This window comes from Rahnella sp. CJA17(1/100) (assembly GCF_963881615.1).
Taxonomy (GTDB): domain Bacteria; phylum Pseudomonadota; class Gammaproteobacteria; order Enterobacterales; family Enterobacteriaceae; genus Rahnella; species Rahnella aceris.
Genome location: NZ_CAWOJA010000015.1, coordinates 1 through 56,539, shown reverse-complemented (window position 1 = coordinate 56,539; position 56,539 = coordinate 1). Strand labels below are relative to the sequence as shown.

Annotated in this window: 48 protein-coding genes; 18 read left to right on the top strand and 30 right to left on the bottom strand. The window is 51.0% G+C overall.

Annotated features, from left to right (window positions below):
- Window positions 1-152: 152 nt before the first annotated feature.
- Window positions 153-1,004: an excinuclease Cho gene (cho, locus tag AACU55_RS10020; RefSeq protein WP_134706967.1), complete on the bottom strand. Its 852-nt coding sequence runs from the start codon at window positions 1,002-1,004 to the stop codon at window positions 153-155.
- 120 nt (window positions 1,005-1,124) lie between these two features.
- Entirely contained in the window at window positions 1,125-1,433 is a 309-nt protein-coding gene (locus tag AACU55_RS10015) for an antibiotic biosynthesis monooxygenase (RefSeq protein ID WP_037033745.1), read from the bottom strand.
- Window positions 1,434-1,572: 139 nt separating this feature from the next.
- Here AACU55_RS10015 and AACU55_RS10010 point away from each other — a divergent pair, with 139 nt between their 5' ends.
- On the top strand, window positions 1,573-2,481 hold the full coding sequence (locus AACU55_RS10010) for a LysR family transcriptional regulator (protein WP_134706966.1): 909 nt from the start codon (window positions 1,573-1,575) through the stop codon (window positions 2,479-2,481).
- Window positions 2,482-2,518: 37 nt separating this feature from the next.
- Here AACU55_RS10010 and AACU55_RS10005 read toward each other — a convergent pair whose 3' ends face one another.
- From AACU55_RS10005 to AACU55_RS09995, 3 genes are all read right to left on the bottom strand, one after another.
- Entirely contained in the window at window positions 2,519-4,105 is a 1,587-nt protein-coding gene (locus AACU55_RS10005; RefSeq protein ID WP_134706965.1) for an MFS transporter, read from the bottom strand.
- The gene (locus AACU55_RS10000) at window positions 4,102-4,521 is read right to left on the bottom strand and encodes a DoxX family protein (RefSeq protein ID WP_134706964.1); all 420 of its coding nucleotides are present in this window, start codon (window positions 4,519-4,521) and stop codon (window positions 4,102-4,104) included. The genes AACU55_RS10005 and AACU55_RS10000 overlap by 4 nt, the downstream gene beginning before the upstream one ends.
- A 62-nt stretch (window positions 4,522-4,583) precedes the next feature.
- Complete coding sequence (locus tag AACU55_RS09995) at window positions 4,584-5,225, bottom strand: hydrolase (protein WP_013573513.1); 642 nt, start codon at window positions 5,223-5,225, stop codon at window positions 4,584-4,586.
- 326 nt (window positions 5,226-5,551) lie between these two features.
- Here AACU55_RS09995 and AACU55_RS09990 point away from each other — a divergent pair, with 326 nt between their 5' ends.
- Window positions 5,552-6,373 carry an alpha/beta fold hydrolase gene (locus AACU55_RS09990; RefSeq protein WP_112151954.1) on the top strand — a complete coding sequence of 274 codons (822 nt, stop codon included), beginning with the start codon at window positions 5,552-5,554 and terminating at the stop codon, window positions 6,371-6,373.
- Window positions 6,374-6,440: 67 nt separating this feature from the next.
- Here AACU55_RS09990 and AACU55_RS09985 read toward each other — a convergent pair whose 3' ends face one another.
- The 3 genes from AACU55_RS09985 to AACU55_RS09975 form a co-directional block, all read right to left on the bottom strand.
- On the bottom strand, window positions 6,441-9,356 hold the full coding sequence (locus AACU55_RS09985) for an FKBP-type peptidyl-prolyl cis-trans isomerase N-terminal domain-containing protein (protein WP_134706963.1): 2,916 nt from the start codon (window positions 9,354-9,356) through the stop codon (window positions 6,441-6,443).
- Window positions 9,353-9,721, bottom strand: a complete 369-nt coding sequence (locus tag AACU55_RS09980; RefSeq protein ID WP_134706962.1) for a hypothetical protein — start codon at window positions 9,719-9,721, stop codon at window positions 9,353-9,355. The genes AACU55_RS09985 and AACU55_RS09980 overlap by 4 nt, the downstream gene beginning before the upstream one ends.
- 551 nt (window positions 9,722-10,272) lie before the next feature.
- On the bottom strand, window positions 10,273-11,205 hold the full coding sequence (locus AACU55_RS09975; protein WP_013573509.1) for a sugar-binding transcriptional regulator: 933 nt from the start codon (window positions 11,203-11,205) through the stop codon (window positions 10,273-10,275).
- 233 nt (window positions 11,206-11,438) lie between these two features.
- Between AACU55_RS09975 and AACU55_RS09970 the strand changes: the two genes are divergently transcribed.
- From AACU55_RS09970 to AACU55_RS09940, 7 genes are all read left to right on the top strand, one after another.
- Window positions 11,439-12,374: a tagatose-bisphosphate aldolase gene (locus AACU55_RS09970; protein WP_013573508.1), complete on the top strand. Its 936-nt coding sequence runs from the start codon at window positions 11,439-11,441 to the stop codon at window positions 12,372-12,374.
- Window positions 12,367-12,963 carry an AAA family ATPase gene (locus tag AACU55_RS09965; RefSeq protein ID WP_013573507.1) on the top strand — a complete coding sequence of 199 codons (597 nt, stop codon included), beginning with the start codon at window positions 12,367-12,369 and terminating at the stop codon, window positions 12,961-12,963. Before AACU55_RS09970 ends, AACU55_RS09965 begins: the two co-directional genes overlap by 8 nt.
- 206 nt (window positions 12,964-13,169) lie before the next feature.
- Window positions 13,170-13,613, top strand: a complete 444-nt coding sequence (locus AACU55_RS09960; protein WP_013573506.1) for a PTS sugar transporter subunit IIA — start codon at window positions 13,170-13,172, stop codon at window positions 13,611-13,613.
- Window positions 13,614-13,671: 58 nt separating this feature from the next.
- On the top strand, window positions 13,672-13,974 hold the full coding sequence (locus tag AACU55_RS09955) for a PTS sugar transporter subunit IIB (RefSeq protein ID WP_013573505.1): 303 nt from the start codon (window positions 13,672-13,674) through the stop codon (window positions 13,972-13,974).
- Window positions 13,975-14,046: 72 nt separating this feature from the next.
- On the top strand, window positions 14,047-15,312 hold the full coding sequence (locus AACU55_RS09950) for a PTS sugar transporter subunit IIC (RefSeq protein WP_013573504.1): 1,266 nt from the start codon (window positions 14,047-14,049) through the stop codon (window positions 15,310-15,312).
- 20 nt (window positions 15,313-15,332) lie between these two features.
- Window positions 15,333-15,638: a hypothetical protein gene (locus AACU55_RS09945; RefSeq protein ID WP_013573503.1), complete on the top strand. Its 306-nt coding sequence runs from the start codon at window positions 15,333-15,335 to the stop codon at window positions 15,636-15,638.
- Between the two features lie 119 nt (window positions 15,639-15,757).
- Window positions 15,758-15,940 (top strand): 4-oxalocrotonate tautomerase, encoded by a 183-nt coding sequence (locus AACU55_RS09940; RefSeq protein ID WP_013573502.1) that lies wholly within the window; start codon window positions 15,758-15,760, stop codon window positions 15,938-15,940.
- 69 nt (window positions 15,941-16,009) lie between these two features.
- Here AACU55_RS09940 and msrA read toward each other — a convergent pair whose 3' ends face one another.
- Window positions 16,010-16,552, bottom strand: coding sequence for a peptide-methionine (S)-S-oxide reductase MsrA (gene msrA, locus AACU55_RS09935; RefSeq protein ID WP_013573501.1), 543 nt, complete (start codon window positions 16,550-16,552; stop codon window positions 16,010-16,012).
- A 221-nt stretch (window positions 16,553-16,773) separates the two neighbouring features.
- Here msrA and AACU55_RS09930 point away from each other — a divergent pair, with 221 nt between their 5' ends.
- Together AACU55_RS09930 and AACU55_RS09925 are read left to right on the top strand one after the other, a co-directional pair.
- On the top strand, window positions 16,774-17,409 hold the full coding sequence (locus tag AACU55_RS09930) for a carbonic anhydrase (protein WP_037033757.1): 636 nt from the start codon (window positions 16,774-16,776) through the stop codon (window positions 17,407-17,409).
- Window positions 17,410-17,572: 163 nt separating this feature from the next.
- Entirely contained in the window at window positions 17,573-18,700 is a 1,128-nt protein-coding gene (locus AACU55_RS09925) for a GNAT family N-acetyltransferase (RefSeq protein ID WP_134706961.1), read from the top strand.
- Window positions 18,701-18,709: 9 nt separating this feature from the next.
- On the opposite strand, the gene AACU55_RS09920 is transcribed toward AACU55_RS09925, so the two are convergent.
- On the bottom strand, window positions 18,710-20,557 hold the full coding sequence (locus tag AACU55_RS09920; protein WP_134706960.1) for an ABC transporter ATP-binding protein: 1,848 nt from the start codon (window positions 20,555-20,557) through the stop codon (window positions 18,710-18,712).
- 102 nt (window positions 20,558-20,659) lie between these two features.
- Window positions 20,660-22,159, bottom strand: coding sequence for an MDR family MFS transporter (locus AACU55_RS09915; protein ID WP_037033763.1), 1,500 nt, complete (start codon window positions 22,157-22,159; stop codon window positions 20,660-20,662).
- Between the two features lie 84 nt (window positions 22,160-22,243).
- Between AACU55_RS09915 and AACU55_RS09910 the strand changes: the two genes are divergently transcribed.
- Both AACU55_RS09910 and AACU55_RS09905 read left to right on the top strand, forming a co-directional pair.
- Window positions 22,244-22,945: a TetR/AcrR family transcriptional regulator gene (locus AACU55_RS09910; RefSeq protein ID WP_134706959.1), complete on the top strand. Its 702-nt coding sequence runs from the start codon at window positions 22,244-22,246 to the stop codon at window positions 22,943-22,945.
- 132 nt (window positions 22,946-23,077) lie between these two features.
- A complete protein-coding gene (locus AACU55_RS09905; RefSeq protein WP_134706958.1) occupies window positions 23,078-24,292 on the top strand; it encodes an MFS transporter in 1,215 nt (404 codons plus the stop codon).
- Here the strand turns inward: AACU55_RS09905 and AACU55_RS09900 are convergent.
- The 3 genes from AACU55_RS09900 to dcp form a co-directional block, all read right to left on the bottom strand.
- Window positions 24,264-25,016 (bottom strand): isocitrate lyase/PEP mutase family protein, encoded by a 753-nt coding sequence (locus AACU55_RS09900; RefSeq protein WP_037033767.1) that lies wholly within the window; start codon window positions 25,014-25,016, stop codon window positions 24,264-24,266. The two genes, AACU55_RS09905 and AACU55_RS09900, sit on opposite strands and share 29 nt — an antisense overlap.
- A 14-nt stretch (window positions 25,017-25,030) precedes the next feature.
- Entirely contained in the window at window positions 25,031-26,089 is a 1,059-nt protein-coding gene (locus AACU55_RS09895; RefSeq protein ID WP_134706957.1) for a bifunctional transcriptional activator/DNA repair enzyme AdaA, read from the bottom strand.
- Window positions 26,090-26,226: 137 nt separating this feature from the next.
- Entirely contained in the window at window positions 26,227-28,380 is a 2,154-nt protein-coding gene (dcp, locus tag AACU55_RS09890) for a peptidyl-dipeptidase Dcp (RefSeq protein ID WP_134706956.1), read from the bottom strand.
- 187 nt (window positions 28,381-28,567) lie between these two features.
- Between dcp and AACU55_RS09885 the strand changes: the two genes are divergently transcribed.
- Window positions 28,568-29,224, top strand: a complete 657-nt coding sequence (locus AACU55_RS09885; RefSeq protein WP_013573489.1) for a Qnr family pentapeptide repeat protein — start codon at window positions 28,568-28,570, stop codon at window positions 29,222-29,224.
- Window positions 29,225-29,256: 32 nt separating this feature from the next.
- On the opposite strand, the gene AACU55_RS09880 is transcribed toward AACU55_RS09885, so the two are convergent.
- From AACU55_RS09880 to ygjJ, 8 genes are all read right to left on the bottom strand, one after another.
- Window positions 29,257-30,639, bottom strand: a complete 1,383-nt coding sequence (locus AACU55_RS09880) for a DUF6880 family protein (protein ID WP_134706955.1) — start codon at window positions 30,637-30,639, stop codon at window positions 29,257-29,259.
- A gap of 26 nt (window positions 30,640-30,665) precedes the next feature.
- Window positions 30,666-31,445, bottom strand: a complete 780-nt coding sequence (locus AACU55_RS09875; RefSeq protein WP_134706954.1) for a M48 family metallopeptidase — start codon at window positions 31,443-31,445, stop codon at window positions 30,666-30,668.
- A gap of 7 nt (window positions 31,446-31,452) precedes the next feature.
- On the bottom strand, window positions 31,453-34,770 hold the full coding sequence (locus AACU55_RS09870) for a type I restriction endonuclease subunit R (RefSeq protein ID WP_205960153.1): 3,318 nt from the start codon (window positions 34,768-34,770) through the stop codon (window positions 31,453-31,455).
- 3 nt (window positions 34,771-34,773) lie between these two features.
- Window positions 34,774-35,772, bottom strand: coding sequence for a RhuM family protein (gene rhuM / locus AACU55_RS09865; protein WP_134706953.1), 999 nt, complete (start codon window positions 35,770-35,772; stop codon window positions 34,774-34,776).
- Window positions 35,765-37,024 (bottom strand): restriction endonuclease subunit S, encoded by a 1,260-nt coding sequence (locus AACU55_RS09860; protein ID WP_134706952.1) that lies wholly within the window; start codon window positions 37,022-37,024, stop codon window positions 35,765-35,767. Before AACU55_RS09860 ends, rhuM begins: the two co-directional genes overlap by 8 nt.
- Window positions 37,017-38,552, bottom strand: coding sequence for a type I restriction-modification system subunit M (locus tag AACU55_RS09855; RefSeq protein ID WP_134706951.1), 1,536 nt, complete (start codon window positions 38,550-38,552; stop codon window positions 37,017-37,019). The genes AACU55_RS09860 and AACU55_RS09855 overlap by 8 nt, the downstream gene beginning before the upstream one ends.
- Before the next feature lie 633 nt (window positions 38,553-39,185).
- Window positions 39,186-41,567, bottom strand: coding sequence for an alpha-glucosidase (gene ygjK / locus AACU55_RS09850; protein ID WP_134706950.1), 2,382 nt, complete (start codon window positions 41,565-41,567; stop codon window positions 39,186-39,188).
- Entirely contained in the window at window positions 41,567-42,649 is a 1,083-nt protein-coding gene (gene ygjJ, locus AACU55_RS09845) for a protein YgjJ (protein ID WP_134706949.1), read from the bottom strand. Before ygjJ ends, ygjK begins: the two co-directional genes overlap by 1 nt.
- A gap of 210 nt (window positions 42,650-42,859) precedes the next feature.
- Between ygjJ and ebgR the strand changes: the two genes are divergently transcribed.
- From ebgR to AACU55_RS09825, 4 genes are all read left to right on the top strand, one after another.
- Entirely contained in the window at window positions 42,860-43,840 is a 981-nt protein-coding gene (ebgR, locus tag AACU55_RS09840) for a transcriptional regulator EbgR (protein WP_205960154.1), read from the top strand.
- Between the two features lie 134 nt (window positions 43,841-43,974).
- A complete protein-coding gene (gene ebgA / locus AACU55_RS09835) occupies window positions 43,975-47,031 on the top strand; it encodes a beta-galactosidase subunit alpha (RefSeq protein WP_134706947.1) in 3,057 nt (1,018 codons plus the stop codon).
- The gene (locus AACU55_RS09830; protein ID WP_134706946.1) at window positions 47,031-47,483 is read left to right on the top strand and encodes a beta-galactosidase subunit beta; all 453 of its coding nucleotides are present in this window, start codon (window positions 47,031-47,033) and stop codon (window positions 47,481-47,483) included. The genes ebgA and AACU55_RS09830 overlap by 1 nt, the downstream gene beginning before the upstream one ends.
- A 51-nt stretch (window positions 47,484-47,534) precedes the next feature.
- On the top strand, window positions 47,535-49,034 hold the full coding sequence (locus AACU55_RS09825) for an amino acid permease (protein ID WP_134706945.1): 1,500 nt from the start codon (window positions 47,535-47,537) through the stop codon (window positions 49,032-49,034).
- 92 nt (window positions 49,035-49,126) lie between these two features.
- On the opposite strand, the gene mqo is transcribed toward AACU55_RS09825, so the two are convergent.
- The 8 genes from mqo to AACU55_RS09785 all read right to left on the bottom strand — a co-directional run.
- Window positions 49,127-50,779, bottom strand: coding sequence for a malate dehydrogenase (quinone) (gene mqo / locus AACU55_RS09820; protein ID WP_037033785.1), 1,653 nt, complete (start codon window positions 50,777-50,779; stop codon window positions 49,127-49,129).
- A gap of 380 nt (window positions 50,780-51,159) precedes the next feature.
- Complete coding sequence (locus tag AACU55_RS09815; protein WP_134706944.1) at window positions 51,160-52,950, bottom strand: phospholipase effector Tle1 domain-containing protein; 1,791 nt, start codon at window positions 52,948-52,950, stop codon at window positions 51,160-51,162.
- Complete coding sequence (locus AACU55_RS09810) at window positions 52,950-53,471, bottom strand: DUF3304 domain-containing protein (protein WP_134706943.1); 522 nt, start codon at window positions 53,469-53,471, stop codon at window positions 52,950-52,952. Before AACU55_RS09810 ends, AACU55_RS09815 begins: the two co-directional genes overlap by 1 nt.
- Before the next feature lie 37 nt (window positions 53,472-53,508).
- On the bottom strand, window positions 53,509-54,027 hold the full coding sequence (locus AACU55_RS09805) for a DUF3304 domain-containing protein (RefSeq protein WP_134706942.1): 519 nt from the start codon (window positions 54,025-54,027) through the stop codon (window positions 53,509-53,511).
- 43 nt (window positions 54,028-54,070) lie between these two features.
- Window positions 54,071-54,565, bottom strand: coding sequence for a DUF2569 family protein (locus tag AACU55_RS09800; RefSeq protein WP_095923920.1), 495 nt, complete (start codon window positions 54,563-54,565; stop codon window positions 54,071-54,073).
- A gap of 12 nt (window positions 54,566-54,577) precedes the next feature.
- Window positions 54,578-55,087 carry a DUF2569 family protein gene (locus AACU55_RS09795; RefSeq protein WP_167686176.1) on the bottom strand — a complete coding sequence of 170 codons (510 nt, stop codon included), beginning with the start codon at window positions 55,085-55,087 and terminating at the stop codon, window positions 54,578-54,580.
- Between the two features lie 28 nt (window positions 55,088-55,115).
- Complete coding sequence (locus tag AACU55_RS09790) at window positions 55,116-55,955, bottom strand: DUF4123 domain-containing protein (RefSeq protein ID WP_134706940.1); 840 nt, start codon at window positions 55,953-55,955, stop codon at window positions 55,116-55,118.
- Window positions 55,956-56,539: DUF2345 domain-containing protein (locus AACU55_RS09785; protein ID WP_134706939.1), on the bottom strand; the 584-nt coding region annotated here is incomplete at its 5' end.

Genomic DNA, 56,539 nt, shown 5'->3' with positions numbered 1-56,539 from the left:
GGGGCAGTAAGATTGATAATACCGAGAGCTTGTGAAAGTTCCATTTAAAAAGGGTCCATGATGAGCATGAACCCTTTTTACACGAGCCACAGGATCGGTCAACTGATCCTTAAACGATCGGCATTAGCCGATCGGCAGCTTTTTTGTTGCCGTCAGTCCAGCAAAATCACTTTCGAACTCTCCGTCTCGAATAGCGGCTTACAGAGTATTTTATAACTGTCGCGGTCAAAGTGCGGCACAGCGATATCGAAGGCTTTGGCGTCTTCCAGCGTTTTGACCGTTCCCAGATAGAACCAGTGATTAATGACGTGATAATCGGTCAGCCCGTTGGCTTCTTCGGCGATGGCAATGCGCCCCGGATACGGCCAGCTGCGGATTTTCAGGGTGCTGAGTGCATTTCTGAGGCGCGCCTGATGGACGTCGGGCGTCTCTTTACCGCAACAGACACCGGCACATTTGCCGAGTGAAAAGCGGAAACACGCACGATTTTTTGCGAGTTTTTCCAGCCCCAGCGCGCCGTAACACAGCTTTTCCTGATCGGCGATATCCCGGATTTTTTCGACTGCCGACATTTTAGTTTTAAACAGGCCAAATAAATCTTCGCTGTGGGAAAAATCCACGTCATCGCTGAACACAATACTGGCCGTCAGCCCCTGAAGCCGGATCGAACACAGCTTGCGGGCGGTGCGCAGCCGCTTATTAAACAGCGGTCGTCGGGTTTTAATCAGATCCGATTCCAGCAGTAACGCCCCCACTTCACCGATCGTCTCAATGAATTCAATATCGCGGGTCATATGCAGAAGTTTGGCTTCGGCAGGATTGCGGAAATGCGACATCACCCGGCTGCGGATATTCACGCTTTTACCGATATACAGCGGAAAGGCATTATCGTCGCCGTAAAAAATATAGACGCCGCTGCCGTTGGGTAAGTTTTCTAAGGTATGGCGAAGATGTTCAGGGTACTGATAAAGCTCGGTAAAAAACTCTTTTTCGGGATTCCACAAAATAACTGACCTGCTTTAACCGGATAAACGTCGTATAGAAAACAGACGAATAATACTGGCGATTTATACAGTCTTCAACCTTTATGGAAAAAATCGGGTGTAAATGTTGGACGTCAGGATTTACGCCTGCGTACGCAGCTCAATATATTCCTGTCCGCTCAGTAAGTTGGCTAATGCCGCCTCACGGATTTCGCGCTGATCGGATTGTATCCAGAGATACAAATTATCGACGTTATCAAACCGCACCAGCACGGTATAGATAGTTTCGCCATGCACCGGGCGCAGAATATTCACATTCTGATAACCTGGAAACCGGGCCGCATCGGTCTTCAGCTGTTCCAGCCAGCGTTCATATTCCGTCAGCTTATCCCGCTGTACGCCGTGGGTGATCACCAGAGTAATGTGGTCAGGTTGATGAGGATAAGTCACAGGATGTTCCTTCTGATTAACCGTTGTTCTGGTTAACTGAATGTTGCGTTATATTCATGAACGATACGAAATCAACACGGTCATTCATAACGGAAATATTTTGGGTTGTTGTTAAACAATTTTTGGGGTGGGGAAAATAATGCGATTAAGCCTTGAAGCGCTGCTGATCCTGGATGCGCTGGACAGACACGGCACTTTTGCCGCAGCGGCCGCCAGACTGTTTAAAACCGCTTCTGCACTGAGTTATACCGTGCAGAAAATGGAAAGTGACCTGAACATTAAACTTCTGGACCGCTCAGGCCATCGCGCGACATTCACACCAACAGGCCGTCTGATGCTGGAAAAAGGCCGTGTGCTGCTGCGTGCCGTCAGTGAGCTGGAACAACAAGCGCAGTACGTCGAAAGCGGCTGGGAAAGCAAACTGACCATCAGCGTGGATGCTTCCGTCCCCTTCGCGCTGCTTGCGCCGCTGATTGACCGTTTTTACGCAGAACATCAGCACACGCAGTTATTGTTCCGCCACGATGTACTGGCCGGTTGCTGGGAAGCGCTGAGTTATGGCGAAGCCGACATCGTATTTGGTGCCGTGCAGGAACCGGTGACGCGCAGCGGCATTGAATACCGTCCGATCGGCTGGCTGGAATATGTGTTTGCTGTCGCGCCGCATCACCCGCTCGCCTCGCTGCCGGAACCGCTGGTGCGTGAGCAAATCCGTCAGTATCGCGCCGTGGTGGTTCACGACACGTCCCGCCATGGCACAGGTGCGGATTTGCGCGTGCTCGATGAGCAGAAAATGCTCAGCGTTCATGATTTTAACGCCAAAGTTCACGCACAAATTGCCGGGCTGGGTTGTGGCTATCTGCCGCGTTATCTGGCCGCCCCCCATCTCGAAAGCGGTGCGCTGGTTGAACGTCGTCTGGATACCGAAACCCGCCGCGATCAGGCTTTTATGGCCTGGAACGAAAACGCGAGCGGCAACGCTGCCATGTGGTGGCGCGAAAATTTACAGGATTTCGAGGGCATTGCGGCGGTGTACAGCCAGGCCTGAAAAACAAAAAGCCGCACAATGCGGCTTTTTACGGCGACTAGCGCACCGAAAGATAATGATGCACCTGAGGTTTATTTTCGCCACGGTGATAACGCGTCACTTCGCTTTGTAAATCGGCATCGACATGTGACACACGCTGATGCTGACGCAAATGCTCATGCCAGGACTCCACCAGGAACCATTCCACCAGACGCGACGGGTCATCGCTGTGTTCGGTGATCCCCCACGCATAAGCACCGTCACGGCGACGCGCCAGCGAGAGTTTCCGAATTTCCGCCAGAAACGCCGGGCGATCTTCTTGTGCAATCATGTATTCAATCTGGATCATCACCGGACCGCGGTCGCCCTGCACATCGCCTTCAACCACCGGATTTTCCCAGTGACCAGCAGGCTGTAAATCCGCCTCGCCTGCGGGCAGTTTCAGCCGCCAGCACACCAGCGCGGCAATGACCAGGCCGCTACCGGCGAGTAATAACGCCCCGACCAGACCGGTTTCCTGTGCGATTAACCCCCAGAACAGGCTGCCCGCCGCCATCGCGCCGTTAAATACCATCAGGTACACCGCCAGCCCGCGGCCACGTACCCAGTCAGGCAGCACCGCCTGCGCCACGCCGTTCATGGATGTCAGCGCGATAATCCAGCCAATCCCTAATACCACCATCAGTACGACCGCCAGCCATTTTGCCGGAGACGTCGCCAGCAGCAACATGACAGCCGCCGACAGCAGCGCGGAGAGCAGCACCAGGCCATCTACGCTCAGTTTCTGGCGTAAACGCGGCAACAGCAGCGCACCGAATATGGCACCGACGCCTACCGCGCCGAGCAGAATGCCGTAAAATCCGGCGGTACCGTGCAGCATATTGCGGGCAATCAGCGGCAACATCGCCCAGATCGCACTGGCGAAAGCGAAGTAAATCGCGGCACGCAGCAGCACACGATGAAGTTCCCGGCTGGCTTTGACATATCGCAGCCCGGCACGGAACGCGCCAAGAAAGTGTTCTGATAACTCATTTTTCGCTTTGACCGGACGCTTCCACCACAGTAATGCGCCAATCACAAAAACATAGCTCATGACATCTGCGCCATAAGCCGCACCGGCACCGAGACTGGCTAACAGCAAGCCACCGCCCGCAGGCCCTACTGCGCGGGCAATATTAATCCCAAGCGAGTTCAGGGCAACGGCATTTCGCAAATCAGAACGGGGCACCAGTTCCGGCACAATCGCCTGCCAGGCTGGCCCCATCAGCGCCGCACCGATACCGCCGATAAAGGTCAGCGCGACCAGATATTCCACGGTCAGCAAATTATTGTGCGACAACAGAAGCAAGGTTCCGCTGACGCCCGCCAGTAACAACTGAACAAAAATCAGCAGGCGGCGACGGTCAAGAATATCGGACAGCACACCCGCAGGGATCGCCAGCAAAAAAATCGGCAACGTTGCTGCGGTTTGCATCAGCGCCACCGCCGCAGGGTTTGATGACAGCCCGGTGACTAACCATGAGCTGGCCACATCACGCATAAAACTGCCGGTATTGCCGAGAATGGTTGCCACCCAAATCGTGGCAAACAGCCCCTGTTTGAGCGGCGAAAAAGCGCCGCCTGCCGCAGCATTATTCTGGCTCATGCCCGCTCCTTAAGGTCATTCCAGGCGACATAGATAAAAGCGCCGACCAGCCCGATGTGCTCGAAGAAACCGTTCATCATCATGGCGCGTTCATGGCCGGAAACCTGCCAGTACGCATTCGCCATAAAGTTGGCGCTGAAAGTGAACAGCGCCAGTGCCAGCGCGCCAGCCCAGCGAAAGCGTCCGGAAAGAATCAGCGCTGAAGCGCCCAGTTCCAGCACAATCACGGCCACGGCCATGGGCGCCGCGGGCGATAAGCCGAAATGCTGCATCTCGGCAATCGCGCCGGGAAAATCGAACAGTTTGACGATACCGCCCTGCAAATACGCGGCACACAAGGCCAGCAGGGCCAACCAGCGGATAACCGCGAAAGGGATAACAGGTGCCGACAGGCGGGAAACAGGGGCATGACGCATGATGTCTCTCCTGCCGGAACCCGCCTGAGCACGGTTCCGGCTTAAGGGATAAATGAAGAAGGTTACGCTTTGCGCTGAGGGGCTTTGTGCACCATGGTGTAGGCATAATCGACGCCCATACCGTACGCACCGCTGTGCTCGCGAACCAGATTCATCACATCGTCGTAAGTCTCTTTGCGTGACCAGTCGCGCTGGTATTCGAGCAGAACCTGCTGCCAGGTCACCGGCACCGCACCGGCCTGCACCATACGGTCAATGGAACGTTCGTGTGCATCCACGCTGGTGCCGCCGGAAGTGTCGGTCACCACATACACTTCATACCCTTCTTTCAGCGCCATCAGTGCCGGGAATGTCAGACACACTTCAGTCCACAGGGCAGAGATAATCAGTTTCTTACGGCCTGTGGCTTCAACGGCTTTCACGAATGCCGCGTCTTCCCAGGAGTTCATTGAGGTACGCTCAATCGGTTTCACATCCGGATGTACCGCCAGTAATTCCGGCCAGATATAGCCGCTGAAGCTTTCCGTTTCAACCGAGGTGTAAATCACCGGCACGTTAAAAACTTTGCCCGCTTTAGCGAGAGCGACCGTATTATTTTTAAGCTGCTGGCGATCGATATTCGCAACGCCGAATGACATTTGTGGCTGATGGTCGATGAAAATCAGGGTGGAGTTCTGTGGGTCCAGCAGATCGAATTTAGACATTTTCATTTCCTCTCAGAGTGCATTGTTGGGTTGTGTGTTTGTATTTCACGTTGTGTTGTTGTGCTGCTGGAATTAACAATAGGTCAGGACATCAAAAGCGGATAGCGGAAAGAATTTGGCAACTTGTTCAGATTTTTTTGACAGGTATCCCCTCTCTATACCGTCGTAAATCCCTATTATTTTCAGCCTGATAGAAGCAACAAAATCTTTTAACGACTTGTCAAAAATAACCCATTATCAATATTTCCCTGCCATGCCTAATGTTGTTTGCAACACAACACACAACCTGTTTAAAACCTGCAAATAACCGCTGAGGAAATATAAAAATGAGCACATTCAATACCCAAGACGGCACTCAAATTTATTTTAAAGACTGGGGCAAAGGTAAGCCGGTGTTATTCAGCCACGGCTGGCCGCTGGATGCCGATATGTGGGACAGCCAGATGAATTTCCTGGCCGATCGTGGCTACCGCGTTATCGCTTTTGACCGTCGTGGTTTTGGCCGTTCAGAGCAGCCCTGGGAAGGTTACAACTACGACACTTTCGCCTCTGACATCAACGATCTGATTGAACATCTCGACCTGCACGACGTTACGCTGGTCGGCTTCTCGATGGGCGGCGGCGACGTCACCCGCTACATCAGCCGTTACGGTTCAGAACGCGTCACCAGCCTGGTATTGCTCGGCGCGGTCACCCCGCTGTTTATTAAAACGGATGATCATCCGCAGGGCGTGGATAAATCAGTATTTGATGGCATCCGGGCCGGTTTACTGAAAGACCGCGCACAGTTCATCAGCGACTTTGCGACGCCGTTCTACGGCACTAACCAGGGGATGACCGTTTCCGACGGCGTGATGACCCAGACGCTGAACATCGCGCTGATGGCGTCGCTGAAAGGCACCGTCGATTGTGTCACGGCCTTCTCTGAAACAGATTTCCGCCCGGATATGGCGAAAATTACCGTGCCGACGCTGGTGATCCACGGCAGCGCGGATCAGATAGTGCCGTTCGAAGCCACCGGCAAGCTGGCGGCGGAAATGATTAAAAATGCAGAACTGAAAATCTATGAAGGCGCACCGCACGGTTTTGCCGTCACACATCAGGATCAACTGAACGACGATTTGCTGGCATTCCTGAGCGGAAAATAAATCAGGCCGCAGAAATAAAAAAGGCAGGTGATCTGACGATCGCCTGCCTTTTTTTATGCGGCCACTCTTACTTGTCTTTCATACCTAATATTTTGATATTCATGATGGAAAGTGAATTCGGCGGAATTTTACCCGGAATGCCGTCTTTGCCATACGCCAGTTCAGGTGGAATATACAGTGTCGCTTCGCCTTGCAAACCCAGCTTCAGCACGACTTCCTGAAGCACTGCCGGGATTTCCGTTACGGACGCGCTGATCACATTATTGTCTTTTTCGCTGGCAATGACTTTACCGTCGCCCAACGTCTCAATAATCTGCAAACGAATGCCCTTATCCATCGTCACTTTAGTTGCAGAACCTGGCTTAGTAATCTGGTAAATAAAGCCAGACTTGGCTTTCACCGCGCCTTTAGCCTTGCCCGCTTTATCGAGGATTTTCTGGTTATTCTCTACATTTGACGTTTTTTGCTTTTCCTGACGAGAGCGGATATCACTGTCCAGACTGTTCAGCGACTCCCGCATGTCTTCAGTCGACATGCTGGACAGCTCATTCATCCGGTCAACAAAGCCTTTAACAATCACATTGCGATCAATTTTCTCACCGGCGGATACCACCTGCTCGATTTTTGAATTCGCTGCCTGCCCCAGCAAATACCCGACAGAATAAGAACGCCCGGTTTTCTTGCTTTCTTTCGCCTGCAACGTTTTAAGTTCTGCATCACTGATCAACTCTCCGCCAGATTGCGTCACGGCAGCAATACTGTGTGAGGCCAGGTCTTTCTTCGTTTTATCCAGTTCGGCTGTCAGCTTATTTTTTTCTTCAGTGACTTTGGTCGCCGCCAGCTGACTCTCGCTGAGCTGGGCTGTCAGACGTTTCACATCCTCAGAAGATTTTGATAATGCCGTTTGTGACGCCTGATAATCACTTTGCGACTTTTTGTTCGCGGCCTCAGACGCCACCAGTTTTTCCGCCTGCGCTGCGCTCTGTTTCTGCAAATCTGCCAGTTGAGTACTCAGTTGCGCTTTATCATCCGTGGCTTGTTTCAGGGTTTTCTGCAAGGCCAGATAATCTGCCTGAGATTTCTTATTGGCGGCTTGTGAAACGGACAACTTTTCATTTTGTGCCGCGCCTTGTTTCTGCAACTCCGCCAGTTGGGTTTTCATTTGCGCATTTTCATCAGCGGCTTGTTTCACGCTTTTCTGCAAGACCAGATAGTCAGCCTGTGACTTTTTGATGGTCGCCTCATACACGGACAGTTTGCCATTCTGTGCGGTGCCCTGTTTTTGCAAGTCTGCCAATTGAGTTTTCATTTGCACATTCTCATCAGCGGCCTGTTTCAGGATTTTCTGCAGAGCGACATAGTCGGCCTGAGATTTTTTAACCGCCGTCTCTGACACTGACAATTTTCCGGTCTGCGCAGCAGTTTCTTTTTGCGATGCCGCCAGTTGGTTTTTCAACCCGGCATTTTCATCGGTCGCCTGTTTGAGGGTTTTCTGCAAAGCCACGTAGTCAGCCTGAGATTTCTTATTCACAGCATCTGAAACTGACAGTTTGTCATTACGTACAGCATCCTGTTTCTGCAAGTCTGCAAGCTGCGATTTCAATTGCGCATTCTCATCAGTGGCCTGTTTAAGGGACTTTTGCAGTAGCTGATTTTCATTGAGGGATTTGTTATTGGCCTCGACAGCGAACGCTATTTTTTCATTCTGGCTGGCGCCTTGCTTTTGCAGGCTGGCCAGCTGCGTTTTCAGTTGAACATTTTCAGCAGCAGCTTGTTTTGCCGTCGTCTGCAACTCAACCACATTAGCCTGAGATTTATTGCCCGTGCTTTGTAAAGCCTGCAATTTATCGGCCTGTGCAGTCGACTGCTTTTGTAGTGTCTCAAACTGCGTTTTAAGCTTATGATTTTCTTCTGTCGCCTGCTGTAATGTCGCATTCAGCACTGCGAATTCTGCCAGAGATTTACCGTTAGCGTGTTCGGATGAGACCAGTTGTTCGATGCGTGCCGAGGATTGCTTTTTCACGGTATCGAGTTGCGTTTTGAGCTGTGTATTCTCACTGCTTAATTTTTTAAAGCTCGCCTCCAGAGCAGCGAATTCTTTCTGGGCTTTTTTAGTCGCCAATTGAGAGGCAGCTACCTGTTCGGAGGATTTTTTGACTGAGCCGTCCTGACTGGTTTTGAATGCGGTTAACTGTGCTTTCAACCGGGCATTTTCACCCATAGTCTTTTTCAAAGATTGCTGAATATCTGCCACTTCGTCCTGGTATTTTTTTGTCGCCGTCTGCGCCACGGAAAGTTTTTCCGTCAGACTTTCAGCGTGTTTCTGGCTGCTCTTTAGCTTCTGCAACTGAGTGGTAATCTGCTGGTTTTCTTGTTGTGTATTTTTCAGCGAATTTTGCAGTTTTTTCAGTTCATCCTGCGTTTTTTTCTGCGCAAGTTTTTGATCTGCCGACGGCGGGATGACCACAGGTTTGGCTTTTAACGCCGCGATCTGCGTTTGGAGTTGTTGATTTTCTTTTTGTGTATCCGCATAAGATTTTTGCAAAGCCGCGTATTGATCACGGGATTTTTCTGCCGTGGATTTTGCTGTCTCAAGGGATTTTTTGAGCTGCTCATTGGCCTTTTTCTGGGTGTCGCTGACATTCGCAGTGGCAGGCACCGCAGGTGCAGACTGAGTGCTCGCAGGCTGAAGCGCTTTAGGGGCTTTCCTGACTGGCGCTGGCGTCGGTTTAGGTCGCGGTTTTTGCGCTACCGGTTTTTCAACAAGGGCTTTCGGCACGACGATATTTTTTGGAGGCTGGATCAGCGGAGAGGAAGTCTTATCTTTTTCCGCAAAAACAGACGGTTCTGGAGCAGAAATTAAATTTTCACTCTGCAACTGATCCAAAAGACCCAGGTTAGCATCCACCGGTTCTTCAGCATGGGCTCCCTGTATATTGATCAGGAGCAGAATTAAGAAGAAAGACTTCACTCGCGCCATCATATTTTATTCACTTCCTGAGAGCGCTCGTCCATGCTCTTAAAGGCCGCCCCTTTAACTCTTGCGCAGATAAGTTTTAATTTAGAATCCAGCTCTATGTTCAGGATCTCCTGAGCATCTTTATTTATCAAACCTTTATTGGTTTTATAGACATCATAAGATTTTGTCAGTTGATTAAACTGCTTCTGATATAGATCAAAATCGTGAGGAGAGAGACGTTGCAATGCTTTGAATTCATTGACGCACGTATTATTCGAGCTTTTATTTACTGATACCTCTTTTATCGTAGCCACATTATTTTTAGTGCTACAAGCAGTCAATGTGATTAACGCAATGAGAGTCAAAGACATTAAGCAAGGCTTATTCATGGGGATTATCCTGTAGGGTTTTACTGCTAGAACACATTATTTTCCCAGCAAAGTACCCCGTGGAACACCCACTTTTACTGAAATGATCATTTAGCAAACACCACATAAAATAAAAACAAAATAAAATCAATAAGTTAAATTAATAAAAATGAAGAAAACTTTTCTTTTTTATGTGTAAAAGAAAATAATTCGTCGTTGTAACGATGTCTTAATGGATAAATAATTTGTGAAAATTGACATATATCATTATTTATTTTTCAGAAATCCCGCGAAATCCTCAAATATCAATTAACATTTCTGGATAAAACGGAATGCTCCTCAATCACGATTAGGATTATTGGTAGCTTTAATTTTCAAACCACCTTCCCTGCATCCAAACGTTCAACAAGAAAATCAATCATACTACGGGGAAACTGCAGTGCTCATCAGGGCACGGTATTTCCGACGGTGCGGTGTGATAGCATAGATGCAGAAACGAAAAGGCATTCCCGCAAAGGAATGCCTTTTCGTTTCTGCATATTTTTTAAGCACTGCTTTTAAGCAAGCAGGCGTCAGACCACCGGCAGTTTATCCAGAATCGCCTGTGCGGTATTCACGTCTGTCACTAATGAATTAATCATGCCTGAACGCACGGCACCGATAATTCCTGCCGCTTTTTCCGGCGTTGCCGCCACGCCGATGGTCAGCGGCGTATTGCGTAGCTGTTCAACCGAGGCCGCAATCATTCGCTCCTCGCCTTCCCAGTGCAATAACTCGCCGGTTCCCGTGAAGTAATGGCGCAGCACATCGCCTGCGGCATCGCTCAATGCCTGTTCACCGGGCGTCGCGGTAGTGGATTCACTCGGTTTCGGGGTATGCGTCAGACCCACACCGACAATCGCCGCATCGAGTTTGTCCCACAGTGAAATGATTTCCTGCACGCTCGGGTCCGAGAGAAACGCATCACGCAGTTCCGCCGAAGAAAGATAAGGGGCATGAAGAAAATAGGGTGTGCCTTCCATCTGTTCTGCCGCACGGCGCACGAACTCGGTTATCTGAAAATGCGGCGCAGATTGTTGCATCCCGCCGTTGAGCGCCACGGTCATGATCCCCGGCAAACGGGGCATACCGGCCAGCGTGACTTCGCGCACTGCTCTTCCCCAGCCAATACCGAGCACCGATCCCGCGCCTAAACCGGCTTCCTGTAAAAGAGAAGCCAGCGGCGTCGCCAGCGCGCCGAGCACATTACCCGGCGGTGCATCCACAACATACGCATGTTTCAGCCCGAGACGTTTTATCAGGTCTGCCGTCATGTCTTCCGGTGACGATAATCCCACCACTTCGATGCGCACAATCCCCGCCGCGCGGGCTTTATTCAACAACCGGGAAATGGTTGCCGTCGACACATCCAGCTTGCGTGCAATCTCCACCTGAGACATATCAGACTCGTAATGCAGCTTCGCCACCAGATGCATCATGGCACGCGTTGCTGCAATATCTTGCAAAATTGGCTCTTTCAGCTTGAAATTCCTTTCAGTAATGAATTACACTCAAATCGTCGATTGAGGGATTATTGCGCAACACCTGTAAAAATGCAATGTGCCGGATCGGGCTTCAACCCTTGTAATACGGCATGTTACGCGATTTTCCGCCCCGTTTTTTCAGGGGGGAAAGACAGAACGTCCAGTGTAATCGAGATTTTTTAATCTGTAATAAATTTCACGCAAAGGAGAGTTCCATGTCAAAGATGTCTACCTCAGAACTACGCAGCTACCAGCAGATTTGCGGCAAAAATGGCGCGATGCTGGTGATCGCCTGTGACCAGCGCGGTGCCATGCGCAGCCTGCTCGCCAGCGACCCGCAACAGCAATCTGCCATTTCAGAACACGAACTCGGGCTGATTAAAGCCGACATCACGCAATATCTTGCCAGCAAAGCCTCCTGCGTACTGGTCGATCCGGTCTGTGCCGTTCCGCAACTGGTGGACAACGGCATTATTGCCCGCGACACCGCGCTGCTGATTGGCCTGGATGCGTCGGGCTGGGACAGTTCGCCGGAAGGCTACCGACTGTCACGGCTGGTGGAGAATGTCGATGCACGTCGTGTGCGTGAACTCGGTGCGACCGGCGGCAAAATCATGGTGTATCTGCGTTCAGACCAGGAAGCGGCAAACCGTCATAACATTGATATTCTGCGCCAGAGCATTGAGGATTTCGCCCGCGAAGACCTGCTGCTGGTGGTGGAGTTTCTGACCTATAAACTCGACAACGAAACCGAGGAAGAATATAAAGAAAAAGTCCCGTCTCTGATTTATGGCGGCACCAAGATTTGTCTGGAATGCGGCGCGAAGGTGCTGAAACTGCCTTATCCTGGCTCAAAACAAGCCTGTGCTGACATCACAAAACTCGCTGGCGACGTGCCGTGGGCCGTACTTTCTGCCGGGGTTGACCATTCCACCTTCCTCAAACAAGTGGCAGATGCCATGAGCGAAGGCGCATCAGGCGTTATCGCAGGCCGTTCATTATGGAAAGACTGCATCTCACTGGACCGCAACGCGACGAAATCCCGTCTTGAATCGCTGGCGGTACCGCGTCTGAACGAACTTCAGGCCGTCATTGAACAGTATTTCCATGCACCGTCACACAACCAGACACAACAGGTGGAACATGTCTGAAAACAGAAATGCCTCACGAAATGGCTCAACCGGCAAACGCGTCATCCTGGTGAACGGGATCCCGGCGTCAGGTAAAAGCCGGCTCGCCGTTGAGCTTTCTGCATACAGCGGCTGGCTGCAACTGTCGCTTGATGGCATTAAAAATCCGTTTCTTCAGCGATTAGAGAATGTTGACCGCCCTTTTAACCGCGTACTCGGGCTGGCAAGTTATCAGGTTATCTGGGACATCATCGGCGGCGCGCCCGAAGGCAGCACCTTTATTGTCGATGCCTGGTTTGGTTTTCAGCCCAAAGAGGTATTGCAGGATTATCTGCAACGGGCGGGCATATCGCAGGTGGTGGAAATCTGGTGCCAGATTGATGCTGAACTGGCGGCCGAACGATTTTCCTCACGGCTGGGCGAACGTTTACCGGGACATGTCGGGGCAGAATATATTCCCGAATTAAAAATTCTCGCAGGAAAAGCACGACCAATAACCCCGGGACCAGTTTATTCTGTTGACCAGAATGTTATCGGCCAAAATAAGCCTGTAAATATTGTTGATATTCATGCGTGGATAATCAATTCATTCAATACGCAAATTCAATAAATACTGAGCGGAGGAAATATTCATTTACTGAAAAAGTAAGTTAATTCTGATATCAGGACCTTGTTAAACCTCTACTATCATTCATTCTTTCAGGTCTTTTGAAATTATTATCTTTCATTGATGGCTAATAGGATTGGATAGATCACAGTTTTTATTTTAATTAAATATCATACTGAGAAAAGACCCTATTCATATGAAGAGGTATTATGTTAAGCGACTGGATTAATGAAAACAACACGCAAATCATTAGCAAAATAGATGACTGGAAAAGTGCCGTGGCATTTGCCGTGCAACCATTAATTGATTCGGGCGCAGCGGAAAGTCGTTATCTTCAGGCTATATATGATATGCACCGGGAAATCGGGCCTTATTATGTTTTGGGCGAAGGTATTGCGATGCCGCACGCCCGGCCGGAAGAAGGGGTTAACCGAACGGCACTGTCTTTGGTCATTGTTTCAGAAGGCGTTGAGTTTGGCAGTGAAGATAATGATCCGGTTTACGTTATCTTCGCGCTGGCCGCGGTGGACAGCCATTCACACATCGAAATGATTGCCAGCCTTTCCCATCTGTTCTGCGATGACGAGGCAGCGGAACGATTAAAACGCAGTAAAAACAAGCAGGAAGCATTAGAGATTATCCGACAGTTTTAGACGTGAAGTGAAAAAGATAACCCTTTATGAACACCTACAAAGAACGTAAGGAAAAATGATGAAAAAGCTATCAATCCTGGCGGTATGCGGTGCGGGTCTGGGCAGCAGTTTTGCCTGTGAAATGAGTATCGAAGCGGCACTGAAGGATCTGGGTGTGGAAGCCGATTTATCACATTGTGATATTTCAAGCGCCACGTCTTCAAGAGCCGATATTATTATGACCGGCGAAAATTTCAGATCGCAATTCCAGCATTACACCATCAACGCCAATATTATTTACCTGAAAAGACTGGTCGATAAAAATGAAATAAAGAGCAAGCTGACGCCTATTCTTCAGGAGATGGGTCACCTAGCCACTTAATAACAGACCCACTCAATTCACAATACTTATAAATCGATAAAACAATTACCGTGAACTCTACAGGGGACGCTTATGTCTTTCCTTCACTTTATTGTCAATGATGTATTAGGCCAGGCATCAATTTTAATCTCACTGATCGCCATGATTGGTCTGATCGCATTAAAGAAAAGCACCGGCCAGATCATTACCGGTACATTAAAAACGCTGCTGGGTTTTCTGGTTCTGCTTTCCGGGGCCAGCATTATTGTTAATGCCCTGACCTTTCTGGGTGAAATATTCCAGAAAGGGTTTCATATGCGCGGGATTGTTACCGACGTCGGTTCTATTGCCGGTATCGCACAACAAACTCTCGGCCGTGAAACCGCATTAATTATGGTCCTGGCGTTTATCGTTAATATCCTGATTGCCCGCCTGACCCGTTTCAAATATATCTTTCTCACCGGACAAGCATCGCTGTGGATGGCCACGGTGTGTTCTGTTATCGGTTATATGGGCGGCTTGCGCGGCACGGAACTGATCCTGACTGGCGGCATTATTGCGGGCGTCATGGCCGTCGGGATGCCGGTGCTGGCTCAGCCGATTGTGCGTAAAATCACCGGGTCCGATGATATTGCACTCGGCCATTTTTGCACCATCGGCTATATCGTGCAGGCAGGCGTGGCGAAAATCACCGGCGATGTCAGTAAAAGCACCGAAGATTTCGAGCTGCCGCAATCTTTCTCGTTCCTGCAGGACACCTACCTGTCGATGATGGTGGTGATGATCCCGATTTACCTGATCCCGGCGATTGCCGCAGGCCCGGAAGTCGTCGCGCCTTACGCCAACAGCGTTAATTATCTGGTCTATTCGTTCCTGCAATCCATTCAGTTTGTGGTCGGTGTTTACGTTCTGCTGTCGGGTGTGCGCCTGTTGCTGGCGGAAATCGTACCGGCATTTCGCGGCATCGCCCTGCGCATCGTCCCGAATGCCATTCCGGCACTCGATTGTCCGGTGCTTTTCCCGTACGCACCGAACGCCGTCATTATCGGTTTCATCTCTACCACCATTGGCTCCATCATCGGTATGTTCCTGTTCCCGAGTCTCGGGCTGGCGATGATTTTACCGGGCATGCTGACCAACTTCTTCGCGGGCGGCACGGCGGGAATCTTCGGCAATGCAGTCGGCGGACGACGCGGCGCGATTATCGGCGGTATCTTCCACGGCCTGTTTATCACCCTGCTGCCTGCGCTGTTGCTGCCGCTGCTGGGCAAGTTCGGCTTCTCGAACGTGACATTCAGTGACTCAGACGTGATCAGCGTCGGGCTGGTATTCGGCCATATTCTCAACTTCTTCCACTAAGCAAGCCGGAGGTCATGGTTATGGACACACGCATTGAGCAAATTCTGGCGCAGCAATTGCCGCCGCAGGAGTCGGCGAAAGCGCTGAATGAGCTGGGAAAACAGTATCAGGAACAGCAGGATCTGGACGCGGCCATTGCCTGCTGGGAGCAAAGCATGGCCTGTTACGGCAAGCCGGGTTTTGCGCAGGCACAGCTGATGAAAGCCTACAATGCGCGACGGCGGCAGTGCTCTGAAGCCGGTGACGGCAAAGGGCTGGAGCGATTTTCCGAAAAAATCGATGCACTGATGCAGCAAAGTAAGGATGCAATCCGCTACGGATTCTGAAGCAATTAAAAGCCAGAACAGAGGTTCTGGCTTTTGTTTTGCACGTCTTTATTCTTCCCAATCCTTACGTAGAATAGAGGCTGCCCCCGCCGTGAGGGCCTAATCACTAAGGATTTACTATGCCGATGATCCGTCTGGAAATGTTTCCTGGCCGTACCCCCGAACAAAAACGTGACTTTGTCCGCGAAGTGACCCGCCTGGCAGCAGAAACCCTGAAATGTAAACCTGAAAGTGTGGATGTAGTGATCACTGAAATACCGAAATCACATTGGGCAAAAGGGGGAGTGTTGCCGGAAGAATAACAGGCGGAGATGAATCGTCGTCAGCCAGCACGCATTAATGTGCTGGCTGAGCAACGGATAAGGGTGTTTTTACTGCTGTAACGATTTCGTCCGCTGCGCAAAACTCTTGCGCAACTTTTGCAGTTTCGGCGGGATCACCGCCATGCAATAACGGTTCTGCTGCCCCGCACCATCCCAGTAATTCTGGTGATAGCCTTCGGCCACATACACTTCGCCGAGTGGTTCGATGCTGGTCACAATCGGATCACTGTGATCGTGCTGCGCGCGCAGTATCGCCGCTTCCGCCTCTGCTTTTTGCTGTTCATTGGCCGGGAAAATCGCCGAACGGTATTGCGTGCCGACGTCATTCCCCTGGCGGTTAAGCTGGGTCGGATCGTGCGTCACAAAGTGAATATCCAGCAAATCGCCGTAAGTCAGTTTTTCCGGGTCAAACCCCACGCGGATGGCTTCCGCATGACCGGTCGTGCCGGTACAGACCTGCTCATAATTTGGGTTCGGGCGACGCCCGCCGGTGTAGACGCTTTCCACCGACTCCACGCCAATGACGTCTTTGAACACCGCTTCTGTACACCAGAAACAGCCGCCACCGAAAATAGCGTATTCGATTGTCATACAGACTCCTTCACTGAGGGGGTAGAGGAAATATGGGGACGAATAATGCTGAGATAAAGGTATGGCATTAAAAAAACAGAATGTGAAATTCTTATCGCCGGTAAATGATATTATTTTGTGCCTGCTTATTTCCCTGTAAATAGTGTTGATATTGTGTCTGATTGATCTGACTTTTTTTTCGTGGCAGACTCACTGGCATTGAAATACATGGAATTCCCCCTATGAAAGATGTCATTGAAGGTTTCCTCAGATTCCAGAAAGAGGCGTTTCCACAGCGTTCTAAGTTATTCAAAGAACTGGCGTTAAACCAAAATCCTAAGACCCTGTTTATATCCTGTTCTGACAGCCGGTTAGTGCCGGAATTAGTCACACAGCGTGAACCGGGCGAACTGTTTGTTATCCGTAATGCCGGTAATATTGTGCCGCCATTCGGGCCGGAACCGGGCGGCGTTTCCGCCACGGTGGAGTACGCCGTCATGGCGCTGGGCGTAAAAGATATCGTCATCTGCGGGCACTCCAACTGCGGCGCAATGAGCGCGATTGCCAACTGCACCTGTCTGGATCACATGCCAGCGGTCGCACACTGGCTGCGTTATTCCGATGCCGCAAAAGCCATCAATGAATCCGTCGAACACGAAAACCCTGAGGCACGCGTCAACGGTATGGTGCACCAGAACGTCGTGGCCCAGCTGAGTAACCTGCGCACGCATCCTTGCGTAGCGGTCGCCCTGGCGAAAGGGGAAATTACCTTGCACGGCTGGGTGTATGATATTGAATCGGGTTGCATCGAAGCCTTTGATGCGAAAAGCGGAACCTTTATTTCGCTGTCCGATAACCCGGAAGTACGCGCCAGTTAATTGCCAGCTAAATAAAACATCCGGAACATTTTTAAATAATGTTCCGGATGATAAATCAGCGACTTAAGTCTTATTATATTGTTATCCTAACCTCTGCCGTAATATCCCCCTGCCTGCACGACAGTTAACTGATTTCTCTTTTACGCCACAGCGAGAATAATTGATGCCTGTTATCACGTTAAACCGTCTGGCTGATTTGCCAGCCGCACAGTGGGATGCGCTGGTGCCTGCGCAGCAGCCTTTCCTCAGCTATGCATTTTTATCCGCGCTGGAAGACAGCGGCAGCCTCGGCCCGCATTCCGGCTGGCATCCGCAGCATCTTCTCTGGCAGGAAAACGGGGAAATCCGCGCCGCCATTCCCGGCTATCGCAAACGCCATTCTTACGGTGAATACGTGTTTGATCAGGGCTGGGCGGATGCCTGCCAGCGTTCAGGTATTGCCTATTACCCGAAATGGCTGGGCGCGGTGCCGTTCAGCCCGGTGACCGGCGCACGGCTGCTGGGCGATGAACCGGCGGCGATCAGTCTGTTGCAGGCACTGCCGGATTTTCTGCAAGAAAATGGCCTGACCGGCGCACACATCAATTTTACCGATGAACGCGCCAACCGGATTATCGGGGCGGAACCCGTCTGGCAGCACCGGCAGGGCCTGCAATATCACTGGCAGAACCGCGGTTATCGCGATTTTCAGGATTACCTCGACGCGCTCACGTCGCGCAAGCGTAAACAGTTTCGCAAAGAGCGCGAACAGGTGGCCGCGCAGGGCATTGATTTTGTCTGGCTGAAAGGCGCGCAGGTGACTGAAGCGCAATGGGATTTCGTTTATGCCTGCTACAGCAATACCTATGCGGTACGCGGCCAGTCACCGTATCTGACCCGCACATTTTTCAGCCTGCTGGCGGAAAGAATGCCGGAGGCGATCCGCGTGGTATTCGCGCAGCAAAATGGCCGTGATGTCGCCATGGCGTTCAGTTTAATCAGCGGTGATACGTTTTATGGCCGCTACTGGGGATGCGTGGCGGAATTCGACCGGCTGCATTTTGAAACCTGTTTTTATCAGGGAATGGAATATGCGATTGCCAGCGGCCTCAAACGGTTTGATGCGGGCGCACAGGGCGAACACAAACTCCTGCGTGGCTTTGAGCCGGTGATCACCGACTCATGGCACTATTTACGGCATCCGGGTTTGCGTGACGCCGTGGAAGATTTTTTAGTGGAAGAGCGTGCCGCCGTGCAGCGCTGGGCGGACGAAGCCCGCGAAGTGCTGCCCTACCGGCACGACGTCTGTTAAGTTCGGGCCCTAATCCATGCCGACAAATCCACCGGTCTGGTGTTGCCACAAGCGCGCATAAAGCCCGCCGTGCGCCAGCAGCTCGGCGTGATTGCCCGTCTCAACAATCTGCCCTTTTTCCAGCACCACCAGGCGGTCCATTTTGGCAATCGTCGATAAGCGGTGCGCAATGGCAATCACCGTTTTACCGCCCATCAGCGTCTCCAGACTCTCCTGAATCGCCGCTTCCACTTCGGAATCCAGCGCCGACGTGGCTTCATCCATGATCAGGATCGGTGCGTTTTTCAGTAATACGCGGGCAATCGCAATACGCTGACGCTGGCCGCCGGAAAGTTTGACGCCGCGCTCACCGACATGCGCATCCAGCCCGGTACGGCCCAGCGAATCATAAAGTTGCGGAATGAATTCATCGGCACGCGCCTGACGAATTGCCAGTTGCAACGCCTCTTCCGTCGCGCCCGGCCTGCCGTACAGCAGGTTATCGCGGATGGAACGATGTAGCAGCGAGGTGTCCTGGGTGATCATACCGATTTGCGCGCGCAGGCTTTCCTGCGTGACGTCGGCAATATTTTGCTGATCAATCAGAATGCGACCGCTGTCGATGTCATACAGACGCAGCAGCAGATTCACCAGCGTGGATTTCCCCGCGCCGGAAGGCCCGATCAGGCCGATCTTCTCGCCGGGACGGATTGCCAGATCCAGATTGGGGATCACCCTGCCGCCTTCTCCGGAATTCTCTTTGCCGTAATTAAACTGAATGTGATCAAAGTGGATCGCCCCCCGATCGACTTTCAGCGCTTTCGCCTGCGGGATATCCGTTACCGTCAATGGCCGCGCAATGGTGTGCAGGCCGTCCTGCACCATGCCGATATTTTCGAAAATACCGTTCACCACCCACATGATCCAGCCGGACATATTCACAATACGAATAACCAGACCCGTCGCCAGCGCGATAGCCCCGACGCTTATCAGCGACTGGGTCCACAGCCACAAGGCCAGACCGGTGGTGCTGACAATCAGCAACCCGTTCAGCGTGGTGACCGACACGTCCATGCCGGTGACCAGACGCCCTGCCAGTTGGGTTTTCTCGGTCTGTTCGCTAATCGCTTCGCGCGCGTATTTTTGCTCGAGATCGGTATGCGCAAACAGTTTCAGCGTCGTGATGTTGGTGTAACCGTCGACGATGCAGCCCATCAGTTTTGAGCGCGCTTCCGATGACTGCACCGAGCGTTGTTTCACACGCGGCACGAAATAACGCAGGCAAACGCCGTAACCGAAGATCCAGATAATCAGCGGGATCATCAGCCGCCAGTCCGCCTCGGCAAACAGGAACAGCGCACTGGCGGCGTAAATCACCACATGCCAGATGGCATCCACCGCCTGCACCGCCGAATCGCGCAACGAGTTACCGGTCTGCATAATGCGCTGGGCAATGCGCCCGGCGAAATCGCTCTGGAAAAAGTTCAGGCTCTGTTTGAGGACATACTTATGATTCTGCCAGCGGATCATGCTGGTCATGCCGGGGCTGATAGCCTGGTGAACCAGCAAATCATGCAACCCGATAAACACCGGCCGCAGGATCATCGCCACCGCCGCCATCCATAAAAGCTCGCCCATATGGTCGGTGAAAAAACTGCCCGGCGGTGTGTCTTTGGTCAGGTCGATAATCTGGCTGAGATAGCTGAACAGCGAAACCTCAATCAGCGCACCGATCAGTCCCACCACCAGTAAAACGGCGAAACTCGGCCAGACCTGACGCAGATAATAAAGATAGAAAGGCAGAACCTGATCCGGCGGCTCAGCAGCCGGTGCCTCACGGAAGATGTCGATCATTCGCTCGAAACGGCGAAACAGCATAGCGATCCCCTTTATGATATCCCTGCCGGCGTTGCTGGTTTCCATGCCATTTCAACGCCGTAAAGGGGAAAGCTTAGTGCAAATCGCCGGGATTGCGGCCGGTTATTTCTTCAGCACCGCATCTTTTTGCAGCAGCGACAGGACAAACGCCAGCACCATCACGCACGCGGCAATCAGATATACCGAGTGCAGCGCCGAGCCAAATGCCTGCAAATAATCAGCGCGGATGGCGGCCGGTAATTCCTGCACCGCCTGCGCGCTGAGTGAGCGGGGAAGCACCGTACCTTCGGGGATCAGCGCCACCAGTTGATCACGCAGAACGTGGGTGAAAATCGCCCCAAACATTGCCACGCCGATGGAACCCCCAATCGAACGAAACAGTGTCACACCGGAGGTCGCCACGCCCATTTGTTTCATCGATACCGAGTTTTGTACCGCCAGCACCAGCACCTGCATCACCATCCCCAGGCCGAAACCGAGCACGCCGATGTAGAGATACAGCATATGTACCGGCGTGCTGACTTTCAGAAAGCCCAGCAGCACCATACCGGCGAAACTCAGTAAGGTGCCGATAATCGGAAAAATACGATAACGACCAATACGGCTGATCAGACGCCCGCTGACGATCGAACTGAACAGCAATGCGCCCATCAGCGGCAGCAGTTGCATCCCCGCTTCTGACGGCGACGAGCCTTTCACCACCTGCAGATACAGCGGCAGGAAGGTCATCGACCCCATCAGTGACATGCCGATAATAAAACTGATTGCGCAACTGAGCAGGAAGGTGCGGTCGCGGAACAGACCCAGCGGAATGATCGGCTCGGCCGCCAGCGTTTCTTCATAAATAAAGCCACCAAGGGTCACCAGCCCGAACGCCAGAATGCACCACAGTTGCGGATCCGACCACTGATACACCGTGCCACCTTCGCTGGTGAACAAGATGATGCAGGTCAGCGCGGCCGCGAGATAACCCGCGCCGAGAAAATCGATTTCATGGCGGATGCGTGCAGTCTGCGATTTCAGCGCCACACCAATCACCAGCAGGGCGAAAATCCCCAGCGGCAGATTGATGTAAAAAATCCAGCGCCAGGAAATATGCTCAACCAGAAAACCACCGATCAGCGGCCCGATAACCGTCGCCAGACCAAATACCCCGCCGAACAGCCCCTGATATTTCCCACGCTCGGACGGCGGAATGACATCGCCGACCGCCGCCATACTGACCACCATCAGCCCGCCGCCGCCCAGCCCCTGCAGGGCGCGCATCAGAATCAGTTGCGTCATGTTCTGCGCCAGTCCGCACAATACCGAACCGAGCAGGAACACGATAATCGCCGTTTGCAGCACGATTTTGCGACCGAGCAGATCACCAAACTTACCGTACAGCGGCACCACAATGGTGGAGGCCAGCAGATAAGAGGTCACCACCCACGAAAGCTGATCCAGGCCACCGAGCTCGCTGACGATAGTCGGCAGCGCGGTGGACACAATCGTCTGGTCGAGGGCGGCCAGCAGCATCACCAGCATCAGCGCGGAGAACAGCAGCTTTATCGAAGGCTTCTGTTCCGCCGCCTCGCTCTGTGCCGAATTTATTGTCGTCATGAATGACATCCTGACTTGTAATTAATTAACTGTATAATTAATATTGAAGCATCAAATTCATCTGGTCAATGGATCGCCCTCCTTATGGCAGACAGAAAAATCTCAGAAACGCCAGGATCCGCACAAAAGGATCAAAACGAAGCCAACACGCCCGTGCGTCGTCCGGGTCGTCCGCGCAGTGCAAAATCCGGAACGGATAAGCGTGAACTGCTGCTGGACGCCGCCCTGAAACTGTTTGCCCAATACGGCATCGCCGAAACGCCGCTGAGCATGATCGCCAAAGAAGCAGGCGTCACTACTGCCATGCTGCATTACTATTTCAAGACCCGCGAACAACTGCTGGACGTGATGATCGACGAACGTTTTCAGCCAGTCCGTGCCGGGTTTACTGATATTTTCCAAACACATGCCGACGATCCGCTTCTGGCGATCACTAATATGGCGCAGTGCATGATTGATGCGGCAGAAAAATACCCGTGGGTGGCACCGTTGTGGGTGCGGGAAGTCATCAGCGAAAGCGGTATGCTGAAAAAACGCATGGAAGAACGTAACGGCGACAAAAACCGCAAAATCGTACAGGAATGCATTACCCGCTGGCAGGCGGAAGGAAAACTGAATCCGGATCTCAATCCGGCATTGCTGTTCATTTCCCTGTTCGGTCTGACGCTGTTCCCGATGGCCTCAATGAAAATGAGACAGGAAGGCGCGTCGCCCATTTCCCCCGATATGTTGCGTAAACACGTCGCCCTTTTGCTGTTCCACGGTGTTGCGCCGCAGAAGTTATAAGCCGGGCCACGACCTGTGCGGGTTATCCCGTGCAACTCTCTTAAATCCCTCTTTTTTGTAATGAAAAATACTGTGCAGACTCCTTTATGATGTAACGAAAATGTTGCTGTTACTCAGGGAATGCTATTCAACATGAAGGGAATGCCACCATTAATTCTTGCGCTGTTAGCCAGTTCGTTAGTACTCACTATCGGACGTGGCGTCACACTGCCGTTTATCACTATTTATCTGACTGAGCACTATCATCTGCTGCCCAAAAGCGTCGGGATCATTCTCGGTGCCAGCCTGGCAATCGGGATTCTCAGTAGTCTGTACGGCGGCTATCTGGTGGATAAATTCAATCACCGGACGCTGATTACCGTCTCCATCAGCCTGTTCGGGCTGAGCTTTTTACTGTTGCCGTTTCTGCCGAATGTGACCGGCGTGCTGCTGGTACTGGCGCTGCTCAATGCCGCTTACGCCCTGCTCAGCATCACGCTCAAAGCCTGTATCGCCAGCTGGTTGCCGGTAGAAAAAAGGGTGAAGGCATTTTCGATGAATTACACGCTGGTGAATGTCGGCTGGGCAGTGGGCTCATCGCTGGGCGTGTGGCTGGCGGGTTTCAGCCCGCTGCTGCCGTTCGTGATTTCCGGCGTACTGGCGCTCGGTACCGTGATTTCCCTGACCTGGGGATTGCGCAATATCCCGCATAAACCGCCGCAAACAGAACAGGAACAGAAACCCCTGCCAAAACCGAACCTTCGCCAGACACTGAGCATTCTGGCCCATGACCGTCGTCTGATTTACTTCACGCTGGGCAGCACGCTGGGTTCGGTGGTGTTCGGGCAATTCGCCGGTTATCTTTCTCAGTACCTGATTCTGGTCTCAAACGCCGCTTTTGCGTACAAAATCATCGGCGTGGTGATGATCACCAACGCCGTGATTGTTATCACCTTCCAGTACGTATTAAGCAGCCGGATGAAACAAAACAGCCTGCTGAAATGGCTGCTTCTCGGCACGATTTTCTTCATCATCGGCCTGATCGGCTTTATGACCGCCGGACAATCAGTGTTGCTTTGGGTGATCGCGATGGCGATTTTCAGCTTTGGCGAACTGATTGTTATCCCGGTGGAATACATGTTTATCGACTTTATCGCGCCGGAAAATATGAAGGGCAGCTATTACGGCATGCAGAACCTGAGCAATCTGGGTGGCGCGATAAACCCGGTCATGTGTGGTTTTCTGCTCAGTTACACCGCCCCGCCGGTGATGTTTATCGCGCTGATTGCCGCCTCGGTTGGCGGTCTGCTGTTCTTCTGGATGGGGCACCGTCTGGCGGCTAATACAGCACAGCCGCGTGCTGTTTAAGGGTTTCCATCAGCCCGATATAAGGATGCGGGCCATAGCTTATCCGGCTGACACCCGCCGCAGTGAGTTCAGCCAGCGGCGGCGTCAGGCTGCTGGCCATAATGTTCACCGGCAGCGCTGATACCTCACAGAGTTCGGCAATCAGTGTCAGGTCACTCAAACCGGGGGCAAAAAAACCGCTGGCTCCCGCATCCTTATAGGCAGTCAGCCGCTTTTTAGCTTCCGCCATCAGCACCGGATGCCGCGTGGCGTCGGGTTCCTGTAAAAAGACATCGGTGCGCGCATTGATAAATAACGCCATTCCCTGAGTTTCCGCCACCTGACGAAGCGAGTTCAGAATCTCGCATTGTTCACGGACGCCGTTCAGCGCGGATAATCCCATTTGCTGATCCTCAACATTAATACCCACGACACCCGCCTGCAAAAGTGCGCTCAGGTTGTCGCGGCGATCCGCACCATAACCGGTCTCGAAATCCACCGTGAGCGGCAGACTGATCACAGAGGCAATGCGTTGCACCGTCCGTAACAGGCTGGAAAAAGGCATGGCTTCGCCATCCTGATACCCCTGCGCCGCCGCACACGACCAGCTTCCGGTAGCGATGGCTTTTGCCCCCGACTGCGCCACCGCCAGCGCGCTGCCCGCATCCCAGATGTTGTATAAAATGACCGGATTGTGCTTCTGGTGAAGTTGTGAAAATGCCAGTGCCCGACTTTGCTGATTCATACCCTGCTCCTCGTTTAGCGGCTCAACGCCATTCTTCGTTCGTGTTCAATCAGCCACCGCTTGCGCCATAATCCGCCGCCGTAACCGGTCAGCGAACCATCAGCACCAATGACGCGATGACAAGGGATCAGGATTGAAATCTGGTTAGCCCCGTTGGCACGGGCGACTGCGCGGGAAGCCGTGGCCTGCCCGATATCCGCCGCCAGCGCGGAGTAACTGCGCAGTTCACCCGCCGGAATAGCCCTGAGCGCATCCCAGACTTTACGGGTAAACAATGAACCGAATTCCGCCAGTGGCGTGATAAATGTGTGCTTTTCACCCGCGAAATACGCCGCCAGTTCCAGTTCGAGCTGATCAATCAGCGGCGTTCGTCCAAAAATAATTTCAGAGGACGTCAGCTGTTTCAGCCACTCAATTTCATTAGGTAATGCCGGACGATCAATAAACTCCAGCAGATACAGTGCGTCGTGGCTGGCGATCGCCAGCATGGAACCGATCGGCGTATCCAGCCAGTCAGCCTTCAGAAACTGATGCTTTCTGGCCTGGCTCGGGTTCAGCCCGATTTGACGGGTGATCGCCGCTCGAAATCCGCTGCCGGATTCAAAACTCGCATCCAGTTGGGCATCAATTACCGGCTCTCCCCCGGCCAGCGCATCGACACCCTTGCCGATTTTGCGTAAGCGCGCCATTTCCAGAAAAGTGATGCCAAACTGTCGTTTAAAGGCGCGGCGGACAGTGGAAGGATCAACGTTCATCGCCTGCACATCGCCCTCGCTCCACTTTTTGTCTGGCTCGTTTTCCAGCGCAGCCAGCAATTTCAGCACCAGCGGGTCTTTTTCTCCGCCCTGCATCAGCGGCCGGCAGCGTTTACAGGGCCGGAATCCGGCTTCCATCGCGCTGACCATCGACGGATAAAATACCGAGTTCTCGCGCTTAGGTTTTCGTGCCGGGCAGGTCAGGCGGCAAAAAATACCGGTGCTTTTGACGCCGACAAAAGCAAAGCCGTCATAGGCCGGATCACGGGCAATCAGCGCAGCATAAAGCACATCATCGTCAGGTAAATCGAACAGCATGATTTCACTCGCAGACCGGAAACATGGGGAAAAGCATAGGGGAATTTCAGCGGGAGAAGCGACGTTTTTCGGGCGTTGATTTTAAATATTCACAGCAAGAGTGTCCGTGCCCGGCGTGATACCGGGCACGGCTATTTTTACTCCTCCAGTCCGCGGTTTTTCAGCATCGGCTCAATTGACGGAGCCTTGCCACGCCAGGTTTCGTAGAGTTTTTCCAGATCTTCGCTGTTACCGCGTGAGAGGATCTGATCACGGAATTTCTGACCGTTCTCCCGCGTCAGCCCGCCCTGCTCAGTGATACCGGCAAAGGCATCATCGGCCAGCATTTCGGTCCACAGATAGGCGTAATATCCGGCGGCATAGCCGTTACCCCAGATGTGCTGGAAATAGCTGGAACGGTAGCGCGGCGGCACATACGCCAGATTCACTTTATCTTTCACCAGCGACTCCGCTTCAAACTTATCAACATCCTGCTGCGGTGCGTCCGCGCTCAGGCTGTGCCAGTGCATATCCAGTAACGCAGCCGCCAGCAGTTCGGTCATGTCATAGCCTTTGTTGAATTTGCTGGCCTTCTCGATTTTGTCCTGCAAAGCCTGCGGCATCACTTCACCGGTCTGATAATGTTTGGCGAAGTGAGTAAACACTTTCGGATCGCTCGCCCAGTGCTCGTTAAACTGCGACGGGAATTCGACAAAATCACGCGGCGTCGCGGTACCGGAAAGACCCGGATATTCCTGATCGGCAAACAGGCCATGCAGCGTGTGACCAAATTCGTGGAACATAGTGATAACGTCGTCCCACGACAGCAGCGCCGGTTGCCCCGCCGCCGGTTTCTGGAAATTCGCCACGTTGTAAATCACCGGTTTCGTGCCCAGCAATTTCGACTGATCGACGTAGTTGCTCATCCATGCGCCGCCGCCTTTATTATCGCGCTGATAATAATCGGCGTAGAACAGCGCCATCGATTTACCGTCTTTATCGAACACCTCAAAAACCCGCACGTCAGGGTTGTAAACCGGCAGGTCTTTGCGTTCTTTAAAGGTGATGCCATACAGCAGGTTAGCGGCATAAAACACGCCGTTTTCCAGCACATTATTCAGCTCGAAATAGGGTTTGATCTGCGCGTCGTCCAGATCATATTTCTCTTTACGAACCTGCTGGGCGTAGTGCTGCCAGTCCCAGGCAGTCACTTTGAAGCCGCCCTTCTGTTTATCGATTTCTGCCTGAATATCCTGCGCTTCACGCTGCGCGCGGGCGGTCGCGGCTGGCACAATTTTGTGCATGAAATCCAGTGCAGCCTGCGGCGTTTTCGCCATCTGATCTTCCAGTTTCCACGCGGCATAACTCGGGAAACCCAGCACCTGAGCCTGCTGCGCGCGGACTTTTGCCAGCTTCGCAATCAGCTCACGGGTGTCGTTGGCATCGCCTTTTTCAGCGCGATTGATTGAGGCCTCATACAGTGCCTGGCGCGTGTCGCGGTCATCCAGTGACTGTAACAACGGCTGCTGCGTGGTGTTTTGCAACACCAGAAGCCAGGCATTATCCAGCTTGCGGTCTTTGGCGGCCTGCGCGGCTGCCGATAATTCGGCGTCACTCAGCCCGGCAAGCTGCGCTTTATCTTTCACCGTCAGCCCGCCCGCTTTGGTGGCGGCCAGCAATTTATTAGTGAACTGCGTGCTGAGCGTTGCCGCCTGTTGATTCAGCGCTTTGAGTTTGTCTTTATCCGCATCCGAAAGATTGGCACCTGACAGCTCGAAATCCTTAAAAGTCACCTCAATCAGGCGCTGTGATTCGGGGGAAATTTTCAGGCTGCTGCGCTGGTCATAGACCGCTTTCAGCCGCGCAAACAGCTTGCTGTTAAGATGAATGCTGTCATCCATCGCCGCCAGTTTTGGCGAGGTATCTTCGTCAATTTTTTGCAGCGTATCGTTGGTATTCGCGCCGGTCATCGCGCCAAAAACGTTTTGCACGCGTTGCAGCATGACGCCGGATTTTTCCAGCGCCACATAAGTATTTTCAAAAGTAGGCGGCGCGCTGTCGCTGGCAATTTTATCGACTTCAGCCAGTTTCTGGCGGATGCCTTCGAGGATCGCCGGTTCATAATCGCTGTCCTTATAGAGATTAAATTGCGGCGCCTGATATTCCAGCGGGCTGGGTTTCAGAAATGGGTTATCGGCATTAATAGCGTGATTCATGACGTGCTCCTGAGTGGCGGGCTGTGCGGTTTCCGCAGCCCCTGCAAACTGGCTGACAGCCAGGCTGGTTGCCAAAAAGAGAGATGACAAACGCATTCCAGTCTTCCTTATCTGAGTGAGAGAAGTGCTCCGTTAAGTCATTGAGAATAGACCTCACTCAGCGATCCGGCAAAAGGCAAACGTAGGTAAATCGTGTTATTACGAGGCGGATTCCATATTTTCGATAAAACTTTTCTGTCAGGATACCGGCCTTAGCAGGGCATAAAAGATGACAGAGGATCCGATGATCAAAGACCAGACTTTCAGTGACCAGCGTTTTAGCGTGAAGCAGTTTACCGGCGAGACACTGGAGAACTGCCGCTTTTACCGCTGCCGTTTTGACAGCACCGATCTGTCGGAAACAGCGTTCGTCGATTGTCTGTTTTACGATGATGGGGAACAAAAAGGCTGCTCTTTCCAGCATGCAAAATTGCAGGATGCCAGCTTTAAACGCTGTGATCTGACGATGGCTGATTTCAAAAACATTCAGGCGCTGGGCTGTGAAATCCGTGAATGCAAAGCCACTGGCGCAGATTTCAGCGGCGCGAGTTTTATGAATATGATCACTTCACGCACCTGGTTTTGCAGCGCCTTCATGACCAAAAATAACTTCAGCTACGCGAACTTCAGCAAAGTCATTCTGGAGAAATGCGAGTTATGGGAAAACCGCTGGACCGGCGCGAACGTGCAGGGCGCAAACTTCAGCGGCTCCGACCTTTCCGGCGGCGAATTCACCGAGTTCGACTGGAATAACGTCAACATTACCCATTGCGACCTGACGAACTCCGATCTGGGTGAGCTGAATATCCGTAAAGTCGATCTCGATGGCGTGAAAATCGACGACTGGCAGCAGAGTCATTTGCTGGAAAAGTTGGGGATGATAGTGATTCATTCGAAGTGAGAGGAGTTGAAGTGAAAGGAGTTGAAATAGTCTCATTGAGGATTGTATTTCGCCCAAAAACTGTATTTACGACCATGCTTCTCTTTAACTTTCCCCATATAAACAGCGTGATCAGGTAAAGCAGAATAAGTTTTGATTTCGTTATCCAACTGATCAAGCTGCTGCAAATAACTGGCAGCATGATGATAAGCCTGAGTTCTGCCCCCGGCTAAAATATCATCAGTCAGGCTTCGAAAAAGAATAACACGCAGGATATGCTCATTTGCAGGTACGTCATCCAGCAGTGAAAGCAACTGCGTGTAATGCCATTCAGCCACTTCGTGAATACCTTTTATCGCCAGTTCTTCAGCTTTTCCATATTCATGGAGTTTTAATAATGGATTTAACTGTTCATAAAGCTCCGGCTCTTTGAGCACTGACATAATGAATTTATCGCGCAATTGTTGCGCCTCATTATCTGAAACCAAAGCAAGCGTGCGCAGTAAGTTTGCATAATCAGGCTTAACATCCAGCAATTCGATTAATGTTTTCAGATAATTATCATGCTGCTCCAGTGCCTGATAACAATCGGCTAATAACGCTAACCGCGTCGCTTCCGGTCGAGCCCAGTCGTCATTACCCCATTTACCCTGCAACCATTTCATGGCCTCATCGTAAGCCCCACAATGGATACAGAACCTGATAATGCTTTCCTTTTGTCTGTAATCAGGCGAAGGACTGAGCAACAGAGTCGTCTGTATAAACAAAGCGGGGTCTTTTAAAGACTCAGCGATGCCATGAAGATGCGCAGACCAGATACCATCATCAAATGTTTCCTCATCTCTTTTTTTAAGTGAAGTGCGCAATTTATCTTCATAATAATCTGCCAGTTGTCGCAACTCGTCTTCAGTCAACAGCATTGAGGCATTAGGCAAAATCGGGTCAAGAATGCCGTACTCGTTATCTTCTACTAATTTTCTGACAACCGGCATCCAGCCTTTAGCGGGTACAGCACTCTGACTAGCTGCCTTCAGCCATAACAAACAAATATCCCGATAAATATCGCCAATATAACCATCAGAATCATCACACCGATTAAGCGAATTTTCCGCTGTGGCGAGTAAATCATTGAACAATTGAAAAGCCTGATCGGGAGAGACAGGCATTACGCTACTTTCAATATCTTTCTGTAAACCGTAGATCTTATTTGCAAGCTCGCTGGTTTCATAATAGCTGTAATAATGCCGCCCCCGGCGCAATGATTTTATCTCTTTCTTAAGCGTTTCAAATAATGCCGGGATATCTTTTTTGAGCAGAAGGCGTTCTATTCTCTTATCCAAAATCTCGTCTTCGCCGTAGAGTGAAGCAATAAAATTGGCCAACACATGACTCTCGAGCAGAGCAAGATCCGTGATTAAATTGTTATATTCTTTCATTGGCATCCCTTCTCTATTAGAAATCATTACACCCGATGGCTGCCATTCAATAACGCCGCCGCCATACTATCAAGGTGAGTTTTTACCTTCTCCCAATGCGGCATCACCTGCTTCATCAGGCGGTAAAACTGCTCGCTATGGTTATGCTCTGCCAGGTGGCACAATTCATGCAAAATCACATAATCGATGCTTTCGCGTGGCGCTTTGACCAGGTGGGGATTCAGGGTAATACGCCCCAGCGGTGAACAACTGCCCCACTGAGTTTGCATGGTTTGCACGCGCAGTGGCGGTCTTTCACTCACCCACAGCGCCTGAACGAGCATCTCCTCCAGCCTTCGGGCAAACACTTCTTTAGCGCGGTCTTTGTACCATTCATTGAGCAAAACGCGGATGCGCTCGGGATTCTTTTCCCGCACCGTAATTTCAAGCTTACCGCGCAGCATTTTGACCCGTGGTTTCTCATCCGGCTCCACCAGGATTTTCAGCATATATTGCTTGCCGAGATAATAATGGCTTTCACCGCTGATATATTGCCGTTCGGTCAGATGCTCCTGCTGGGCGCGAAAATCCCGCAGTTGTTGCCAGATCCAGCGTCCGCGTTTTTTAACCGCACCGAGCACTTCTTCATCGGAACTGTTTTCCGGCGCTGCCACCTGCACCCGGCAATCAGGATGCACCTTAATCAGCACCTTATTTTTCTGACTGCGCCGGGTGCTGATTTCAAAGCAAATGCGTTCATCACCATAGTGAAAGCACTGATCAGGCGAATATTTACGTGGCCGGGGAACCGCAATTCTTACGCTCATATTTCCCTTATAGGCCAGATAAGCCAACGCGGGTGATTTGCACCACGCTTTCGACAATCATATTCACCTGATGGATACCCGCCCCGACGTCTTTGCACTGCTGAAATAACATCGGCAACAAACGGGTACGGATGGCTGCTTCGATATTTTGCGTGTTAATGGAATTCTCGGTAACGGCACAGTCAACCTCAGCATCAACCACAAACGCCAGATTGGTCCAGTTCTTCTCGACCTGCTCATCTGCCGTTGCGAACACCTGCGGCAAGGTTTTTTTAAACACGCCGTAGTAGGCCTGAGCATGCTTATTGCTGCCAAATGCATCAGGAATATCCTGGAGGCGGCGGTTTTCAACGTCCTGCATAAATTCGGAGTACAGCAAATATTGTTTGGAAGGATGATCGAACTGTTTTTCGGCTTCTTCGATGGTTTTCATCAGCAACGCAGAGAAGGCTTCCCGCGCGTAGGGATCATCATGCAAATCCTGCTCAATCATTTTGGTTACACGGGTTTTGATGATATCGGTTTCGTTACGCGTTTTATCTTCCGACCAGGAGGCATCCGGTGTTTTCGGCTTTTGCTGACCCATTTTAGACACGCTATACACCGCATCAGGCTCTTTTATCTGCACGCCCACCACGTGTTTATCCAGCAGCTTTTTCACCTGGTCAGCGTATTCGTCATAATCTACCGTTTCACCGGCATCCGCTTTTATCTGTAAACGCAAAATCGAAAGTTGCCTGACCGTATCTTTGTAATTTTTGCGGTCAGCATCAGTAAAGCTGCCGTCTTCAAAGAAGGTCGCTGACTGCAATGCCACTTTCAGGCAACTGGCAAAGGCACTGAGAGCCTCGTAAAAATCTTCACGACGTTTCAGATGAATATCGACAAACTCGCTGTGACGGAGCTCCATTTTGGGCACCAGCGCCTGACGTAGTTGTTCCGGGTCACTTTGATTCGTCACCCCGTCAAATATCGCCCACAGGGTGTTATAGAGTAACGGCAGGCGTTTATATTCGCTGCTCATCTGATTATACAAACCGTCGATATCATGGATGTCATAACCGCCCTGCGTACGCGAGGCCAGATCCTGATATTTGGCGATGGTCGTATCCAGTTCGGCCAGCACACCGCGGTAGTCGATCAGCAATCCTTCTTTTTTCTTGTCATGCAGCCGGTTTACACGGGCGATAGCCTGGATCAGGTTATGGCCTTTCAGCGATTTATCGATATACAACACGGCGTTCTGCGGTTCATCAAATCCGGTGAGTAATTTATCGATCACGATCAGCAGCTTAAGTTGATCATCTTTCTCAAAACGTTTAATCAGGTCGCCGGTATATTTCTGCTCATCCTGACTGCCGACATTGTCTTTCCACCACTTCGAGACTTCCGGCAGAGTGGCTTCGTCGATGCTGGTATTGCCCTCACGGGTATCTGGCGGACTCATGACCACAGCAGATTCAAACAATCCGGCCTCATCGAGGTACTTTTTATATTTGATCGCCGAGAGTTTGCTGTCGCACGCCAGCTGGCCTTTCAGACCCTCCGTAATATGTTTACTGAAATGGTTGGCGACATCCAGAGCGATCAGCCGGATACGATCATCAGAGCTTTGAACTGCACCTTTGCGGGAGTATTTGCGTTTTAAATCGGCTTTTTGCGTGTCACTCAGCCCTTCGGTGATGCGTTCAAACCAGCTGTCGACGGCTTTCTCATTCACGTTCAGCTCAGGCCTCCGCTCTTCATACAGCAACGGGGAAACGGCTTTGTCTTCCACCGCGCGTTGCATGGTATAGGCGTGAACTATCGGGCCAAACTTGTTGGTGGTTTTGTCATCTTTAAGTAATGGCGTACCGGTAAAGGCCACAAATGCCGCGTTGGGCAACGCCAGTTTCATGCGAATATGATTTTCACCGCCCTGACTGCGGTGGCCTTCGTCGATCAGCACAACGATATTCGGGTCGTCGTTAAAACACTCCGGCAATTCTGTTGCGGAGGTAAATTTCTGGATCAGCGAGAAGATAATCCGCTCTTTGCCTTTGCTGATTTGCTGCGCCAGACGCGCCCCCGAGGTCGCCATAGCTTTCTGATGATCGTGCTTGCCGGGCAGCTGATCGCCCGACAGAAAACTGTTACTCAGCTGAGTCTGTAAATCCACGCGGTCAGTCACGACGATGAAGCGGCAGGCTTTCAGCGATTCATCCAGCAGTAACGCTTTGCTGAACAGCACCATCGTCAGCGATTTACCGGAACCTGTGGTATGCCATATCACGCCGCCTTCACGACCGCCCTGCGCATTTTTGAGTTTGATGCGCTCAGTCAGTCGCTTAATGCCAAACACCTGCTGATAACGGGCAATCACACGGCCAATCTTATTATCGAACAGCGTATACAGGCGGGTCATGTCCAGCAAACGCGCCGGCAATAACAGACTGATGAGCATCTGATCCTGACCGGTGACAGCCAGCTGACCGCCGGCAATCAGGTTCTGATACCAGGCGATGTCTTGCGGTTTGCGGTGGCTAAACAGCGAGGTGATTTGTTGGGTACTGAGCTTTTTATTTTTTACCGCCAGCATTTCAGCGTCGGTAATATCTTCTTCCCGCCAGCCGCCCCAGAATTTAAGCGGCGTCCCGCAGGTGGCGTAACGCCCGTCGTTGCCGTTAACAGAAAGCAAAATCTGGCTGTAGACGAATAACTGCGGAATTTCGTCATGCATCTGGTTACGCAGGTTTTGGGAAATACCTTCTTCGAGGGTCGGGCCTTTCTTGCCCTGACTGACCGGGCGCTTGGCCTCAATCACCACCATCGGAATGCCATTCACAAAACCGACGATATCCGGTTTACGGCAGTCATAATATGAAGAACCAATGCCGCCCGTGCGGGTGACACGAAATTCTTCGGTGACCAGAAAACTGTTGCTGGCGATGTTGTTCCAGTCAATCAGTGAAACCGTCTGGTTGGTTTTACGGCCATCAACGAATTCAGTGACGGCGATACCGTACAGCAAATGGTTGTACATCCGCTGATTCGCCTGCCTCAGGCCTTCATTCAGCGCCGGACTGCAGACTTCACTGATAATATTTTCGATAGATTTTTCAGAAAGCGGATGCGCTTTGCCCGCGTAATGAAAACGCCGGGTTTGCAGCACACGGCGCAACTCTTCACGCAATACCACCTGATCCTGTTTGCCGTGGCGGGCATCCAGCGCCTGTTGCGGCGAAAGAAAGCGCCAGCCCATATTCGCCATCAGCGTCAGGGCGGGTAATTTGGCGATATATTCTTCTTCGTATTTCGGTGGGGTATGCATTTCGGGTTGCGACATCAGTTAGTCCTTTTTCTTCTGTAAACGCTTTTCGAGCTGATCCAGTTGTTCCAGTTCAATCCGGTCAGCCTCCAGGGCATCATGCTTTTTGCGCTGCTGATCAAAAATCTCATAGCACTGATGTGCTTTTAAAGTCATTTGTTCACGACTCACTGAACCCGCTCGTTTTAAAATCGGCTGATCGTTAAATGCCATGAATTTATCGATGTATTCCTGCCAGTCACTTAATACTAAGTGCTGTTTTCTTTCCGCGCGAAACTCGGCAAATTCAAAGAACATTGAAACCTGACGGTTAAGGCTGTCCAGTTCATCGTTACTAAGATAATTCTTCGCCACCACCACATCGGCTTTACGCACACGCTGACCTTTGAAACTGAACAGGTTCATATTCGGCTTATCCGGGTCAGCTCTTTGTACAATTAATTCAGCAGCCGTAAAACCCGTTACAGCAAAAAACAACTTATTTTGTACTTCGGCAAACAACAGTGAGGTTTCTTTTTCATTGGCGCGATAATCTTCAGACAGCGCCAGCAAATCACGGATTTTTTGATAGAAACGTAATTCCGAAGAACGTATTTCGCGAATGCGCTCAAGCAGTTCATCGAAATAATCCCATTTAGGATCTTTAAGACGCTCGTCATCCATTACCACGCCTTTAGACAAATACTCACCCAGCGTCCGGGTTGCCCAGCGTCTGAACTGTGTGCCTCTTGTCGAGCGTACCCGATAACCTACGGCAAGAATTAAGGGCAGCGCATACAGCTGAGTCAGGTACTCTTTTCCATCACTGGCAGTTGTCAACTTACGGTTGACAACTGCCTCCTCAGCCAGCTCCTGCTCTGAGAAAATGCCTTTCACATGCTTACTGATATTCTGCTTAGTGGTCTGGTAAAGTTCTGCGATTTCCAGCTGTGTCAGCCACACCTGACCGCCAAGCTGACGCAATGTAAACTGCGCCATGCCGTCTTCGCTGGTATACAAAATCACATCATTTTCAGGCATCCATGCACTCCTCTGTCGTGTCAATTTCCACCCGGCGCTTACCAGTCAGTAATTGCTGCATTAACGCGGCCTTTTCCTGCTTCAGGAAGGCCAGTTTCTTTTGCAGCAGCTCGATTTCATTATCGGCAGCGGTAAGAACGGCGGCGATTTTTTGTTGTTCCGGGAGTGGGGGTAAAACTATACGTAAGAGCATTAATCTCTTTTTAGAAAGATTATATCTGGTTGCCCCTTGAGCAAGTTTAGAAATTTTCCTCCGCATTTCATCGCCCCTGAAGACAAACTTACAAAATTCGGGTAATACTTTTTCAAATGTAAAAAGCCTGTATCCAAAACAGAATGAGTTAAGATAGGTATCTTCAATATGGGAAAGCAAAACTGAAGACATCCCAACCTCTTCCGGAGTCTCCGAAGAGGTTGTGAAAAATATATCCCCATAAGAAACTCTAGATTGATTTTCTTTTGGCCCAATATTTACTTTTTCAGAAAAATCTATATTAATTTCAGTGTTCTTATATACATTCATATATGAAATATAAGGATAGCCAGAACCAAAGTCTTCTTTAGTTTTACCAGTCAAGCCTGAATATGTTTCACCTAAACTTCCAAGCTCTTCACTAAGCCACTCTCCTTCAAACCCCGGCAACCGCTTCTTCCCCGTCAACAAACTCTGCATCAGCGCTTTTTTCTGCTGCTGGCTGTTGCCGATCAGTTTTTCGGTGGTCGCAATCGCCTTATCCCAGGTTGAGAGGATTTGGGCGATTTTGGTTTGTTCTGGGAGTGGGGGCACAGGCACGGATATTTTTTGTGCTAATTTAGTATTGAAAACACCTTGCGCCCCACCTGCAGCTCCAGAAAATATTTGATCCCTTCCTTCTTTAGATAGTAAAAAAGCTGTATAAAAATCTGAATTATATGATTTAGTAGCCTTAATTATGATTGCATTAGCAATATTTGCCTCAGTCTCAAGACCTTCAACCTTACAAACCATACCAAGGTTTGCCCCAACACGAGCAATGAGTATATCTTGGTTGAATATTTGAGACTTTTTATTAGCCTTGTGAAATTCTTTAGTGACATATACAACTTCATTTTTTCTAAAAAAACCATTTCTAATATTTAAAGTTCTATAGAATGGAACTCCAGTTGTTGAAGAACAATAATAGTTATTAACGTTACCAACATATCCTACAACTATTTTTGGGAACAATTCCCCTAGGAGTTTGACCTCCCAACCCGCCGGAACCTTACTCATAACCCAGCTCCTTGAGATATCCCGCCATTTCCACTTCCAGTGCATCCAGTTGCGCTGTTAATGCCAGACGCTCTTCGCGCACCGCCACCAGATCAATCTCTTCTTCTTCTTCGAAAGTATCGACATAACGTGGGATATTCAGGTTGTAGTCGTTTTCCTGAATTTCTTTCAGGCTGGCGATATAGGCGTATTTATCGACAGAGCCGCCTTCGCGGTAAGTCGCGATGATTTTAGCGATATTTTCCGGGCTGAGTTCATTCTGGTTTTTACCGGATTTATATTCCCGGCTGGCATCGATAAACAGCACATTGTTATCGATTTTATCTTTCTTAAAGATCAGGATCGCCGCCGGAATGCCGGTGCCGTAAAACAGTTTTTCCGGCAGGCCGATCACCGCATCGAGCAGGTTTTCCTCAATCAGTTGCTGGCGAATTTTCCCTTCACTGGAACCACGGAACAGCACGCCGTGCGGCACGACTACGCCCATTCTGCCACCTTTTGTTCCACGGGAAGCTGGTTTCAGGGTTTCGATCATATGCGAGATAAACGCGTAGTCGCCTTTGGTTTTTGGCGGAATCCCCCGGTGGAAGCGGTTGAATTTATCAGTTTCCGCATCCGCATGGCCCCATTTATCCAGGCTGAACGGCGGGTTAGCGGTAACGATATCAAACAGCATCAGGTCGCCGTTTTTATCCAGCAATTTCGGGTTGCGGATGGTATCGCCCCACTCGATTTTGTGGTTGTCTTCGCCATGCAGGAACATGTTCATTTTTGCCAGCGCCCAGGTGGAGCCAATGGCTTCCTGACCGTACAACGCATAATGCTTTGAACCGTGATTCGTGCGCACACGGGCACCGCATTTGATCAGCAATGACGCCGAACCACAGGCCGGATCGCAAATGGTATCGCCCGGTTGCGGATCCAGCAGTTCAGACATTAAATCCGACACTTCCGGCGGGGTATAAAACTCACCGGCTTTCTGCCCGCCACTGGCGGCAAATTTCTTGATCAGGTATTCGTAAGCGTTACCGATGACATCCAGCGTGCCGACGCGGCTCGGTTTAAGGTTCAGCTCCGGTTTATCAAAATGCTCGATAAGTTCACGCAGAATGCCGTTCTTCTGCTTTTCTTCACCGAGTTTATCGGTGTTGAAAGAGATGTCCTGGAACACGCTTTTACCGGCATCCTTAAGTTTGGTGCCGTTGGCTTCTTCAATAGCGTGCAGCGCCTGATCGATACGTTCGCCGTTTTTGGCTTCGTGACGACGGGCGTAAATGGCGTAATAACTGGCATCACGCGGCAGAACAAAACGCTCACTTTTCATCAGCGCTTCGATCAGTTCCGGCGAATCACCGTGCTCTTTGGCGTAAGTGTCGTAATGATCCTGCCAGACGTCAGAGATGTATTTCAGAAACAGCATCGTCAGGATGAAATCTTTATAGGTGTCCGCGCTGATGGTGCCACGGAACGTGTCACAGGCGTCCCAAAGTGCTTTGTTAATGTCGTCTTGTTTTACTTTATCGTTCATTCGGGTCCGTCACTCTTTATCGTTCGGTGAAAAGCATGACGGCATTCTACCCTTATCACTGCTTTGCAAAAATAGCGCGTTTCCCCATTGCCAAAATGCAGGTGTAAAAAAACCGCCCCGAAGGGCGGTTTCTCTACTGCTACAAACCCGGGCCCGTGCTGACATTGATGTTGATATGAGAAACATTAACGTTCCATCCATCACCAGCAGTTGTCATCAAAGAACCCAGTACAACGATCAGTGCATAAATACACTTATTCATTGATGCGGCCTTTTACAACCGCGTTTCACCAATAAGCACCGGGACCGACTGGAGAAGGACAAGCAGTGTTTGGGTTGCCTGTCCGCGCGGTACTCAAGTGCTAATTTCAAGCCCGGTGACCCGTCGCTAAACGGGCAAACTAGCCCCGCGCAGATGCTACCACCAAGACCATAAAAACAATAAGGATATGTGTATAGAATTTAAACTTGCTGCCTTCCCACCCCTGGTGTAAGTTAGTGGCGTTTGGGTTGCCTGATCCCGCTTATTATTAAAGCGTGAAACTGGGTTGATTTAGCGCTAACTGAATCACCCAACAAAAAAACCGCTCTCTGAAGCGGTTTTTTTGTGCCTGAAATTCAGCCCTTACCGTCTCATTTCCCCTGGCCGAAAAAGTCGTTGTACAGCATGTAAAGATGCGCCGCACTCCATGAGAAGTTAGGTGCGCCCTGCTGCTGGCCGTTGAGCGGATTGTAGTTTTCCCGGATAGGCGCATCCGAAACCAGACCATCGGCGTGATCAAAGAAGGCCTGTGCCATTTTCACAGCATCTTCGCGGTAACCGTATTGCTCCATGCCTTTCAGACCGAAATATAACTGATCGACCCAGACCCTGCCGCGCCAGTAAATGTCTGCACCGAACGCCGGATTGGTCAGTGCGGCGGTGCCCAGCGGCACATAGGTGTTAAATTCGCGCACATCTTTCATCACTTTCACCACGGCGTCGGCATGCGCCTGCGTCGCTGCGCCGTTAAACAACGGTGACCAGCCTTCCGGGCCTTTGCCGCGTTCGACGATTGGTTTGCCCGCGCAGCCGTTGGCCAGCGGTTTGTCTTCAATGCGGATGTCATAGAAGAAGCCGCTGCGGCTGTCGAACATGCAGGTGTTGATGTATCCGGCCAGTTTGACGGCTTTCGCGCGGAAATCTGCGGCGGCTGTTTTCTTGCCCAAAATGTCGGCGATTTCGGCCATGTATTTGTTGTCGCTGTACATATAGCTGGCTTCATCGACGGATTCCTGTAACAGCGAATACCCCAGCAACGTTCCGTCATCCGAACGGTTTTCGGCGAATTTGACCTGCCAGTCCTGTTTTTTACCGCCATTTTTGATGTATTTCGTCAGCTGATCGGCATCGATAAAACCGAAGGCCGCCGCATCATCCCGCCCCGATTCCCACGAAGCCGCCACCTGCGCCGGGATTTCGATGCTGTCGTACTGACCGGATTTCACCACGCGGTCGTAGTTTTTCAGCCCGGATTCGGTCTGTTCTTTCTGCCCTTCCCTGACGGTAAACAACATTTTGCCGTCAGCGGTGTTATGCGCTTTATCGCGCGTGGCGCCATATTCCGGCACGCCGTTATGGTTATGGTCACGGTTACGCAGCCACCAGTCGTGATAAGCGACCAGTTTAGGGTACATCTCCGCCAGCCATTGTTTATCACCGGTCGTTTTGTAGATTTCCATCACCGACCACGCCGCCAGACTCGGTTTCGTGTTGCGTTCATTCCAGTTGGTGCCATCGCCGCCACGTTCCGGACCCGGGTTATAGGCAATCAGATCAGGTACAAAACCGGCATCCCACGGACGAACCGGATCACCGGGCTGGATCTGAAAGGCAAACACGGCGCGGATATTGTTTTTCGCCACCTCGGGATTGAAATGCGCCATCGCATACGCCTGTTTCCAGGTGTCCCACGGCCAGGTCTGATTGCCGGAGAACCAGCGGCCAGTCACCGATGGCGTCACCGAATCAAACTTCATCGCACCTGCCGCCCCGCGCCAGTTACCGGTTAATGTTTCGATGGCTTTCACCGCCACACGTTCCTGATCTTTGGTTGCTTTCGGGTTTGTCAGACCGGCATTCAGGTAGCCTTCCCAGCGTTTTTGCGAGGCATCCAGATAAGGCTGGGGATGCGCCAGAATATCCTGGATTTTCGGCTGCTCTTTCTGAACCTCAGCGGCCGTCAGCAGATGCGAATAAGTGGTGTAAAACGTGGTGGAACCGGCGATTTTGGCTTTGCCGGTAAACTGATGGCCTGTAACCGTCATCTGCATCGGCAGGGATTTGTGGATCTGATATTCGGACTCGCCGGAGGTCATCAGGCTCGAGGCCTCGCGCACTTTGCCGAAAATCACGCGCAGGCCGTCAGCAACCGGCAGGATCTGGCGCGTATACCCCGGATATTCCTGCCCGATGGTTTTATCCGATGGCGGTTTTCCTTCCTGAGCGCGGAGCTTTTCCAGCAGTTCGCCGTCCCAGACCAGTTCCAGCGGGGAATCCGTGGTGATTTTAGTTTCCAGCAAAGAAGTGCGGGACGTCACGAAACGCAGGGTCATGTCGATGCGGATGCCGGGCGCGGTCAGCGTCTGGATAAGCGCCCCGGGAATGCTGTAAGCGGTCATGCTCAGCGCGACTTTTTGTCCGGCTTTATACACCGTCAGCCGGTCAAAGTTATCGGCCATAAAGTTGATATATTCTTCGGTCAACAGCGCCGGTCCAGGGAATCCGCCCATACCTTGCGGGCCAGACGGCAGTAAATGCCCATGCCAGGCACCCTCATCAAATAAAGGATTAAAACGCTGATGCTCGTCGAAATCATAATCGAGCATATATTGCGGCGCGCCGGTACGGTTAATAACGTTTTTAAACGAATCAGCCCGCAAAGTATCGGCGTTTTCTGCCTGTGCGTGTGCAGAAATAAATAAAGCAGCGCAGATAATTAAACTGAGCGGCCGGTGCGGATTAATTTTTTTCATTATGATCTTCCCCAGTAGAAATATTGCATAAGAAATACCGAGTTGCTGGCGCCGGTATTGTCATTGCTCATATAGAATTTGCTGTCTAATGCGGTCGCGAACCGGCCATCGTAATATTCGTACCAGATACCGGCCTGTGCGTAAGACGTGGTGGTATCGAAAGTAGTATCCCGCGAATGTTCGGCATAACTGTACGCGGTGGATAAATACAGTCCGGTGACCGCTTCAACCATGGCGCTGACCATCATTCCTGATTCGTGGCCGGAATGGCTGCTGTCGCCTTTGCCGGTGTGATGCCAGACGCGCCCTGCCAGATTTTTACCCTGCAAACCCGCGAGGAATAGCTGCCCGGTGCCATCGGTCAGTTCCAGACCGTTGAGCAGCGTCAGCCCTTCCATCAGATCATATTGCGTGTAGCCGTTGACCATCGCCTGATAGGTGTATTTATCTGAATAACGGTCGTATTTTCCGAAATGGAGCAATGCAGTACTTTCATTAACACGGCTTTGCGGTGCGGCGGTCAGGCTGTAACGAAACTTGCCGGTCAGGTTTTGCACCTTCACTGCCTGCGTTAAATCGCGGGTATTGGGGATCACGTAGCCGTATTCCGGCGTGAAATCGCCCCACCATTGCAGGTCATCCAGCGAGGAATCGTTGCGCATACTGAGGATAAATTCGGTGCCCCGATCAGTACGATAACCACCGTAAAAACGGTTTAAGCCGCCTTCGAATCCGCCCCAGCGGTGATCAGGCACCCAGGCGTTTCCCTGATGATCGGCCTGTACCGTCCAGCCTTCGCCGTAAATAAGCCCGAACCAGTTACCGTGTTTTATTTCCACACCACCTTCGATATAGGTTCCGTCGCTGTATTTATGCTGATCTTTGCCATTTAAATACACGCTGCCGCCGCCGCCCATTTCGCCATAAAAGCGATAAGCAGTGGCGTCGCGGCTGACCGGCGTTATTTCCGGTGGTGCCGATTCATTATGTTCGGCGGGGACAACCGGTTCCTGCGCCCGCAAATTCATTGATAAGGAAAATAATAAAAGTACTAATATTTTATTTAATGATGTGTTCTTCATCGGTATGCGCTTCTTTGTTTGGTTATTATGAACAGGAAAGCAGAAGTAAAACGCATACTAGTAAATATTTTACTAAAATATACTTAAAATTAGGTAAAGCGTTAACTCTGTCACAGTGAGATTTTGCGGGCCGGAAGGCCGGTGAGCGGTGTACATAAGGCACTGATCACATTAAGCTACGGCTTTGGTTTACCTGATGATGAGACGCTGATGGCTACTTTGAAGGAAATCGCTGAGGCCGCGAACGTATCCGTTGCGACGGTTTCACGTGTGCTCAATGACGATCCGAGCCTGAGCGTAAAAGCGCAGACCCGCCAGAAGATTTTAGAAACGGCGGAACGCCTGGAATACAAAGTCTCGCCTTCCCGCCGCAATGCCACGCAACGCATGACGTTTGCCGCATTGTTTACTTACCGGCAGGGGCTGGAAATAGACGATCCTTATTATCTTTCCATGCGCTATGGCATTGAAACACAATGCGAAAAACTGGGTACCACCCTGATTTCCGGCTATGACTTTACCGGCGAAAAAGCGCTGCCTCCGGCGGACGGTTTTCTGGTTATCGGACAACCTCAGGCCGCACTGCATACGCAGCTCACGCAACAATCCACGCCGGTCGTTTTCATTGATGGCGTAATGGAAGACCCGCAATCTGACTGCGTGAATGTGGATTTATTTAAGATCAGCCAGAAGGTCATCGACTTCTTTATCGGTCAGGGTTATTCGCGCATCGGCTTTATCGGCGGCCGCGATCACCCTGAATTCCCGGATCAGCGCGAGCAGGCCTTTGTGGAATATGGCCGTCTGAAAAACGTCGTCCAGCCGGACGATATCTGGTACGGCAATTTCACCAGCCAGTCCGGCTATCAGTGCGCCAGGAAAATGTTGCAGCAAAATGCGCCTTATCCCCCGGCGTTGCTGATTGCCACCGATACCATTGCGCTGGGCGTGACCCGTGCGCTACTGGAACACGGCGTTAAAATCCCCGAGCAAATCGCGCTGATCAGCGTTAATGACATTCCGACAGCCCGCTTTGTGTTCCCTTCTTTATCGACCGTTCGCATCCATTCCGAAACCATGGGCGCACAGGCGGTCAACCTGCTGACCGAACGTCTGCGCGATGAACGCACCGTACCGCTGTCGGTATTTGTGCCGGGATCGCTGCAACTCCGGGACACCACCCGCCGGTAAAATTTAACTGCATGATCCTCAAACCGATTTTTTATTTTTTGTGATCGCCCTGACAACCAGTAAAACTTTTTAGTTATTTTTACTAAATATTTACTATCTTCTCTCCCATAGAAACACGTCTCAGGAGAGATCACGTGAATAATTGGGAAAATATCGAGAAGCAGTCGGAGAACCGTTTACCGCCACGCGCCTCCTTTTTCAGCTATGAAAATCCACAGGCGGCGCTGTGTTTCGATCGCGCAGCCAGTCACGGCTTTCAGTTGCTCAGCGGCCGCTGGCAGTTCCGCTTTTTCGAGCACCCGGCGTTAGTCCCGGATGAATTCTACAATCAGCCGATGACTGAATGGGGCCACATCACCGTCCCCGGTATGTGGCAGATGGAAGGCCACGGTCAGCTGCAATATACCGATGAAGGTTTCCCCTTCCCGATCGACGTTCCTTACGTTCCCACTAATAACCCGACCGGCGCGTATCAGCAGCGTTTTACCCTCGATGCAGCCTGGGCAGGCAAACAAACGCTGATCAAATTTGACGGCGTGGAAACCTATTTCGAGGTGTATGTGAACGGGCACTACGTCGGATTCAGCAAAGGCAGCCGCCTGTGCGCAGAGTTCGATATCAGCGCCAGCGTGAAACCGGGTGAAAACCTGCTGTCGGTGCGTGTTTTACAGTGGGCGGATTCAACATATATCGAAGATCAGGATATGTGGTGGATGGCGGGAATTTTCCGCGATGTGTATCTCATCGGTCAGGATCCGGTTCATCTTAACGATTTCACCGTAGTCACCACATTCGATGAAAACTACTGCGACGCCGTGCTCAATATTGATGCCGTGCTGCGTAATTTACACCAACCCGTCAGCGGTTATCGTCTGCACGCGCAGTTATTCGACGATGGCGTCTGCGTGGCACAGTTATCAGCAGATAACCTGAATATCGGCGATGAAACGCGCTGTCGCCTGGACATTCCGGTCAGTCATCCGCGCCAGTGGAACGCGGAACATCCTGAGTTATATCAGCTGTTGCTGACGCTGTATGACGACACGGGACAGATGATTTCGGTGGTACCTCAGCGCGTTGGCTTTCGTGACATCCGCGTACGCGACGGGCTGTTTTACGTCAACGGACGTTATCTCAAGCTGCACGGCGTAAACCGCCACGACCACGATCACCGCAAAGGGCGTGCGGTCGATATGGCGCGGGTGGAACGCGATATCATCCTGATGAAACAGCACAATATTAACGCGGTGCGCACCGCGCATTACCCGAATGATCCTCGCTTTTACGAGTTGTGCGATATCTACGGATTATTCGTGATGGCCGAAACGGATCTGGAAAGTCACGGTTTCGCGAACGTCGGCGATCTGAGCCGCATCTCCGACGATCCGCACTGGGAACACGCCTATGTGGAGCGTATCGGGCGTCACGTCATGGCGCAAAAAAACCACCCGTCGATCATTATGTGGTCGCTTGGCAACGAATCCGGTTATGGCTGCAATATCCGCGCCATGGCGAAACACTGTAAAGCCCTCGATCCGACGCGTCTTGTTCACTACGAAGAAGATCGCGACGCCGAAGTGACCGACGTCATCAGCACCATGTATTCCCGCGTACAGATGATGAATGCGTTCGGCGAATACCCGCACGCCAAACCGCGCATCATCTGCGAATACGCGCATGCAATGGGCAACGGTCCCGGCGGATTAGCCGAATATCAGGCCGTTCTGAATCGCCATGACAGCCTTCAGGGGCATTACATCTGGGAATGGTGCGATCACGGATTGCTGGAAACCGGTGAAAACGGCCAGATGCGTTATACCTACGGCGGCGATTACGGCGATTATCCAAACAACTACAACTTCTGCATGGACGGGCTGATTTACCCCGACCAGACGCCCGGCCCCGGCCTGCGCGAATATAAACAGGTGCTGTGCCCGGTCGGCGTCAGTCTCCGCGGCGGCGCGCTGCACATCAAAAATCGTTACTGGTTCAGCTCACTGGAAGACATCACGCTGTCGCTGACCGTTCAGGTCGCCGGACGCGGCCTCGAAACCCGCGAAATTTCCCTGCCGCACCTGCAACCCGGCGAAGGCGAAACGCTGGCGCTGCCAGAATTTCCCGCCAGCGGTCAGGAAGTTTTCCTGAATGTTGGCATTCGCAAAAACAGCCCGACGGTGTACAGCGAAGCGCAACATCCGCTCGGACAGTATCAGATGCTGTTGCAGGCAGCCCGCCCGTCAGCCATGAAACCTGCGCCGCAAAAGTCCGCAACGCTGTTATGCGATGAGCAAAAACATCAGCTTATCGTCAGCGGCGAGGGCTTCCGGCTGGCATTTTCCCGTCTGGACGGCGAACTGCAAAGCTGGCAAGTGGATGACGAAGAGATCACAGGCCGTGCGCCGAAACTCAATTTCTTTAAGCCGGTCATCGACAACCATAAACAGGAGTTCGAAGGCCTCTGGCAGCCCCATCATCTGCATATCATGCAACAGCATTTCCGGCAGATACACTGGGCGCGCCAGCAGGACGACGTCGTCATTGAAGTGCAAAGCATCATTGCGCCGCCTGTTTTCGATTTCGGTATGCGCTGCACTTATCGCTGGCAGATATCGCCTCAGGGCGTCGTCACCCTCGATTTATCCGGCTCGCCTTACGGTAATTTCGATTCAATTATCCCGAAGATCGGCCTCGATTTTGGCGTCAGCCGTCGTTTCACGCAGGTGGAATATTACGGGCGCGGGCCGGATGAAAACTATCAGGACAGCTGTCAGGCCAATCTCATCGGCCATTATCAGCAGCCGGTGAGCCGTTTATTTGAAAATTACCCGATGCCGCAGGACAACGGTAACCGGCAGGATATGCGCTGGCTGAGTCTGTGCGATGACGCTGGAAAAGGGATTTTCATTCAGCCACGCCAGCCGCTCAATTTCAGCCTGTGGCCATACAGTGCGCAGATGCTGCAACAGGCGCAGCATATTGATGAACTGACGCCGGACGGCTGCCTGACCCTCAATCTCGATCACAAAATTTCCGGTCTGGGCTCCAATTCCTGGGGTTCCGAAGTGCTCGATTCTTATCGCGTCTATTTCTCGGCATTCCGCTACGGCTTCACGATGGTGCCGTTCAGCCAGCATGACACCAACAGCCAGCAGCTTGCGGAATTCACCTTTCATCCCGCGGAGGAAAACTGATGATTATTCTCGACTGTTTAACCGAATTTCAGCGGCTCTACCGTAGCGGAAAAAAATGGCAGCGCTGCATGGAAGCCATTAATAACCTGGACAATATTCGTCCCGGCGTTTTCCATTCCGTCGGCGATTCGCTGGTTTACCGGCTCGCCAGCGGCAGCGAAAAACAGCGGGCGGAATTCGAGGGTCACCGCCGTTATTTCGATGTGCATTACTACCTTGAAGGCACGGAGGAAATCGAGTTTTCCGCGAAATCTGCCCTGCACAGCGTGTCGCCTTATGACGATGAAACGGATCGCGAATTTTTTACCGGTCAGGGTGAAACGATAAAGGTACCTAAAGGCCGCGTGATCATTTTTGAAAACCACGAAGCGTACCGGTTCAGACCGGAAAAAGACGTCAGAAAAGTCATTTTAAAAGTGACCGTCGAAGAGAGTTATTTCGTTAATAAATAATAAAAAAACAAGAACCACTTACCCTATAAACATCGCAGTTGGAGAGTATTTATGGCCGGGTCCAGTCGAAATACCATAGGCAAATTTGGATTGTTATCCATGACTTTTGCCGCCGTTTTTAGCTTCAATAACGTCATCAACAATAACATCCAGTTAGGCATCGCCTCGGCACCGGTATTTCTGGTGGCGACCATCATCTACTTTATTCCGTTTTGTCTGATCATCGCCGAATTTGTCTCATTGAATAAGAGTTCGGAAGCCGGTGTATATGCCTGGGTGAAAAGTGCCCTCGGCGGCCGCTGGGCGTTTATGACCGCCTATACTTACTGGTTCGTGAATTTGTTTTTCTTCACGGCGCTGCTTCCCCGCGTTATCGCTTATGCGTCTTACGCCTTTTTAGGGCACGATTATATTTTCACGCCCTTCACGACTGCGATTATCAGCATCTGTCTGTTTGCCTTTTCCACGATGATTTCCAACAGCGGTGCGAAACTACTCGGGCCGATGACCTCCGTCACCTCGACATTAATGCTGCTGCTGACGTTCTCTTATATCGTGCTGGCGGGTGCTGCGCTGATGGGCGGCGCAGAACCGGCGGATCCGATTAATGTTCAGGCGATGACGCCGCATTTTAACTGGGCATTCTTAGGCATTATTGCGTGGATATTCCAGGCAGCAGGCGGCGCAGAATCGGTCGCGGTATACGTGAATGACGTCAAAGGCGGCAGCCGTGCTTTCGTGAAAGTCATCATTATTTCCGGGCTGGTGATCGGCGTGCTGTATTCCATCGCCTCGCTGCTGATTAACGTGTTTGTGGCCAAATCCGCGCTGCATTTTACCGGCGGCACGGTGCAGGTATTTGAAGGGTTATCCGCACACTTTGGATTACCGGCGGTGCTGATGAACCGCTTTGTCGGCGTGGTTTCCTTCACCGCCATGTTTGGCTCATTACTGATGTGGACGGCAGCGCCGGTAAAAATCTTCTTTACTGAGATTCCTAAGGGGATTTTTGGCGAGAAAACTATTCGTCTGAATAAACACGGTGTTCCGACCCGCGCGGCGTGGATCCAGTTCCTTATCGTTATCCCGCTGATGTTAATTCCGACATTAGGCTCAGACAGCGTGCAGGATTTAATGAATACGCTGATTAACATGACCGCTGCCGCGTCGATGCTGCCGCCGCTGTTTATTATGCTGGCGTACCTGAATCTGCGTCTGAAATACGACAGCGTCGAGCGCGATTTTAAGATGGGCTCCAGAATGCAGGGGATCACTATCGTCGGTACGCTGATTGTGATTTTCACCGTCGGGTTCATCGCCTCAACCTTCCCGACCGGTGCCAGTATTATCACCATTGTGTTCTATAACGTCGGCGGACTGGTGTTGTTCCTCGGCTATGCCTGGTGGAAATACAATAAATACTCCAAAGGACTGGACGATAAAACCCGTTATCACGAAGACACGCCGCTGGCGAGAATTGTGCTGGAATCGCAGAATGAAACAGCGCGGGTGAAGAAAGAGAATATGGCAAAGTCACTTTCCGGGGTGTAAGACTGCGCCCTGCAAAGCGAAAATAAGGACATAAAAAAACCGCCTGAAGAGGCGGTTTTTATTTTTCTGCACCAGAACTTACAGCGCAGAACTTACAAAGCGATATCCGCAGGTTGTTTCGGCTCTTGTTTTGCCTGAACATCCAGCGGACGCAACTGAACCACCTCAGCCACCGGCGTGGTGATCATCGACGGGGTTTCCAGTTGCAGAATACGGCTGGTTTCCAGCAGCTCTTTCTCGGTCGCTTCGATATTGCCATTCAGTTTAGTGCCGTAAGACGGGATGATTTCACGGAATTTGGCCTGCCATTCCGGGCTCGCGGCTTTTTCTTTAAAGACCGTTTCCAGCAGTTTCATCATGATCGGCGCTGCGGTTGACGCACCCGGTGATGCACCCAGCAACGCCGCAATACTGCCATCTTTTGCGCTCACCACTTCAGTGCCCAGACGCAATACGCCGCCGTGTTTGCCATCTTTTTTGATGACCTGCACACGTTGTCCGGCCACCCAGCGTTTCCAGTCTTTCTGCTCGGCTTCGGGGAAAAATTCCTTCAGCGCGGCGTGACGGTCTTCATCACTGAGCATCACCTGCCCGACCAGATATTTCACCAGATCGAAGTTACCCATGCCGACATGCGTCATCGGCAACAGGTTGGAACTGTTCACACTGCCAAACAAATCCCACAGGGAACCGTTTTTCAGGAACTTACTGGAGAAAGTGGCGAACGGCCCGAACAGCAGAACCTGTTTGCCATCAATAATACGGGTGTCGAGATGCGGAACAGACATCGGTGGCGCGCCCACGGCCGCTTTGCCGTAAACCTTCGCCAGATGGCGTTTCACCACATCCTGATTTTCTGTCACCAGGAATTCGCCGCCGACCGGGAAACCGCCGTATTCACGCGCTTCCGGAATGCCGGATTTTTGCAGCAGCGTCAGGGACGCACCGCCCGCACCGATGAACACGAATTTCGCATTCACCACGCGATGTTTGTGGCTGTGTTTGAGATCGGTAATCGTCACGCGCCAGCTTTTATCCGGATTGCGCTGGATATCGCGCACTTCCTGACCGTTTGCCAGCGTGAAATTGGATTTCTTCTGCAACGCCTCGACAAGCTGTCGGGTCACTTCGCCGAAGTTCACGTCCGTACCTGCGGTGGTGCGGGTCGCGGCAACTTTTTGCTTCGGATCACGGCCATCCATGACTGCCGGGATCCATTGTCTGATTTGTTCCGGGTCTTCCGAATATTCCATCCCGCGGAACAACGTGCTTTCCTGCAACGCAGCAAAACGTTTGCGCAGGAAGTCGATATTCTCATCGCCCCAGACAAAGCTCATGTGCGGCACGCTGTTGATGAACGAGCGCGGGTTATTCAGCACGCCTTTCTGCACCTGATACGCCATAAACTGACGGGAAACCTGGAAGGCTTCGTTGATCGCCACGGCCTTGGTGATATCGACAGAACCGTCGGGCATCAGCGGGGTATAGTTCATTTCTGCCAGCGCGGAATGGCCGGTACCGGCGTTATTCCAGCCGTTGGAACTTTCCTGCGCCACGCCGTCCATGCGTTCAATCATATGGACTGACCAGTCCGGCTCGAGTTCCTGGAGATAGGTCCCCAGGGTAGCACTCATAATTCCGCCGCCGACCAGCAATACATCAACGGATTTTTCGTCTTCTGCGGCCGCAGGCTCGCTGGCACCCAGTGAGTCACGGTTGAGAAGCATACCAAGTATCTTTCTCATGACGTCTGTTTCTCTAAATGTTCAGTTCTGTTCTGTTATGAATCGTTGTTGTGACTATCGAACAAGAAATTAGCAAAAAAACACGCGGGATCGTTACTGAAACTTCATTTTTTCAAATGATGGCTACGAATATAACATTATCACTACAAAAATTAAAAAAGGATTTAACGTTTCAAAAAAACAGGCAAACGGGATACCGGACAGCGCTTCAGGCCGCGTCACCGCTGGATTTGAAGGGTTTTGCAAAGGCGTTTTAGAGGGCCTGGGGGCGGTCAAAGAACGAGCTATTCGTGCTAAATCGGGTTTTGAGTCGCGGAATAGCAGAAAAAAGTGAGGGAAAGCGATCAACCGGCGGCCTGATGACCGCCGGCATCAGGAGGTTAACTGTCGGGCATTTCCATTGAGCGGATCACCAGAAAATCTTCTGAAATACCTGCACCTTTGTCTACCTTCTGCACGTCATGTACAAACCAGGCATATATCTCTGAGGGAGCACTGTCTTCAGGCCAGGGTGGCGGCAATCCCTCATAAGCAGCGTGCCCGTAAGCCAAAAACTTTTTCGCCCTGCGTAATGCAGGAATGTAAACATCAGGCACGAGCTGACGGCGGGTATCGTGGCTACCCCGTATTTCCATCGCATTTTGCATACTCAGTGCAGCACGGTGAACATCATCCAGCCAGCCCCAGTGTTTACGCAAAATATCGATTTCATTGCGAATATCACTGGCGGTCTCCTGCGCTTTTGGCGAAATACCTAACAGGCCTGCCGACGCACCTGCGGAAGCCATCACCTGCCCGCGCTGTTCGGCATATTTCATGCACTGACTGCGATAAAGATAAAACTGTCTGCCCAGCCAGTCGATATAGCTGTCGAGGTGCAGGTTCTGCGCGGCAACGCTGAGATTTTTAAAAGGCACTGCCTGCTGATATAACGCTGTCCACTCTGCGACCGATTTCTCCTTCACGCTGTTTTCCATAATGAAGTAGCTGGCCACAGTTTCAGAATGCGCCCGCAGTGTCTGGAAATCAGGGAAGGGAACGCCTGCCAGCGTAGCCTCACGGTACATTCTGTGTAAGGCGACCCGGCACAACTCGGCGCTCGGTTTTTGCTCGTCAGGTTTTAGCCCGCCGCCCACATCTTCAGAACAGCCGGGCAGTAACTCCTCGCGGTATTTTTGCTTATCGCCGCCTAAGCGGTAAAGGCTGCGCCAGACCCGCGTTTCATGGGCCGCCACCAGATGCAGGGCGCTTTTCACCGCAACGGGTAACGGGGTGTCCTGATCGACATATTTATCCCCCAGCAAAATACTGATCCCCCTGATGGGGCCGCCGAATGCCCCGACAAACCAGTCCACACCGTTGTTATTACTGGCAGGCGTATGCCGGGCACAATCGAATAAACCAGTAAAAATGATCTCAACGGGAATACCCTGATAAACGTATTTATCGCCCTGCTTCTGGCAAATATCGTCGAGCAGCGTATCCAGAAACTTACGCGCCAGAGTTGCCCCGAGATCGTAACCAAATAATGAAACCGAGATCAGCTTGATGGGCACCTGACTGTTGGCTACCGCTCTTTCATAAAAGCGTTCGAAACGCAGTTTTGCTGCGGTGATTCGCGTATCTACGCCCGTCACCAGCATGTCGGCAATAACAGGATTGTCACGCAACCAGGGAGTTGCTTCGATGCTCACTTTTTTCACCGCACTTTTCGTGATATCCCCGGTCAGCTTCGCCCATTCAGTGGGGTTAATCAGCTTTTTACCGACATCTTTTAATACTTCCCACCACTTGCCTGTTTTAAAAAACTCTATGCCCGCTTCTTCGGCGATATCACCGGGCTGATCTTTTAAATCATCCAGTGCGCTGCCTTTCGCGCCATCCATTATGGCGTGGAGCTTAGTTGTAATATCTTCACGGAAAGGAGTACCGAGCCCCGAGAAGTAAAAAGCATTATAATTGTGCTGGGAAGTATCCTGATCATGATCTGGAAATGCCCTGAATAATCTCGCAACATTGCTCAGACGTAACTCAGCTGAGTCTTGTTCAATATTGCGATGGATACCATCAAAAAAGAAACCGATGTGCCAGGTTCTCGAACAATTACCCAATCCTGCATCAACGGTTTGCTGAGCACGATTCGCAGCAGCGACAAGACTTTCGATATCCATTAGTGATCTCCCCGTGTAACTGATTTAGGAGAAATTTCAGGATGTTTTTCATAAGGTGACCAGGCATTGTCACTCCACCCTAATAAAACTTTATCTCCGGGGAGGAAATGAACGTGCAAATCATTCTCACCCCATTTGCGTTCAGGAAGTGGCATGATTATTTTATGGATTTCAGTACGAGCTCCTGCCTGATATTGCGCAAGAGTGTAATCCACAGTCCAGACAACTTCCGCCGTCTTTCCGCTGATACTGCCACAACACGTTGTTTTACCCCCACCATGAGCAAATGCATTGGGCCCCGCGACACCATTCACACTAAATCCCCGGATAGGCCGGTCAATTTCGCTGTGAATAATTAATGTCACCGGCCCGGTCGGTGGCCCCCAGATGGATGCCCAGACTACCCAACCTCCCCATCCCAGTATGAACAGTAATAATCCTGCGCCCAGCCATTTACCCCAGCGTGCATAGCCGCGATTAATGGCTCCGTCTATTTTTTCCAGTCTGTTAAAAAAATCCATTTTATTTCTCACGTTATTTTATTTTTGACTGACGTAATCAGATGCCTGCCGCAGATAATTTATCAACCTTGTCAGGATGTTTTTCATAAGGTGACCAGGCGTTGTCACTCCACCCTAATAAAACTTTATCTCCGGGGAGGAAATGAACGTGCAAATCATCTTCCCCCCATTTGCGTTCGGGAAGAGGAATGACAATACGGCGAGTCTCAAGTCGCATTCCCTTAAGATATTGTTCATGCGTTATATCAAGAGTCCAGACAACTTCCGCCGTCTTCCCGCTGATACTGCCACAACACGTTGTTTTACCCCCACCATGAGCAAATGCATTGGGTCCAGCGACACCATTCACACTAAACCCCAAAATAGGCCGGTCAATTTCGCTGTGAATAATTAATGTCACCGGCCCGGTCGGTGGTCCCCAGATGGATGCCCAGACTAACCAGCCACCCCATCCCAGTATGAACAGTAATAATCCTGCGCCCAGCCATTTACCCCAGCGTGCATAGCCGCGATTGACGGCTCCGTCTATTTTTTCCAGTCTGTTAAAAAAATCCATTTTATTCCCTTATTTTACTGTACCTAGTCGAATAATGTCATATTCAATTTACCAGCGTTAACCTGACTCTCTTAGATTCATCAAGGTACGGAAGGCATATAAAAATCATTCCGAGAGGATATAAAAACATTAAGCCGATAATTTTCCACGGAATTGAATATATCGTGATGTTTTGATACCAAAAACATAAAGAAGCGAATAATAACGGATGCAATAAACAGGAAAGTATAAACAAGCGATAATATTTTCTAAACTGATATTTCTTTCTAAAAAGCGCGTTAAGAGAGAAAGCCGCCATTAAAAATACAATAACATCAACAAAGGAATTTAAAACCAAAGGAATCAGTTTGACATCACTCCCATCGGTTATGGGTATATTTAAGTCATAGATGAATTCGATAAACAGCGAGGCATTAAAAACGAGCATTGAAGATAAATGTAAAACGACTACGATCAACCAGCCACCAATTCCTGTCAGTTTTTGACGGTCCTGTTCAGAACAACAGGTACAGATTTTAATTTCTTGTTCACTATTCATTTCAAACTCCTATTAATGCACGAGGGTCATCCTGACTCTTTTTGAACATTTCAAATAAGGATACGCAAGACAGGCTAATACTATAGGATAACTAGCCGAATCAAAAAAGAACGTCCATGGTATATAACCATATAAAAACACCTCCTCCATATTAATTAAAATAACTTCGAAAAATGAAGATGATATTAATATAACAATAAAAATCTTAAATACTCTCTTGAATCTTTCACATTTTCTTATCAGAAAAACCAACGCATATACTGCAAAGCCAATAATTAAAAAATCCATAACGCAAAATATTAAAAACTTAACCACCCTGATCTTTTCCTCAAAAATCAATGAATTGATTCCATACAATGGCAGGGTTATTAAACTTATTGCTTTAAAGATAATTTCGAGCATCAGATTCAGAGCAATTATAATTAAGCCACCGCCCAATCTGGAATATTTCCCTTGCCTGAATACAGTACAACATACGCAGGGCGTTAAACTAATTTCACCATCCTGATGTTCTTCTTTCATATAATGACTTTCCTTGTTATTAATAGTGTTATGACTGCCATTTACTTGCAAGTGCATTGCTTAGTATTTCTTTAAGGGATACTTCCCCCTGTGAAACCTTACCAAGTGACACCTGCATTCCTTCCGATTCCAGTATTTTCTTACCGCCGTTAAGGTAATAAAGTGCATACAGTTTGCTGTCGACGCCTGCGGGCATTCCGGCTAGCCGTGCTTTTTCCAGTGCCTTAATCACCATGTCGCGCTGCGAACAGGGAGGAAAATGCTGACTGGCAGGCATCTTCTGCCACTGGGTTAAAATCGCACCGACTTCAGGCTCATCCATAATCTGTTGCCAGATTTCTTCACTTAGCCTGACGGCATGATCCCGTGGATTTTCTGCAGTAGATGACAGCAGAGGAACAGGCTGCCAGCTCCCTTCTAAAGGTGCCCACCACCGGGTGATATTCCTGAACAGAAAGGTGTGCCATTCCTGTTCACCACATTGCGCGAGCAGACTGATCACCTGTCGGGTATAAAAGCGAATCAGTGCAGTAGTGTCATCCGGACCAATCACCGTGCAGGCATAAGAAAGTTGCGCCGCAAGCGCTCCTGAAAGGCAGGATTTAGTCGCAATCACACCCACAACGCCGGGTGTGTCCTTTATCTTTTGTGTGAGTTCATTGTTATTTTTCACCGCCAGCAGCCACGGCCCGTAATTTTTAAACTCGGCGAGTTGCGGATGGAGATATAAAGAATACATTTCCGAAGCATTGACCGTGTAAAAGGCCTGAAATGCTTGCGTTTCCTGTGCTCCACCTTCTAACAACAAATAAAAATAACCGTTCTCTGTTTCAGCTGCGAACTCTGCTAATGCTGTTGACTCGATCATTTACGCTCCCTGTACGATGGCATCGTTGGCTTTGATGGCGTTAAGTAAGCATTCGATACAAATCTTGTTTTTAAGCTCAGGATACTGTCCCGGCAGCATGGGCATTTTCAGCCGCACCGGATTCGCCACCGTCAGCACCGTGTGCGGCGTTTTCCTGAAATATTCACCGGCCGTGCCGTACTCAATTTTGCCGTCCTGCAGGATGAGGTAGCTGCCACCACCAATCAGCGTGATGCGCTTTTTCGCGCTGAACAGGATGTCGCCGTCCACCGCCGTGAGACTCACTTTTTTGCCCGCCGCAAGCGCCAGCTGGTTGTTCTGCGCCTGAACGTCGACCTTGCCCTCGCTGGCCTTCAGGCTCATTTCACCCTTCAGGGCAAAGATGCCCATTTCCTCACCGGTGTTGACGGTCAGGTTCTTAATCACCCCGATATCCGCATTGTTACCGGCGTTCAGAATCATGTTTTGGGTCGCCGCCAGTTGCAGATGCTCGCCGCTGGTCAGCGCCATGCCTTGTGGCGCGCTGGCCAGCACCACCTGATTTATCGGCTTCAGCCGTTCGCTGAACATCGCGATTTGCGCCG

What these genes read in the sequence shown, in the direction of transcription:
- AACU55_RS10010 (WP_134706966.1), top strand. Translation starts at nt 1,573, where the DNA reads ATGCGATTAAGCCTTGAAGCGCTGCTGATCCTGGATGCGCTGGACAGA.
- AACU55_RS10005 (WP_134706965.1), bottom strand. Translation starts at nt 4,105, where the DNA reads ATGAGCCAGAATAATGCTGCGGCAGGCGGCGCTTTTTCGCCGCTCAAA.
- AACU55_RS10000 (WP_134706964.1), bottom strand. Translation starts at nt 4,521, where the DNA reads ATGCGTCATGCCCCTGTTTCCCGCCTGTCGGCACCTGTTATCCCTTTC.
- AACU55_RS09995 (WP_013573513.1), bottom strand. Translation starts at nt 5,225, where the DNA reads ATGTCTAAATTCGATCTGCTGGACCCACAGAACTCCACCCTGATTTTC.
- AACU55_RS09990 (WP_112151954.1), top strand. Translation starts at nt 5,552, where the DNA reads ATGAGCACATTCAATACCCAAGACGGCACTCAAATTTATTTTAAAGAC.
- AACU55_RS09985 (WP_134706963.1), bottom strand. Translation starts at nt 9,356, where the DNA reads ATGATGGCGCGAGTGAAGTCTTTCTTCTTAATTCTGCTCCTGATCAAT.
- AACU55_RS09980 (WP_134706962.1), bottom strand. Translation starts at nt 9,721, where the DNA reads ATGAATAAGCCTTGCTTAATGTCTTTGACTCTCATTGCGTTAATCACA.
- AACU55_RS09970 (WP_013573508.1), top strand. Translation starts at nt 11,439, where the DNA reads ATGTCAAAGATGTCTACCTCAGAACTACGCAGCTACCAGCAGATTTGC.
- AACU55_RS09965 (WP_013573507.1), top strand. Translation starts at nt 12,367, where the DNA reads ATGTCTGAAAACAGAAATGCCTCACGAAATGGCTCAACCGGCAAACGC.
- AACU55_RS09960 (WP_013573506.1), top strand. Translation starts at nt 13,170, where the DNA reads ATGTTAAGCGACTGGATTAATGAAAACAACACGCAAATCATTAGCAAA.
- AACU55_RS09955 (WP_013573505.1), top strand. Translation starts at nt 13,672, where the DNA reads ATGAAAAAGCTATCAATCCTGGCGGTATGCGGTGCGGGTCTGGGCAGC.
- AACU55_RS09950 (WP_013573504.1), top strand. Translation starts at nt 14,047, where the DNA reads ATGTCTTTCCTTCACTTTATTGTCAATGATGTATTAGGCCAGGCATCA.
- AACU55_RS09945 (WP_013573503.1), top strand. Translation starts at nt 15,333, where the DNA reads ATGGACACACGCATTGAGCAAATTCTGGCGCAGCAATTGCCGCCGCAG.
- AACU55_RS09940 (WP_013573502.1), top strand. Translation starts at nt 15,758, where the DNA reads ATGCCGATGATCCGTCTGGAAATGTTTCCTGGCCGTACCCCCGAACAA.
- msrA (WP_013573501.1), bottom strand. Translation starts at nt 16,552, where the DNA reads ATGACAATCGAATACGCTATTTTCGGTGGCGGCTGTTTCTGGTGTACA.
- AACU55_RS09930 (WP_037033757.1), top strand. Translation starts at nt 16,774, where the DNA reads ATGAAAGATGTCATTGAAGGTTTCCTCAGATTCCAGAAAGAGGCGTTT.
- AACU55_RS09925 (WP_134706961.1), top strand. Translation starts at nt 17,573, where the DNA reads ATGCCTGTTATCACGTTAAACCGTCTGGCTGATTTGCCAGCCGCACAG.
- AACU55_RS09920 (WP_134706960.1), bottom strand. Translation starts at nt 20,557, where the DNA reads ATGCTGTTTCGCCGTTTCGAGCGAATGATCGACATCTTCCGTGAGGCA.
- AACU55_RS09915 (WP_037033763.1), bottom strand. Translation starts at nt 22,159, where the DNA reads ATGACGACAATAAATTCGGCACAGAGCGAGGCGGCGGAACAGAAGCCT.
- AACU55_RS09910 (WP_134706959.1), top strand. Translation starts at nt 22,244, where the DNA reads ATGGCAGACAGAAAAATCTCAGAAACGCCAGGATCCGCACAAAAGGAT.
- AACU55_RS09905 (WP_134706958.1), top strand. Translation starts at nt 23,078, where the DNA reads ATGAAGGGAATGCCACCATTAATTCTTGCGCTGTTAGCCAGTTCGTTA.
- AACU55_RS09900 (WP_037033767.1), bottom strand. Translation starts at nt 25,016, where the DNA reads ATGAATCAGCAAAGTCGGGCACTGGCATTTTCACAACTTCACCAGAAG.
- AACU55_RS09895 (WP_134706957.1), bottom strand. Translation starts at nt 26,089, where the DNA reads ATGCTGTTCGATTTACCTGACGATGATGTGCTTTATGCTGCGCTGATT.
- dcp (WP_134706956.1), bottom strand. Translation starts at nt 28,380, where the DNA reads ATGCGTTTGTCATCTCTCTTTTTGGCAACCAGCCTGGCTGTCAGCCAG.
- AACU55_RS09885 (WP_013573489.1), top strand. Translation starts at nt 28,568, where the DNA reads ATGATCAAAGACCAGACTTTCAGTGACCAGCGTTTTAGCGTGAAGCAG.
- AACU55_RS09880 (WP_134706955.1), bottom strand. Translation starts at nt 30,639, where the DNA reads ATGAAAGAATATAACAATTTAATCACGGATCTTGCTCTGCTCGAGAGT.
- AACU55_RS09875 (WP_134706954.1), bottom strand. Translation starts at nt 31,445, where the DNA reads ATGAGCGTAAGAATTGCGGTTCCCCGGCCACGTAAATATTCGCCTGAT.
- AACU55_RS09870 (WP_205960153.1), bottom strand. Translation starts at nt 34,770, where the DNA reads ATGTCGCAACCCGAAATGCATACCCCACCGAAATACGAAGAAGAATAT.
- rhuM (WP_134706953.1), bottom strand. Translation starts at nt 35,772, where the DNA reads ATGCCTGAAAATGATGTGATTTTGTATACCAGCGAAGACGGCATGGCG.
- AACU55_RS09860 (WP_134706952.1), bottom strand. Translation starts at nt 37,024, where the DNA reads ATGAGTAAGGTTCCGGCGGGTTGGGAGGTCAAACTCCTAGGGGAATTG.
- AACU55_RS09855 (WP_134706951.1), bottom strand. Translation starts at nt 38,552, where the DNA reads ATGAACGATAAAGTAAAACAAGACGACATTAACAAAGCACTTTGGGAC.
- ygjK (WP_134706950.1), bottom strand. Translation starts at nt 41,567, where the DNA reads ATGAAAAAAATTAATCCGCACCGGCCGCTCAGTTTAATTATCTGCGCT.
- ygjJ (WP_134706949.1), bottom strand. Translation starts at nt 42,649, where the DNA reads ATGAAGAACACATCATTAAATAAAATATTAGTACTTTTATTATTTTCC.
- ebgR (WP_205960154.1), top strand. Translation starts at nt 42,860, where the DNA reads ATGGCTACTTTGAAGGAAATCGCTGAGGCCGCGAACGTATCCGTTGCG.
- AACU55_RS09830 (WP_134706946.1), top strand. Translation starts at nt 47,031, where the DNA reads ATGATTATTCTCGACTGTTTAACCGAATTTCAGCGGCTCTACCGTAGC.
- AACU55_RS09825 (WP_134706945.1), top strand. Translation starts at nt 47,535, where the DNA reads ATGGCCGGGTCCAGTCGAAATACCATAGGCAAATTTGGATTGTTATCC.
- mqo (WP_037033785.1), bottom strand. Translation starts at nt 50,779, where the DNA reads ATGAGAAAGATACTTGGTATGCTTCTCAACCGTGACTCACTGGGTGCC.
- AACU55_RS09815 (WP_134706944.1), bottom strand. Translation starts at nt 52,950, where the DNA reads ATGGATATCGAAAGTCTTGTCGCTGCTGCGAATCGTGCTCAGCAAACC.
- AACU55_RS09810 (WP_134706943.1), bottom strand. Translation starts at nt 53,471, where the DNA reads ATGGATTTTTTTAACAGACTGGAAAAAATAGACGGAGCCATTAATCGC.
- AACU55_RS09805 (WP_134706942.1), bottom strand. Translation starts at nt 54,027, where the DNA reads ATGGATTTTTTTAACAGACTGGAAAAAATAGACGGAGCCGTCAATCGC.
- AACU55_RS09800 (WP_095923920.1), bottom strand. Translation starts at nt 54,565, where the DNA reads ATGAATAGTGAACAAGAAATTAAAATCTGTACCTGTTGTTCTGAACAG.
- AACU55_RS09795 (WP_167686176.1), bottom strand. Translation starts at nt 55,087, where the DNA reads ATGAAAGAAGAACATCAGGATGGTGAAATTAGTTTAACGCCCTGCGTA.
- AACU55_RS09790 (WP_134706940.1), bottom strand. Translation starts at nt 55,955, where the DNA reads ATGATCGAGTCAACAGCATTAGCAGAGTTCGCAGCTGAAACAGAGAAC.